58 protein-coding genes, 1 pseudogene and 1 riboswitch (1 of these 60 running past the window's edge) are annotated in these 57,671 nt (G+C 43.5%); of the genes and pseudogenes, 8 read left to right on the forward strand and 51 right to left on the reverse strand.

Annotation, left to right across the window (positions count from 1 at the left end; all coding sequences use genetic code 11):
* Positions 1 to 71 precede the first annotated feature (71 nt).
* The gene (locus tag GC098_RS20335) at positions 72 to 752 is read right to left on the reverse strand and encodes a DUF6022 family protein (RefSeq protein ID WP_171645083.1); all 681 of its coding nucleotides are present in this window, start codon (positions 750 to 752) and stop codon (positions 72 to 74) included.
* Between the two features lie 113 nt (positions 753 to 865).
* On the opposite strand from GC098_RS20335, the gene GC098_RS20340 reads away from it, so the two are divergent.
* Entirely contained in the window at positions 866 to 1,582 is a 717-nt protein-coding gene (locus tag GC098_RS20340) for a TetR/AcrR family transcriptional regulator C-terminal domain-containing protein (RefSeq protein WP_171645084.1), read from the forward strand.
* A 195-nt stretch (positions 1,583 to 1,777) separates the two neighbouring features.
* Positions 1,778 to 3,037 carry a stalk domain-containing protein gene (locus GC098_RS20345; RefSeq protein WP_246358757.1) on the forward strand — a complete coding sequence of 420 codons (1,260 nt, stop codon included), beginning with the start codon at positions 1,778 to 1,780 and terminating at the stop codon, positions 3,035 to 3,037.
* Between the two features lie 119 nt (positions 3,038 to 3,156).
* Here the strand turns inward: GC098_RS20345 and GC098_RS20350 are convergent, their stop codons facing one another.
* From GC098_RS20350 to GC098_RS20380, 7 genes are all read right to left on the reverse strand, one after another.
* Positions 3,157 to 3,942: an arylamine N-acetyltransferase family protein gene (locus GC098_RS20350; protein WP_171645085.1), complete on the reverse strand. Its 786-nt coding sequence runs from the start codon at positions 3,940 to 3,942 to the stop codon at positions 3,157 to 3,159.
* A 38-nt stretch (positions 3,943 to 3,980) separates the two neighbouring features.
* A complete protein-coding gene (locus GC098_RS20355) occupies positions 3,981 to 4,898 on the reverse strand; it encodes a phosphotransferase family protein (RefSeq protein ID WP_171645086.1) in 918 nt (305 codons plus the stop codon).
* Positions 4,899 to 4,916: 18 nt separating this feature from the next.
* Positions 4,917 to 5,759, reverse strand: coding sequence for a GNAT family N-acetyltransferase (locus tag GC098_RS20360; protein ID WP_171645087.1), 843 nt, complete (start codon positions 5,757 to 5,759; stop codon positions 4,917 to 4,919).
* Positions 5,760 to 5,933: 174 nt separating this feature from the next.
* Positions 5,934 to 6,764, reverse strand: a complete 831-nt coding sequence (locus GC098_RS20365) for a sugar phosphate isomerase/epimerase family protein (protein ID WP_171645088.1) — start codon at positions 6,762 to 6,764, stop codon at positions 5,934 to 5,936.
* Positions 6,765 to 7,147: 383 nt separating this feature from the next.
* Positions 7,148 to 7,654, reverse strand: coding sequence for a DUF402 domain-containing protein (locus GC098_RS20370; RefSeq protein ID WP_171645089.1), 507 nt, complete (start codon positions 7,652 to 7,654; stop codon positions 7,148 to 7,150).
* A 9-nt stretch (positions 7,655 to 7,663) separates the two neighbouring features.
* Positions 7,664 to 8,119, reverse strand: a complete 456-nt coding sequence (locus tag GC098_RS20375) for a GNAT family N-acetyltransferase (RefSeq protein ID WP_171645090.1) — start codon at positions 8,117 to 8,119, stop codon at positions 7,664 to 7,666.
* 100 nt (positions 8,120 to 8,219) lie between these two features.
* Complete coding sequence (locus GC098_RS20380; RefSeq protein WP_171645091.1) at positions 8,220 to 8,657, reverse strand: Lrp/AsnC family transcriptional regulator; 438 nt, start codon at positions 8,655 to 8,657, stop codon at positions 8,220 to 8,222.
* Positions 8,658 to 8,808: 151 nt separating this feature from the next.
* Here GC098_RS20380 and GC098_RS20385 point away from each other — a divergent pair, with 151 nt between their 5' ends.
* On the forward strand, positions 8,809 to 9,816 hold the full coding sequence (locus GC098_RS20385) for an oxidoreductase (RefSeq protein ID WP_171645092.1): 1,008 nt from the start codon (positions 8,809 to 8,811) through the stop codon (positions 9,814 to 9,816).
* Positions 9,817 to 9,883: 67 nt separating this feature from the next.
* Here the strand turns inward: GC098_RS20385 and GC098_RS20390 are convergent, their stop codons facing one another.
* From GC098_RS20390 to GC098_RS20510, 26 genes are all read right to left on the reverse strand, one after another.
* Complete coding sequence (locus GC098_RS20390) at positions 9,884 to 10,363, reverse strand: DinB family protein (protein WP_171645093.1); 480 nt, start codon at positions 10,361 to 10,363, stop codon at positions 9,884 to 9,886.
* A gap of 40 nt (positions 10,364 to 10,403) precedes the next feature.
* The gene (locus tag GC098_RS20395; RefSeq protein ID WP_171645094.1) at positions 10,404 to 10,907 is read right to left on the reverse strand and encodes an LURP-one-related/scramblase family protein; all 504 of its coding nucleotides are present in this window, start codon (positions 10,905 to 10,907) and stop codon (positions 10,404 to 10,406) included.
* 39 nt (positions 10,908 to 10,946) lie between these two features.
* Complete coding sequence (locus tag GC098_RS20400) at positions 10,947 to 12,413, reverse strand: DUF5050 domain-containing protein (protein ID WP_171645095.1); 1,467 nt, start codon at positions 12,411 to 12,413, stop codon at positions 10,947 to 10,949.
* A gap of 268 nt (positions 12,414 to 12,681) precedes the next feature.
* Positions 12,682 to 13,332, reverse strand: a complete 651-nt coding sequence (locus GC098_RS20405) for a CAP domain-containing protein (RefSeq protein ID WP_246358759.1) — start codon at positions 13,330 to 13,332, stop codon at positions 12,682 to 12,684.
* Between the two features lie 5 nt (positions 13,333 to 13,337).
* A riboswitch (cyclic di-AMP (ydaO/yuaA leader) is annotated at positions 13,338 to 13,470 on the reverse strand.
* Positions 13,471 to 13,634: 164 nt separating this feature from the next.
* Entirely contained in the window at positions 13,635 to 14,105 is a 471-nt protein-coding gene (locus GC098_RS20410) for a DinB family protein (protein WP_171645141.1), read from the reverse strand.
* 111 nt (positions 14,106 to 14,216) lie between these two features.
* Positions 14,217 to 15,026, reverse strand: coding sequence for an RnfABCDGE type electron transport complex subunit D (locus GC098_RS20415; RefSeq protein ID WP_171645096.1), 810 nt, complete (start codon positions 15,024 to 15,026; stop codon positions 14,217 to 14,219).
* Position 15,027: 1 nt separating this feature from the next.
* A complete protein-coding gene (locus GC098_RS20420) occupies positions 15,028 to 15,909 on the reverse strand; it encodes an FAD:protein FMN transferase (protein ID WP_171645097.1) in 882 nt (293 codons plus the stop codon).
* An 11-nt stretch (positions 15,910 to 15,920) separates the two neighbouring features.
* Positions 15,921 to 16,343 carry an FMN-binding protein gene (locus GC098_RS20425; protein WP_171645098.1) on the reverse strand — a complete coding sequence of 141 codons (423 nt, stop codon included), beginning with the start codon at positions 16,341 to 16,343 and terminating at the stop codon, positions 15,921 to 15,923.
* Positions 16,344 to 16,570: 227 nt separating this feature from the next.
* Entirely contained in the window at positions 16,571 to 16,729 is a 159-nt protein-coding gene (locus GC098_RS20430; protein ID WP_171645099.1) for a DUF1427 family protein, read from the reverse strand.
* Between the two features lie 109 nt (positions 16,730 to 16,838).
* Positions 16,839 to 17,249: a Rossmann-fold NAD(P)-binding domain-containing protein gene (locus tag GC098_RS20435; protein ID WP_171645100.1), complete on the reverse strand. Its 411-nt coding sequence runs from the start codon at positions 17,247 to 17,249 to the stop codon at positions 16,839 to 16,841.
* 98 nt (positions 17,250 to 17,347) lie between these two features.
* Complete coding sequence (locus GC098_RS20440; RefSeq protein WP_171645142.1) at positions 17,348 to 17,578, reverse strand: helix-turn-helix domain-containing protein; 231 nt, start codon at positions 17,576 to 17,578, stop codon at positions 17,348 to 17,350.
* 245 nt (positions 17,579 to 17,823) lie between these two features.
* Positions 17,824 to 18,249 (reverse strand): hypothetical protein, encoded by a 426-nt coding sequence (locus tag GC098_RS40135; protein WP_246358761.1) that lies wholly within the window; start codon positions 18,247 to 18,249, stop codon positions 17,824 to 17,826.
* Positions 18,250 to 18,548: 299 nt separating this feature from the next.
* Entirely contained in the window at positions 18,549 to 20,774 is a 2,226-nt protein-coding gene (locus tag GC098_RS20450) for an FAD-dependent oxidoreductase (RefSeq protein ID WP_171645101.1), read from the reverse strand.
* Between the two features lie 100 nt (positions 20,775 to 20,874).
* Positions 20,875 to 22,497, reverse strand: a complete 1,623-nt coding sequence (locus GC098_RS20455; protein ID WP_171645102.1) for an AraC family transcriptional regulator — start codon at positions 22,495 to 22,497, stop codon at positions 20,875 to 20,877.
* A complete protein-coding gene (locus GC098_RS20460) occupies positions 22,497 to 24,236 on the reverse strand; it encodes a sensor histidine kinase (protein WP_171645103.1) in 1,740 nt (579 codons plus the stop codon). Before GC098_RS20460 ends, GC098_RS20455 begins: the two co-directional genes overlap by 1 nt.
* 96 nt (positions 24,237 to 24,332) lie before the next feature.
* Positions 24,333 to 24,521 carry a hypothetical protein gene (locus GC098_RS40140; protein ID WP_246358763.1) on the reverse strand — a complete coding sequence of 63 codons (189 nt, stop codon included), beginning with the start codon at positions 24,519 to 24,521 and terminating at the stop codon, positions 24,333 to 24,335.
* Positions 24,490 to 24,756: a hypothetical protein gene (locus tag GC098_RS40145; protein ID WP_246358765.1), complete on the reverse strand. Its 267-nt coding sequence runs from the start codon at positions 24,754 to 24,756 to the stop codon at positions 24,490 to 24,492. The genes GC098_RS40140 and GC098_RS40145 overlap by 32 nt, the downstream gene beginning before the upstream one ends.
* A gap of 147 nt (positions 24,757 to 24,903) precedes the next feature.
* On the reverse strand, positions 24,904 to 27,018 hold the full coding sequence (locus tag GC098_RS20470; RefSeq protein ID WP_171645104.1) for a LamG-like jellyroll fold domain-containing protein: 2,115 nt from the start codon (positions 27,016 to 27,018) through the stop codon (positions 24,904 to 24,906).
* A 111-nt stretch (positions 27,019 to 27,129) separates the two neighbouring features.
* Positions 27,130 to 27,471 carry a DUF1533 domain-containing protein gene (locus GC098_RS20475; RefSeq protein ID WP_171645105.1) on the reverse strand — a complete coding sequence of 114 codons (342 nt, stop codon included), beginning with the start codon at positions 27,469 to 27,471 and terminating at the stop codon, positions 27,130 to 27,132.
* A complete protein-coding gene (locus GC098_RS20480; protein WP_171645106.1) occupies positions 27,431 to 27,838 on the reverse strand; it encodes a carbohydrate-binding protein in 408 nt (135 codons plus the stop codon). The genes GC098_RS20475 and GC098_RS20480 overlap by 41 nt, the downstream gene beginning before the upstream one ends.
* A gap of 191 nt (positions 27,839 to 28,029) precedes the next feature.
* Positions 28,030 to 28,371: a DUF1801 domain-containing protein gene (locus GC098_RS20485; protein ID WP_171645107.1), complete on the reverse strand. Its 342-nt coding sequence runs from the start codon at positions 28,369 to 28,371 to the stop codon at positions 28,030 to 28,032.
* Between the two features lie 33 nt (positions 28,372 to 28,404).
* Positions 28,405 to 28,839 carry a YciI family protein gene (locus GC098_RS20490; RefSeq protein WP_171645108.1) on the reverse strand — a complete coding sequence of 145 codons (435 nt, stop codon included), beginning with the start codon at positions 28,837 to 28,839 and terminating at the stop codon, positions 28,405 to 28,407.
* Between the two features lie 116 nt (positions 28,840 to 28,955).
* Positions 28,956 to 30,221: an RNA polymerase sigma factor gene (locus GC098_RS20495; RefSeq protein ID WP_171645109.1), complete on the reverse strand. Its 1,266-nt coding sequence runs from the start codon at positions 30,219 to 30,221 to the stop codon at positions 28,956 to 28,958.
* Positions 30,218 to 30,652, reverse strand: a complete 435-nt coding sequence (locus tag GC098_RS20500) for a YciI family protein (protein WP_171645110.1) — start codon at positions 30,650 to 30,652, stop codon at positions 30,218 to 30,220. The genes GC098_RS20495 and GC098_RS20500 overlap by 4 nt, the downstream gene beginning before the upstream one ends.
* 118 nt (positions 30,653 to 30,770) lie before the next feature.
* Positions 30,771 to 31,583: an alpha/beta fold hydrolase gene (locus GC098_RS20505; protein WP_171645111.1), complete on the reverse strand. Its 813-nt coding sequence runs from the start codon at positions 31,581 to 31,583 to the stop codon at positions 30,771 to 30,773.
* A 258-nt stretch (positions 31,584 to 31,841) separates the two neighbouring features.
* The gene (locus GC098_RS20510) at positions 31,842 to 32,576 is read right to left on the reverse strand and encodes a class I SAM-dependent methyltransferase (RefSeq protein WP_171645112.1); all 735 of its coding nucleotides are present in this window, start codon (positions 32,574 to 32,576) and stop codon (positions 31,842 to 31,844) included.
* A gap of 526 nt (positions 32,577 to 33,102) precedes the next feature.
* Between GC098_RS20510 and hflX the strand changes: the two genes are divergently transcribed.
* Positions 33,103 to 34,368: a GTPase HflX gene (gene hflX / locus GC098_RS20515; RefSeq protein ID WP_171645113.1), complete on the forward strand. Its 1,266-nt coding sequence runs from the start codon at positions 33,103 to 33,105 to the stop codon at positions 34,366 to 34,368.
* A gap of 224 nt (positions 34,369 to 34,592) precedes the next feature.
* On the opposite strand, the gene GC098_RS20520 is transcribed toward hflX, so the two are convergent.
* The 8 genes and pseudogenes from GC098_RS20520 to GC098_RS20555 form a co-directional block, all read right to left on the reverse strand.
* Complete coding sequence (locus tag GC098_RS20520; protein ID WP_171645114.1) at positions 34,593 to 35,066, reverse strand: (2Fe-2S)-binding protein; 474 nt, start codon at positions 35,064 to 35,066, stop codon at positions 34,593 to 34,595.
* A gap of 37 nt (positions 35,067 to 35,103) precedes the next feature.
* Complete coding sequence (locus GC098_RS20525) at positions 35,104 to 35,922, reverse strand: RMD1 family protein (protein WP_246358769.1); 819 nt, start codon at positions 35,920 to 35,922, stop codon at positions 35,104 to 35,106.
* Positions 35,923 to 36,023: 101 nt separating this feature from the next.
* Positions 36,024 to 36,632: a stalk domain-containing protein gene (locus GC098_RS20530; RefSeq protein ID WP_171645116.1), complete on the reverse strand. Its 609-nt coding sequence runs from the start codon at positions 36,630 to 36,632 to the stop codon at positions 36,024 to 36,026.
* Positions 36,633 to 36,767: 135 nt separating this feature from the next.
* On the reverse strand, positions 36,768 to 37,916 hold the full coding sequence (locus GC098_RS20535) for a response regulator (RefSeq protein WP_171645117.1): 1,149 nt from the start codon (positions 37,914 to 37,916) through the stop codon (positions 36,768 to 36,770).
* On the reverse strand, positions 37,891 to 39,720 hold the full coding sequence (locus tag GC098_RS20540) for a sensor histidine kinase (protein ID WP_171645118.1): 1,830 nt from the start codon (positions 39,718 to 39,720) through the stop codon (positions 37,891 to 37,893). The genes GC098_RS20535 and GC098_RS20540 overlap by 26 nt, the downstream gene beginning before the upstream one ends.
* 120 nt (positions 39,721 to 39,840) lie before the next feature.
* Complete coding sequence (locus GC098_RS20545; RefSeq protein WP_171645119.1) at positions 39,841 to 40,803, reverse strand: NAD(P)H-dependent glycerol-3-phosphate dehydrogenase; 963 nt, start codon at positions 40,801 to 40,803, stop codon at positions 39,841 to 39,843.
* Positions 40,804 to 40,835: 32 nt separating this feature from the next.
* Positions 40,836 to 41,421, reverse strand: a pseudogene (locus GC098_RS20550) (aspartate/glutamate racemase family protein).
* Positions 41,422 to 41,476: 55 nt separating this feature from the next.
* Positions 41,477 to 42,598, reverse strand: a complete 1,122-nt coding sequence (locus GC098_RS20555; protein ID WP_171645120.1) for an amidohydrolase family protein — start codon at positions 42,596 to 42,598, stop codon at positions 41,477 to 41,479.
* Positions 42,599 to 43,072: 474 nt separating this feature from the next.
* Here GC098_RS20555 and GC098_RS20560 point away from each other — a divergent pair, with 474 nt between their 5' ends.
* Complete coding sequence (locus tag GC098_RS20560; protein ID WP_171645121.1) at positions 43,073 to 45,088, forward strand: GxGYxYP domain-containing protein; 2,016 nt, start codon at positions 43,073 to 43,075, stop codon at positions 45,086 to 45,088.
* A gap of 128 nt (positions 45,089 to 45,216) precedes the next feature.
* Here GC098_RS20560 and metE read toward each other — a convergent pair whose 3' ends face one another.
* The 4 genes from metE to GC098_RS20580 form a co-directional block, all read right to left on the reverse strand.
* On the reverse strand, positions 45,217 to 47,520 hold the full coding sequence (gene metE, locus GC098_RS20565) for a 5-methyltetrahydropteroyltriglutamate--homocysteine S-methyltransferase (protein WP_171645122.1): 2,304 nt from the start codon (positions 47,518 to 47,520) through the stop codon (positions 45,217 to 45,219).
* 108 nt (positions 47,521 to 47,628) lie between these two features.
* Positions 47,629 to 48,531, reverse strand: coding sequence for a LysR family transcriptional regulator (locus GC098_RS20570; protein WP_171645123.1), 903 nt, complete (start codon positions 48,529 to 48,531; stop codon positions 47,629 to 47,631).
* Between the two features lie 33 nt (positions 48,532 to 48,564).
* The gene (locus tag GC098_RS20575; protein ID WP_171645124.1) at positions 48,565 to 49,077 is read right to left on the reverse strand and encodes a nucleoside-triphosphatase; all 513 of its coding nucleotides are present in this window, start codon (positions 49,075 to 49,077) and stop codon (positions 48,565 to 48,567) included.
* 116 nt (positions 49,078 to 49,193) lie between these two features.
* Positions 49,194 to 49,700 (reverse strand): GrpB family protein, encoded by a 507-nt coding sequence (locus GC098_RS20580; protein ID WP_171645125.1) that lies wholly within the window; start codon positions 49,698 to 49,700, stop codon positions 49,194 to 49,196.
* 615 nt (positions 49,701 to 50,315) lie between these two features.
* Here GC098_RS20580 and GC098_RS20585 point away from each other — a divergent pair.
* Positions 50,316 to 50,771 (forward strand): MarR family winged helix-turn-helix transcriptional regulator, encoded by a 456-nt coding sequence (locus GC098_RS20585; RefSeq protein WP_171645126.1) that lies wholly within the window; start codon positions 50,316 to 50,318, stop codon positions 50,769 to 50,771.
* Entirely contained in the window at positions 50,768 to 51,979 is a 1,212-nt protein-coding gene (locus tag GC098_RS20590; RefSeq protein WP_312880240.1) for an MFS transporter, read from the forward strand. Before GC098_RS20585 ends, GC098_RS20590 begins: the two co-directional genes overlap by 4 nt.
* Positions 51,980 to 52,140: 161 nt before the next feature.
* On the opposite strand, the gene GC098_RS20595 is transcribed toward GC098_RS20590, so the two are convergent.
* Complete coding sequence (locus tag GC098_RS20595) at positions 52,141 to 53,079, reverse strand: DMT family transporter (RefSeq protein WP_171645128.1); 939 nt, start codon at positions 53,077 to 53,079, stop codon at positions 52,141 to 52,143.
* 116 nt (positions 53,080 to 53,195) lie between these two features.
* Here GC098_RS20595 and GC098_RS20600 point away from each other — a divergent pair, with 116 nt between their 5' ends.
* Entirely contained in the window at positions 53,196 to 54,620 is a 1,425-nt protein-coding gene (locus tag GC098_RS20600; RefSeq protein WP_246358771.1) for an aminotransferase-like domain-containing protein, read from the forward strand.
* A gap of 105 nt (positions 54,621 to 54,725) precedes the next feature.
* Here GC098_RS20600 and GC098_RS20605 read toward each other — a convergent pair whose 3' ends face one another.
* The 4 genes from GC098_RS20605 to GC098_RS20620 all read right to left on the reverse strand — a co-directional run.
* Positions 54,726 to 55,502 (reverse strand): AraC family transcriptional regulator, encoded by a 777-nt coding sequence (locus GC098_RS20605; protein ID WP_171645129.1) that lies wholly within the window; start codon positions 55,500 to 55,502, stop codon positions 54,726 to 54,728.
* A gap of 25 nt (positions 55,503 to 55,527) precedes the next feature.
* Positions 55,528 to 56,103 (reverse strand): LysE family translocator, encoded by a 576-nt coding sequence (locus GC098_RS20610; RefSeq protein ID WP_171645130.1) that lies wholly within the window; start codon positions 56,101 to 56,103, stop codon positions 55,528 to 55,530.
* Between the two features lie 122 nt (positions 56,104 to 56,225).
* Positions 56,226 to 56,921: a response regulator transcription factor gene (locus tag GC098_RS20615; RefSeq protein WP_171645131.1), complete on the reverse strand. Its 696-nt coding sequence runs from the start codon at positions 56,919 to 56,921 to the stop codon at positions 56,226 to 56,228.
* A gap of 17 nt (positions 56,922 to 56,938) precedes the next feature.
* Positions 56,939 to 57,671, reverse strand: the 3' portion of a protein-coding gene (locus GC098_RS20620) for a sensor histidine kinase (RefSeq protein ID WP_171645132.1). 695 nt of this gene lie beyond the right edge of the window; the window shows 733 of its 1,428 coding nt (coding positions 696–1,428); its start codon lies off the right edge, out of view; the stop codon is at positions 56,939 to 56,941.

The following is a 57,671-nucleotide window of genomic DNA, read 5'->3' on the forward strand; positions in this document are numbered from 1 at the left end:
CTACTTAGGGACAACCCTTTATCTCCGTCAGCTTTTAATTTATTATGAGTTCCCCGTTGTTACAGGTTGGTTTAGTCCATCAGCGGGCGTTTGAAGTACGCAATCACTTTGCCACCAGCTGGAACGACGGACACAAGTTCCCATCCGTACCTCCCCCAATGGCCTAGCGCATTGTCCAAATTCCAGCTGTACAGCTGACCGTCTGCTGCGGGCTTAAGTCCATCTCCGATTGAGGTATCTGTCGCGTATTCGAACCGCTGACTAGGGAAGGATTGTAATTGCGGCTGAGGCATTCGTTCCTCCCTTAAATCCCAGCGGATTCGGGTTGAAGCATCTGAGAGTGCGGCGATAATGGATTCCCGATCCGTAACTTCAAGTGCCAATATCCGCGGTGCTCTTGGCATGAAGAACGAGCGGTGCGAATGATAGGCCTGCAGCACCAACGTACCCAGTTCTTCACCTTCCGATGACTTTACGACATACCATACACACCGTTCCCGTTCTTCAGGCGGACCCCAGTTCTCAATGGAATCTTTTAAGTTAAATCCGCCCCTGATGATGAAACCATCAGCGGCAAGCCGCTCTGCGACCGGCGTCATAAATTTTTGAATCCACGCACCATAGGCGCGATCGCCGAACTTCTTGAACATCTCGGTCAGTTCATCCTTCTCCTCGTCATAGACTGCTTTCCACGCATGGGATAAAATATCCCCGGCAGTACGGGCAATGTTTTCTAATGTGGTTGTTTGCATGTATATACACTCCTCTTTTCGGTTAATCTAACAGTGATAAATAATAATATAATACCGTTAGATTAAACTGTTGTGCTATACTTGTCAAGAGATAAAATGGAAGGTGACCCCATATGGCAAGAAGACGAATTCATCCCTTAACGACAGATAAGGACACAAATCGGAGTGAGCCGCTTCACACGCCACTCGATCGTGCCCGAATTGTCGGGATCATGCTGGAACTTCTGCAAGCTGAGGGCTTAGATGGCATCAGCATGCGCAAAATCGCCGATTCACTTGGCGTGAAAGCCTCATCTTTGTATTACCATGTGAAGGACAAAGAACAGCTGCTTCATCTCTTGGCAGAAGAGATCAGCACGAAGATTGATTTTCCCGATACCGCTTTGGATTGGAAAATGCAGCTGCGGCTGTGGTCGATGAGCTTCCGCCTAAGTCTGCTGCAATACCCGGACGCTGTACACATCATGAATGCGACGCATGCGGCAAGCCCTAACCGTTTGGCCCATATCGAATTTCTGTTTCGTGCGCTCGTCGAAGCCGGATTTCAGGAAGTTCAAGTGCCGTGGCTTGCTTCCATGCTCAAGAACTTCATCTACGGCTTTGTCGATGAAGAATGTCGATTGCGTGATCGCGCGAAGCTTTCGCAGGAAAGCCGAGAAGAATCGGAGACAAGATACAAAGAGATTGAGGCATTGCCTAAGGAGCGATATCCCCACTTTATCCGGCTAGCCGCTTACACGACTTCTGTGAATTGGGAGGAAGAGTTTTCGTTCGGGTTGGATGTTCTGCTTGCTGGTTTCGTTGAAAATCTTGCAAGCGGTCAACACTAGTTATTAAATATAGGAGCGGCTGTTCCGGACGTTGAAGTCCGGAGCAAGTCGTGGCGTGGGCAATCCATGCTCCTTCGAGCAGATTCGAGGAAAAACGCGTAGAAAACGATACTTTTGCACCTTGGGAAATATAGGAAATTCGATTAGCCTTATGTATGGTTCACATAAAAATCGAGTTTCAAGGAGGTATCTGCATTGCGCTTGTCACGTCACATGCTTATATGTTCACTACTCTTCGTCATCATCCTCCTCTCCGTGTATCCTGCAGCTAAAACAAACGCTGCCGACCAGCCGCCGCTGAAAGTATTCGTCGATACCGCGAGGATCTCTTTTCAAGTGGATCCGCTTCTAACAGACGGCACTACACTTGTTCAGTTCAGACCCCTTTTTGAAGCGATAGGTATGGACGTGAAGTGGGATGAAGCACAGCGACTTGTAACGGGGTCCAAGTCAGGGCTAAAAATTGAGCTTCGTATTGACGATTCCCATGCCACGGTGAACGGAAAAAAGGTCGAGCTCAGCCAAGGCGCATTGATTGTGAATGGCAGTACAATGGTGCCCCTGCGTTTTATTGGGGAAGCGACCGGGGCACTCGTTCATTGGGATCCGGTAAATCGGGAAATCTCCGTTGTTACGGAAAATTTATTGGCGAGTCTTGGCCTCACAAAGGAAGAGATGCTAAAACGGCTAGCCGACTATGCCGCTAAGCAGCAGACCCCACCAACTACGCCCCAGACACCGGCGCCCGGGGCCCAAGAGCCCAAGCCAACTACACCAATTACTCCTGTTCAGCCGGTTGGTAAACCCATCGATCTGTCAGCTCTGCAAGGCATGTACTACGGCTTTAGAGACGACTTCGGAGGATATCAATGCGGTGGTGCATGCTGGGATATCTATACATTTCTCCCCGACAACCACATCTTGGTCGGAGCACCTCCGCAAGGCGGGCCGGAAACGATTGATTGTACCCGGGATAAATGCAGCACTTACACCATTTCTGAAGGTAAGATCAATTTAAGCGCGGGATACAGTCGTACCATCGAAACATCAAAAAATGGAGAACTGTACATTGACGGTGTTTTCATGACCCCTGTTGCACCGGTTACGAATGGATTGACGTTACAGGGAACGTACAAATATATCAGCTATAGCGGCCTTGTTGGCATCAATGCTTTTTCCACATCATCGACCGAATACCTTTCCTTTGCAAGCGACGGCACTTTCGAGAGCACTGACCTTAGCATAGCCAGCCTGGATGTTATCGTATCCGATACCCAATCGTCCACTTCTAAGAGCGATACTGGAACATACACCATTTCGGGTAACACAATAATTCTCAAGTATAAGGACGGTACCACGGCACGTATGCTTTTCTTCGACCATGACGTCGACGGCATTGATACTCTGCAGGACATACAGTTAGGGAATAATCGCTTTTATATACCAAAAGATTAGGCTTTTTCTTGCAGGCTGCCATCGTCCAATTGGGCATCTGGCAGCCTTTTCATCTACTCTATCATCGAATTTTAGTGAACAAGAAAATCAAAAAAAAGAAACCGCTTCAATACGGCTTCTCATAGTTCTTGAAATCCAAAATGCTGTTTTGCTAGCTCTTTGAATTTAATGTTGTCAATCTGTTCTTTTTCCGATTTACCGTTAATCCATTGTGTGAAAGAAGTATCGGTTAACGTTACATTACCATCGCTTGTAAGTTGGGTAATCAGTGGGGTTTTGTTGAATCGTGATTCTTTGTGCTGGACTATGATTCCTTGGACTTCGTTCAATTCAGATAAATTCTCTAATGGTCGTTTGGTATCAAAAGCATACCCTATTTTCCAATCTGTATCTTTATATTTTAGTTTCATTTCAAGTAGATAGTCGCCATAATCACTTTCCATTGCTTTGACTCGAAATTCTCCATTCACAGAGGAAGTAGTTTCTCCATTTAGCGGCACAGGTTTTAGTGGTAGGTTTCCACCAAATCCGGTATCAACCAAGTACGTTTGACCTTTATGCTGCAAAAGAATAGTAACATGAGTTCTCCCAAGTTTTGAAAAGTCCTTCATTGCATAATTATATACTTCTCCGCGAACTAACGCTGCATTAAACCCATTTTCAACTAAGAAAAAATAAAGCAGTGGATTCAATTGATAGCATAGACCACCTTCATTTTTTACGAGCATTTTGGTTATCAAACTTTCTTTTGTTATAGCACTTGTTTTATTTGAAATGATGCTTAAATTTTCAAAAGGAAGCGATGTTGCTGTTTTCCTAAGAATGTTATCTAATGATTCAAATGTAATTTTTTGATTTTCTGGAATGCCAATTCTTTTACGAAATAGTTCATTCAACTCATACATTGTGAAGATTCCCTCCATGTTTTTGACTCAATGATTAATTATAGCGTACGTATGTAGGTCATCAATTGCTTGGCGTGGCGTCTCATATCCTCTGTACGTTGCCTGAAAGCGCTGTAGGCAATATGATCGAGAGCGATGTGGATGAGACAACAGCGAAGACGCTCTTCCATCTGTGGTGGCTCGCCTCCATGTTTGTCCCAGTGATTATCTAGAATTTCCTGCAAGTCAATCTCTTGCCATTGCGGAAACCAAGGCCACCAATAAAGAAACAATGCGTTATCGTAAAGAGGATCACCATAGAACGCATTTCCCCAGTCGATTACCCCCGTTAGCCTCCCTTCGTCAACCAGCACATTTCGGTTCAAGAGGTCGTTATGGACGATTCCGCGGTACTCTGGAAGCATTGATACGAGCTGACGCAGCATTTCTACCCCAGCATCGAAGACCCGTGCCTCCTGAGGCGAGGCGTCAAGTAGCTCGCGCCAGCCCGCGAGTCGATCCCTGGGCTCAGCTACTGAGAGTAGCTCGGCCCCCCAGCTCGGACCAGCCCCATCTGGACGCCAAAGGCCAACTCCCTCTGTGTCTGTGAGGTCAAGTTTTTGAAGTTCGTAGAGAGCATCTAGCAATTGCGGAAGGACAAGTCGTATCTCAGGCCCATTCAGCTCATCTAGATGCTTTCCAGAGACTCGCTCGGATACGGCGTAGAAGCCGCTCTCCGTCTCGCCTACTTCAAGAACCTTCGGAATCGGAAGTGTGTCCGAGGAAAGTGTGCCCATCACACGATCCTTTTCAAAGTCGTCCAGATAAGTGCCGAAGCGGATAACCATTGCATGCCCGTCGAGCATGAAGGAATAGGCTTTCGACCAATCACCGGCAGCAAGGGACACAAGATTTTGGGCACGGTCACCGAAATGTGCCTTCACAAAACGGTCAGACATTTGACTGAAATCCTCCATAGGTTCCTCCCTGTATAATTATTTAAAAAGAAGAACGATTGAATCCATTATCGCATGATAGCCAATTTGAATATAAATTTTATTGGAAGTAGGATTATTGAGATCCGTGTATAAACTTGTTGTTTTATAACCGCGATCTAACAAGATTTGAGTGAAAGCTGAAACACAATCAGAAGCATATCCCTTTTTTCTTTCGCTAATTGGTGTGTAAACATAGCTGATTGTTATATTATTTGGGGTTGGTCGTGTAGAAGCAGCCATGGAAACCAACTCTCCGTTCACTTCCCATGCAACTAAATTTCCTTTATCAATCATTCTTGAAGCTCGTTTATCTGCTTCTTCTAAACTTATAGGTTGGTTTGTTTCATTACAAAACTGATAAACCCACTCTTTAATAATGTGATGATCACTTTCTATAACACTCCGAATTTTTCCATTTGCATTAGGTTTTTTCTTAACTTTTTCAAGTTTATAAATGATTTGGTACATGAGGACACTTGCTTGAATCCCTTTAACGTTCGAAATATACATAGCTAATTCAGTAGCTAATTTCTTTTCACCAATAAAGCCAGGTATATCTTGAGTTGCGGTAATCAGCTTTTCTCCTATTTCGTGAATTTCCTTTGACGTAAATGAAACAGATTTTGACAAAATAATTTGACTAGGTTTTGTTTGTAGTAAAACCAACCCTAACTCATTATCTTTTAGTACAGTAGCCATAAAAAAAGGAATTTCATCTTTTTCACTTAAAGATTGTAAGACACCTAATACTAAATTGTTTTCTGCTTCATATTGTACTAAGAAAGAGATAACCTCTTTTTTAAATAATGCAAGATTATCGTACTTTAAAAGTCTTATCAAACAAACCATCCCCTTTGGTTAGTTCTTGAATAGATCCTGATCTTCTTCCTGTAACTCCCATTTTACGGCATCTACATAAACAATCATATGATTAGTATTCATATAATAAACAAAAAAACCGCAATATAAGCGGCTTGTATGGTGATAAATTTCTTCTCTTACCCACAATTGAGTTTAAATCAAATAAGGTGTTGCAAGCTTCCTTACGCGCTCAATGCCTTCCCACATATCGCCAGGTCCGTCATATACAAGAGTTATAGGACCTTCATACCCAGCTTGCTTGGCAACTTCCATACAGCGAATAAACTCAGCTTCATCCGGACACCCATCCGCATTCGTTTGTGCTTTGGCATGGATCGACTCACTATGTGGAATCGTTTTGGCAAGTTCACCATATTTCTCGGTCCCTTTAAAATTTCCAAAATCCGAGGTTAGCCCAAGGAGCTCGCCGCATCCCTCCAATAAAGCAAGGCAATTATCCGCAATTGATGTTAGTGAGTGAAAGTTTTCTGTAACAACGCGTACTCCTTGCACAGCAGCATAAGAACTTAGTTCTCGTAGTGCATCAACTGATCTCTGCAAAGCTTCTTGATCCATAGGTTCCGCATCACCGGCTATCACGCGCACCCTTTCAGCTCCTGCTCGTGCAGCAATATCGATCCATCCTTTGATCCAAGAAATGTCCGATTGTCTGCGCAAATCATCCGAACTGGAAATATCACCGTATTCAATTAGCAGCGTGTAAAACTGGAGTCCCGCTTCTGTGAATGCATGTTTTAATTCTTGCAAATATTCTTCGCTTGTATCTGGAAAATGAAAATGACACACTTCCAGTGATCTAAAACCTTTCTTCGCAAGAATCTCCGGCAATTCAAGCAGAGAGATGAGTTCAGGTTGGTCTTGGGTAACCGTTATTTGAGTACGTGTGTTATCATCCCAACGGGTCCACCGCAAGGGTCCCAGATTCCGATGTAAGCTCCAACTCGTTAATGATAAAAATGGCATATATTCCACCCTTTCGTCTCTACTGTTTTGGTAGTATCTTATCAGAGGGGTGAGGTAATCACCATATTCGAAATCACAGATATATCTCTTATTGTGCTGCTTTTGTACGGCTGGCAACCTGTCCTAATAATATCTTCCTGTTGAGTCATTACAAACGCTCCTTTTTCCCAATTAAATTAATAATTTCTGTTATGACCGTTACATAATGGCCAAAAATAATAGCGTTTTCAAAAGATTTGAACAAAAAAGAGGAACTGCCACACAGCCAGCTCCTCACTGTAAATAGCTTATTCACGTCAAGTATTCTCCAAATAATTAAACTGAGTATTGTGGCGGAGATGCCACCCCATAGAAGTGTTTTTTCACCAATACCCTCCATAAATTTATTTTGGAATACGGTCAATAAACATTTCGATTGATCCATCAAAAGGAAACGTTTTATTTCTAATAAGTTCCTTTAGGCCCAGTAACTCTTTACTAGCTTTATGAATTAGAGCTTCTGGATATGCAAATTTTAATGCATTGCTCTCAAACTCATCTTCGTCAACAACTTTCCATTCACCGTTTCTTTGTACATAATCTAGATCTAAATCCACAAAAGAAACAATGTTACCATTAATCTTCGCAGGTTGGTTTATATTGCAATAATATTGTTGAATTTTACCGCCCACTACATCGGCACTAACCGTAAACCATGAATGAAATGAGAAATATTCAATAGTCCAAGCCTTTATGGTAAATACCTTTTGCTTCGTGTAATGATTTAATTTTCTTCCGTACTCGCTTAAGACAAAAATGTGTGAATCGGTCTTCTCTAATAAAGTTGTGTTCCATTCATAATGTAGTAAATCTCCATATTTTAAAGCCTGAATTGTTATATGATTATCCATTGTGTCATCTCATAATTCCTTTGTCATAAATACACTATTTGGGTCCTCTATGTAATCCGAAAATGGCTTGCAATATTGAAATCCAAAATTTTCATACAGTTGTCTAGCTGGTTCGAAAGCATCCATTGAGCCCGTTTCCAAACTTAGCCGTTGATAGCCACGTCGCTTGGCTTCTTCAATGATGTGTTCAAGGATTCGTCTTGCAACGCCCTTTCTTAAATGTGATGAAGAAGTTCGCATTGATTTTATCTCACCGTGTTGACTATCAAGTTCCTTAATTGCCCCGCAACCAACTAATTCATCTTGTTCCCAACCACTCCAGAAGGTAATTTCTGGTTTTTTCAATTTATCAAGATTTAGGGCATGTGTACTTTCTGGCGGAGATAGAGCTGCCATATTCTGAAGATGTTCCCCGATTAATGCAACCACTTTAGATCCCGTTAAATCATCTATTTTAATATTCATTAAAATCACTCCTCTAATTAACTCTTCTTTCCATTAGTTTAATTAATGTTTGAACAACTTTCAATACTCGGCAAGGTGATGAAACCTCGGAGGAAGCCCTTTATTCGCCATTGTCAGCGATCAAATGCTTATTTTCAATCGCCGCCGAAAGTACGATAAGCGTTGAAGAGAAACCGTGTGGGCTGCACGAATCGAGAAAAACGGTAAACGATTCCATCGATGCGGTAATTATTTTCATCATAAAATTATACTCCCCGCTGATGCGATACAATTCGATGACATCCGGAGATTGCGAGCAGAATTCCTGGAAATCCAGACAATTGCTCGTCTTGAACAGCACGAACGCCGTGACGTCTTTGCCGAGCTTCTTGGGTGAGAGAACCGCCTTGTAGCCGGCGATGATCCCTTGTTCCTCAAGCTTGCGTATCCGTTCCGTAACGGCAGGCTGTGTCATCGCGATCGTCCGGCCAATTTCGGCAACCGGCATTCGTGCGTTTTCATGCAGCAATGATAGAATTTTACTATCGATTCCGTCCAAAGTGATTCCTCCTTCATTTTATATACTCAGATCGTACTTTTAACTTTAATATGAAGGACAGATGTTATTATTAACATGATTTATGTATGTAAATTATAACTCTAACTTTATACAATGTCATTATAAGATAATTTGAAGGAGTGGATAACAAATGATCACTACAAAATCACTTACCCTCGACACCCCTATCACCATTGGCAGCGTCGAGCTTCGTAACCGGTTAATCATGGCGCCTATGCAGCAATACAAAGGTTCGCCGGAAGGTTATGCGACAGAGCATCATGTTCAGCATTACGCTAGAAGGGCCAATGCAGTAGGATTAATTATCGTGGAGTCGACGGCTGTGTCCGATAACGGCAGACTGGTGCCTAACGACATTGGCATTTATTCGGATCAACACACCGATGCTCTAAAAAGAGTAACTGAAGCCGTTCACACCAAGCATACACCGATATTCGTTCAATTGTCTCACGGAGGAAGAAAGTCGGATCCGGAAGTAACGAAGCGGCTCATTGCTCCAAGTGCGATTCCTTATGACGACACGTACGGAAAACCTTCGGAATTGTCTATCTCCGAAATTGAGGCCCTCATTGAGGATTACCGTTTGGCGGCACGACGCAGCATTGAGGCGGGTTTTGATGGAATTGAGGTACATGCGGCTCATGGATTTTTGATTCACCAGTTCTTGTCGCCGATTTCCAATCTCCGCGGCGATGCGTATGGTGGATCGCCTCTAGGCAGGGCGAAATTTTTGCAAGACACACTTGCCGCAATCCGCTCCGAAACCGGCCGTAATTATCCGGTTATCGTGCGGATCTCCTCGACAGATTACGTCGATGGCGGCCTTAATCCGCAGGAGCTTGCGCTGATGCTCAAACCACTCGTAGCGGACAATCTTCTTGACGCGATTGACGTATCATCTGGCGGCCTGCTGCCCATCCAGCCAACGGATACTCATCCAGGCTACCAACTGCCTGATGCAGCAGTCATTAAGCAGCATTTAGACGTGCCAGTCATCGCCGTTGGCAAAATCTATACCCGCAGCTTTGCGGACCGGATCATCGGGGACGGGCTGGCGGATGCCGTAGCTATCGGGCGACCGCTGCTGGAAGACCCCGATTTCGCGCAGAAAATGATTGGCAGGAAGGACTTCTCTTAACAAGCCCGTTTAAAAGAAAAGAGGAGCTGCTGCGAAGCAAGCTCCTTCACTATCGTTGCACGTTAACTCAATCAAGAACACTCATAATTTGCTTTTTGTGATGATCATCGTGCTCAGTAAATTCTTGAATTATGTATAGCAGCGAGTATGGCGTACCTGTTTTAGGACAATTTGACACACCATTTGCTGATACTTCTAACCGTAATTCCTCTGATTTCATGCACTTTAATGTATCGATCAGTTTCATTCTGTCGCTTGAGAATTCTTGAAGGAGTTGATCTTTCGAAATACCCGAATTTGCGTATTGATATGCTTTACTGTTGAATGAGTTGAAATCGGGAAACTCCATTCCTTTTCCCTCCCTGATGGAAGGAATGACAACATTCATTAGATGAAGATCCCAATTTCTAAGATGTGCGATGATTCCGGCTATCGATACTTTTCCTTCTTTAATTGGGCTGTGCCAATCCTCATCACTAAGTTGGTGTAAAATATTTGTCCATTTGCAAAACTGTTCGTATTCACTAATTGTGCTGCGTAAATCCATGAGATCACCTCTTAGTCATAATGGATAGATCATAGCTCACTCAATAGATTGCGTTGTTTACCCCAGTGTTCTGCCTTTTCTGAATCGCGTGCATTCCCATGATCACCGCGACAAGTTCGTAAGTATCCAAATATTCGCATTGATTGTTTAGAAGAAAAGCGCCTGAAGAAAACCTTCCGTTTACTTGTTCGAAACGGGCAACATGCGCGCCGGATTCATCAGATATCTCATATTCTTTTGAAAATACTGGGGATATAATCTCGTAGTTACCTCGCCTTTCGGTTTCATATGTGAATTTCTTGGTGAAAAACGCAACTCTGCTTCTCAACACGCCTAATTGCCCACCATTTGCACCCGTAACCTCCCATTTGCTTGAGAAGATCGGAAAACTTCCTTTGCACAAAAGTTGGCCATTCTGCCCATACACCTCGATCGCAGATCCAAAAGGGCTCTTCAAATCTAGATGACCGACGTTTTCTTCCTGTTCGTCCAGAATCTCCGTAATACCGCTATTAAAAAAATTATCCCTAAAGTATAGATTCATGCAATCGCCTCCCTATCGCTCGGTCATTCCCTTTTGTGGTCAATTAACTTCAATATGTTCGAGAGGATTGTTCCCCATCCAAGACTGCGGATAGTATAGTGTTTTATCAGCAAAATAAAGCGCAGTTGCGCGCGCTTGCCCAAGTCTCGTAAGCCCTGTTCCGTCGATTTTTAGCTTATCGATAACTGCGGAGCCGTGAATACCAAACGATCCGCGAACCATGTAAATCTCACCTTTGCGGTAATGAATCGTGCTTATCCATTCGTCCGAAGTATATAGCGGAATGTTAACAGAGCCATCTTCACTTAGTTTACTTAGTTGTTTACTGTAATTATGAATATAATAAAGCCATTTATCTATGACGAAAGCTTTGGTTACGTTGTCTTGAAGTTTCTTACGAGCGGAGCCGTCGAGGTTCATTCGATACAAGTTACCGGGTTCCGCTTTGGTATCCTGCATTAGGAAATAGATTCCGTTTTCGTTTGTGTCTATAAAAAATTGGGATATCCCTTCGCCACCGACGAGTTCTTTCTCAGCCGATCCATCGAGCTTCATTCTATAGAGACTGCTTGGCACAAAATAACCGCCACCGCTAATGCTTGCACTCTGTTGAAAGGTCTGGCGGATATAATAAATCCAACCGTCTTGAACCGATATTTGAGTGGTCGGTATGGCAGATACTAGTGAACGCAGACTTCCGTCAGTCTTTATTTTGAAAATACCCTCCATTTTATTTTTTGAAGGATCGGAAACCGTATAGTAGAGCCAATCCCCTACGATATTAATAGACTTGGCATTATCATCCGCCAGCTTCACTTCTCCACTGCCGTCTTTTTTCACTTTCACGAGCCGATTCGGTCCTTCATAATTATTAGCAGGATTCATGTAGATCCAATCCCCTTGAACCGCAACCTGGCCGCCATTCGCAAGATTCAAATCATCGGATTGCTTCGTTTGGGTATTCGATGTTCCCCCGCATGATTCGATGCCGAATCCGCGTCCATCGTCCCAACTTGTGCTCCACCCATACACATCATGTGTGAATCTCCATGTCATCGGGAAATAAGTAATGTCCCGGTAAAACAACACTGGATACGGTTCTTCTGAATTTATAATCGATTGTCCGTTCACTTTGACAGGGAACGGGAGAAGCGCAGCCTTTTGGCTTCCGACATTGGAATTGATTTGCAGCGACAAATTTTGCTTTAGCGGCACGCAGGTGTCATTCTTTTGCAACGATAATCCGTTAACGGCGTCCCATTGAACAGACATTCCAAGGGCGGACGTATTGTTCCACGTCATGGGAAAATACGTGATATCCTTATAAACCAGCAAAGGATACTCGCTGTGACTCACGTCCATGGCCGTGCCGTTCACGGTAACTGGAAAAATGGGATAATTCACTTGAATATCCGATGAAGAAGACGCTTGTGATACCTGAGGCAGCCCGGATGACGAGAAACCTATGACGATAGCGCTTAGGCAAAGACTTATTTTTTTAAACATAGAAACTCTCCTATCTCTTCAACTGGTATCGATGAGACCTGACACGAAGAAAAGGTAAACTAAAAGCTGCCAATTACCAATACTCACTCTGATTATTACGTTTAAAATTTAGACGGAGTAGACAAGAAATAAGTTTCTCTTCCTATTTGCAATTTTTCTTCAGAACCACTTACACCCAAATACTACAGTAAATTTAAAAAAACGAAAAAACCAGCAACAAAAAGTTGCTGGTTTTACTTGAAATATTCTGCAGACAAATGTTGCTACGTTAGTTGCTAATGAATTCCTGTACCCATTCGCCGTTGTAAAAAGCAACACCGATTTGGGTGAAGTTAGGACTTAGAATGTTTTGACGATGACCCGTGCTGTTCATCCAAGCTTTCATGACAGCTTCAGGCGTTTGTTGACCTTTTGCAATGTTTTCACCTGCGTAGGAATAACGAATGCCGTATGTGCTCATCATATCAAAAGGCGACCCATAAGTCGGCGAGGTATGATCGAAATAACCATTGTTGTACATATCCTTCGCTTTGTCCAAAGCCATGGCGGTAAGTGCGCTATTGCTGGTTAAAGGACGCAGTCCAGCCTTTGATCGCTCTTGGTTAACTAAGTTAACGACTTGGCTAGCAAAAGTTGTTTGGGATGGCGCAGTCGTAACTGGCGTTTTAGTACCTGCATTTGTGCTCGTGCTGCCAGGAATGTTGAGGCTCATACCAGACCAAATCACGTTCGGATTGGCAACCTGAGGATTTGCCTTAATAAGCGAAGATAGGCTTATGCCATACTTCTGGGATATTAACCACATTGTATCATTACCTGATACCATATGGGTTGCTGGTGCGGCAATTGCAGCACTCGAACCTACGAGGACGCTCAATCCTATTGCGCCGGTAACCACAAGCTTTTTGTAACGTTTCAAAATAAACCTCTCCTTTTTGCGGCCTGCGAGGTTAGCTGTCGGATTCGGATCAAAGAGTAATCACCCGGCCGCTGACGCGGCTTCACCCCAAATAATGGGTCCCCCGTGCTTCACATGAAACTTCGGCCTTCTGAGTTATTTGATCCATATGGATCTCACAAATTGTAACATGTGAAATCATAGAGAACATGACTCAAAATTTTCCAGCAATATTTTGCAAGCGGTATCAGCCGTTACTTCTTGACCAAAATATTATCTAATAAAAATATCTCAATTCCTTGAAATTCCATTGAAAACCACATTCAATCCCAAATTCGTGGCCGATCGATTCCAGTCGTTCGCATATAATCTAGCATTTGCCCGGTGTGAACGGATTCGTGGTATGCGATCCTCATTAACATATCTCCTAAAGTTCGAACATACCCTACGTCACTTCGATTAATTTTAATATTTGACAAATCCTCAGGGGTGAACGTTTTAACGGTATTCAAGAATTGTTCTCTGTACACTTGTGCGAATATCAGTTCATCTTCCACCGAAGAAAATTCCCGATTGTCAAAAGGAGAATCGTATGAAGATAGACTTCCTCTGTTAAGTATTGCAAGATGATAATAATGCTCGCCGTCCAAAATGTGCCGGATCATTTCTTTAATGCTTAAGGCTTGTGCATCAGGCCTCCAATCCAGCATAGTTAGAGGAATAACGCTCCAAACTTTAATACTTCTACGTCGGACTTCTTCCAAGTTCAATATAACAAGATCTGTTCCGTTAATGATTAACACTCCTTTAAACTTCTCAATAATTCATGCCTAGTTGTTTTATAATTGTGCTGTATTTCTTTACGAACAAATATACAGTACATTTGTTCGCATGTAAATAATCCCTCATTTAATTAGTCTGCCAGGCTTTATGATAGTGGCGTTCTTAAGCTTTGGTACAAGTAAGTGGTATAAGTTCCCAATAAGCAATCCTATAAATAAGTACATCAAACCTCCAAAAATGCCATAAATAACTGCACCCACGATCGCACTAAGGATACCAAAAATGACTTGATCCTTATATTTAGCTGGTGAAGTAGGCGGATCTGTAAGCATAAAAAGGGCAAAGAAAAGGGAAGCATTAATAAAAGGTGATCGAAGTGCATCAGTGGCATCTCCGACATTAATAATCCCCATAATAAATAATAAGATGAAATACGTTCCTAGAAATGAAAAAACTTGAGGAAATTTGTTCACTCGGTTCGTCACCATGTATCCGCCAATCAATAGAAACACGACTGTCCATGTGGGAAGATCCCCGAATGCGCCCCACCAGCTTTGTCCTATTCGAAAGAAAAGGATGGACAGTAGCAGTCCGAATGCCGCTGGATTGAAAATTGGTTTTTTCTTATGGACAAGTAAATGTTTCGACAAAATAGCGATAATGGAAGTTGCAGCAACAATATACCATGAGGAAGTTGTGCTTAAGATTAAAGCTATGATTAACCCTGTTATCACCGCACCATCCGGCATCATTCGCTTCTTTTTGGCAATGCGGGAACAAAGGGTATCCACGGCTGAAGAAACAACGACGGCAATGATGCCATTATAAATGCCTCTAATATCGAGTGACCATATGGAGGCTAATAATAGAAAGGCAACCAAGGAAACTACGACATATCCCTTTGGTGTTTTAATCCATTGGTTAACTGTCAATTTATATACCCCCTACTCTATATATTTGTAAATCGGATGATATCAAGATTCCCTTGAGATCAACTTCTTCTATTAACGTTCTCCCGCGGTCTAAACCCAATAAGAAGAAAGCCGTCGAGAAGGCGTCCGCCATCATAGCGAAAGGGGCGATGACGCTGCAGCTGACCCATTCGACCGGTGATTGTTTAGTTCTTGGGTCGATGATATGATGTATACCGGCTTTTAATTCACTCTTGCGCTCGTAACTGCCAGAGGTACAGACCGCCTCATTCGATATTTCAACCGTTTGTATGATTTGTTCTTTGTACTCGGGATGCTGAATACCAATTCTCCACTTGCTGCCGCTTTCGTCTAGCCCCCCAGCATAGAGATCACCACCGGCATTGACGACAAATCCTTCAAATTCTTTCAACTCGTGTACAGCCAAGTCGATGGCGAAGCCCTTAGCCGCGGCTCCTAAATCAATCACCAGCGGCTTCCGCAAATACAACGTTCGATCCTGATCATTTAAAATGATATCCCGATAGGAAGCGGAACCCGAACAGGAGCTTTGGATAGACTCCCCAGTTAAATAATGCTGATTGAATCCCAGGTCTTCCATCGCTTTTCCCACCGCAGGATCAAAAATGCCATTCGTCCATTTCGCTACCTCCAAAGCAAACTTCAAAGGCTCAAATAAAAACGGACTAATCCGAACGGGAGTTTTAATTATTCGGCATGCCTCCATCAATTCACTGTCCAGACTGAAACGACTGCAGTCTTGTTCAACTTTCCGAAATGCCTCGAAAGCCCTATCAATGGCTGCTTCTGTCTGGTCCTTTGATTTCCGAGTAACGACCTGTATATCTACAACAGTATCCATAAATAATTTCGTTTTTTTCATGATTTTGCCCATTATGAGTTTCTCGCCTGAGAGAGCGCATCTTGTACGGCATCTTTAAATGCTTGTGTACTGTACGTTGCTCCAGAAACATTCCTTACTTGCGCACTTTGTTTTTGCACCACTTCTTGGGGCAGTCCAACAACGTCATCGATTGTATAATGCATGGCAAAATGACTGATTTCAACATCTGTAATTTTATCGCTTTTAATGGTGACGGCCACCTGAATCGATCCACGTCGATTGCTTCCTGTACCCATATAGGTACCCTCTTTATAAAGTCTATTTATTTGACTGCTCTTAGTCTGAGTCACTTGGACTTGTTGTTGTGGTTGCTGTATTGTTGCTTGAGTCTCCGTTGCGAAATATCCCGCGGCATAAATAGCCCCAATGGCTGTTGAACACAGAGCGACCCACTTTTTGTTCATTTTTGCCATGTGAATCCCTCCCATATAATCCTTCATCGATAGTTTCATTATATGGAGCGAACATTAAAAATTTCTTAAGTGTAGCTGAAAGTATTCGGAATCTATTGTTTGCTTGGAAAACTAAAAAAACTCCCATCCCTAAAAAGGGACGAGAGTAAAATCTCCGTGCTTCCACCCAAGTTCATCCATGCATAACGTGTAAAGCCTCCTCCTCCTTTTTCATTTAGTCCTGCTTCCTATTTCAGAAACAGTTCCAGTATTTTGCCGCCTGCATAAATACCTACAATTCCTAGAATACCCGACAGTACAGGCGGTGCGGGCAAAGGCAGCTTCAACAGCTTGAATAAAATACCAATAATTAAACCTGCTCCTAATGACAACAGAAGCTCCTTCATACTTTAGACACCTCGATTGTTAGACTGCATCCTTAAATTCGATGGCTTAATTGCTTTAGCATTTTACTGGCTACTTCAATATTGACTACGTTTGGCACAGGCTCCTTGACTATTGCATTCGGCCGTCCTGTAACGGGCCGCACGTTCCATATCCGATAATAACAAACCGTCGGGTAGGTACAATTAAATTCGTCGTACGCATAAAACCTTCGACAATCGTCTGTCCTACACCGTGCTCGGTCTCAATAATTTGCTTCAAAGCGCTGTCATTTATTACAATAATCGGAACTGAAATTTGAGACTTTAAATCTTCTCTTAGCAGGTTCGCACCTGTTATTGTTTCCTCCGTGGAGCCGATCAAGTCCCCAACACCATAATTTTGAATCAGCGTCCTTGTTAAATCAGCACCATTATCCATTAATAGCTGCGGTTTATGCTGTAATACACTGTGAATGTTGCGCTCATGCTCTTCGCGGCCATCGGATCTTTGACCATATACAGTAATCCCTTCCTCTTGCAAATTTGGTTTTTGTTTAAAATAAAAGATTTGTATAACAAAAAAAGGACACATGTCCTTTTTAGAAAAATAGTTTCTATTAGTTTGGCTGACTCAAAGGATCAAGCTTTCATCGTGGATAGCTCCCGCTCCATAAGCAGCCGATTCTGTTCGGTGAAAATAATGCAATTCTTTGCTGTAACAATGACTTGTTCTTCCTTCAATTGTTTCATGATTCGATTTACACTTCGTTCCGTAACGCTTAACTGATTCGCGAGCTGCGATCGAGAAAGGACGATGACAAAAAGCGGGTTCTTCTGAAAATCGTAGTATTTGTAGCATCTCGCCAGGATATCGGTTCGTACCTCCCACTCAAACGCTTTCTATTGGCGGCTGCACCAGCAGAAGCCTCCCAAGCTGAATCACCGTTTGTTCATACCATTCCTGATGCTGTCGATAATGCTTTTAACTTTACTGCTTTTTACGAGCCTCAAATACTCCCGCTTTATCTGTCCTCTCGGAGTCGATTTCGAAGCGGACCGTATGCTTCCCGTTCGGAATCTCCGGCAGAAACACGTACTGATTCCGATTGTGATCGTTATGCGGCGTAAATCGGTCGATGAGGAAAGGTTCTCCACCATCCACCGTCACATTGAGCCTGCCGGAATCGGGCCCCCCAATAGAACAGCCCAATCTGAGTGCCGACGAACTGAACCGTGACGGCTTCACCGGGATTGACAGCACGCCACAAGCCGGGAAATAACCATTGATACTCCCGTGCTAATTCAGAATTTTCGGAAGTAACATAGGTCCACCCCGCCGAAAAATCCGCAATCTCAGCCAAATGCTGCATAGTTGCATATTCCCATGGATTCCCAGGAACCAAAAGCTCCTGAGGCAAACTATGCTCGACCTTTCCACTATACACTCGAATCTCATTAAGACACTGGATGATCGTATCCGAGTATATCCGGTGCCCTTCCGGAACTGTCGGATGAACACCATCATGTGTAAAAACAGCCACTCGAGGAGTTTCCTCCTCCGCCTGCGCGGTAAACACAGCTTACCTTCCGATACCAATGTACTAACCGTTACACCCAGATGAATCGAAGGGATGCCATTGTAGTCGGCTACTTCCTCTTGCAGGAGAGCTCCTTTCTGGTATTCCCCGCCCTGAAAAACAGGCACATCCCGCTCTGTCAGTGTATAAATGAATAGGATATCGATAAGCCGGCTGCGTTTGCGGATTTGCCTGACAATCCCTTCGATCCTTGCCTTAGACTCGGGATCTCCGCTGTCGTTCACGAGGGAAACATTCCTTCATCACCGCTTCACCTCTATTCCATTAGGTGCGAATAATTTGACGGCAAACACTTCAAAGTAAGGCGAACCATAAGTAGCTATGAAATCAAACCGGATTCGGTCTACACCTTTCGCATTCACCTTATGTTTATTCAATGTGAGATAATTCCCACTGACCTTAATTTCCCTCTCGGTTCCGTCTCCAAAAAATAACATAACAGCGTAATCCTTAATCAGCGGTTCAATCGGATCATCGAAATGCTCCAAATCCAGTTGGGAATTGAAAACAAGATGAATTTCCTCGAGATTCTTTGGTTCAGCAAAAGTGAATTCCAACCATTCATGTCCTTCTGTACGTTCAGAAATCCACCCGTTTGGCAACCCATAGGGTCTGGAGTAACCGTTGATAACATTCATAGGATCATACATATTATGAGCAGGCAGCAGGTCCTTAAAGCAAATGCTCTTATTGAACTTCTTCAGTTTGGATGGCTCTTCCGGTCTATAATGGAAGCTGACCGCTCCTGTGATTTTCTCTTCATTACCGTACACGGCAAGGTTCGCAGAGCCTTCCAACACGATGTAAATTTTATCATCCGCAGGCTTCTTGCAGCCCAAGTCCAACGTAATCCAATCATCATAACCAGCCAGGATATCCACGCTGTAACCACTCAACTCATCAACAGGAATATAGTTTTCCTTCCGATCCCCGCCAAAGAGCTTCACTCTCAATGTTTCCAACCGCTCGGAATCATTCTTGACTTTGATCCGTACACTCTCATCAGAGTCCGTTTGAATCGGTAAAACTAAACATAATCCTTTCTCCAGCGGAATGGCTTCTGTTGAATGCTCATTGACAAAGCTGCGCTGAGACGAAGCCCGAACGCTTAACCCGTTAGCGAAGTAAGGGATCAATTCTTCTTTAAGCCCTACAATCGTTTGTCCGTCTCGAAGCAGCAGCGTTTGAAGCTCTCCGATATATTCTTCACCTATCGCAGCTGGATCAACACCGTATTTGAAGCAAAGCGAAGCAGCCGTTCCAACCGCCTGTCCCATGCATCCACACGTTGCCATTACCCTAGTTGATCCGAATGCGACATGAGTAGCACTGATATTGCGGCCAGCGAACATCAGATTGGGAATGTTACAGGAATACAAACTGCGGAAAGGTATGTTGTACAAGCCAGGTACAAAATTCCATGCCGTAGCTGGTCCGTCATCATAAATGCCCTTAGCGGCGTGCAAGTCCATGTACCAGCCCCCAACGGAAACGGCATCTTCAAAATGGGGCTTTGTTGTGAGATCGTTCTGCGACAACATATAATCCCCGACAAAACGTCTTGATTCCCGTTTCCCTGGAATTGGGCATACGTAATCCAAGATCAGTTGATCCACATCGTCGAATTGGCCGCTGTTTTTGATATAATCCCAAATCCCGTAAACCAATTTCCGAAGCTCCAACGCGATATCTTCATTGTTTTTGATAATATCCATGTGACCGCCGTATTCCAGCCACCACAAACCGCCTAATCCATTGATTTTCCTTGGAATAGCTCGATGGTTCAAACCTTTTATAATACTCTCGAAAAAGCTTAATTTTGTAATATCGTAGGCAAATTCAGGCCTCTTAAACGGAACAGGATACCCCACATCACGGGCTTGGAAAAGAATTGTATCTCCCATGGTATAATGGTCCGCCACTTCAGGAGCCAAATCTTCATTGAACTCGTGCTTCGCTTCTCTCCCCCATCTGAAGAGAGCGCCTGCTTGATAACCGACTACCCCGTCACCAGAACAATCGATATAAGTTGGGCTTTCAAAGCGAAATTTTCTTTCAGAAGCCAATTGCAGACCATCCACCCATTTGATTCTGCCGTTCTCAATCCCCGTTTCATGCACGCATGTATTCAGAAAGAGTGAAATGTTAGGCTCTCCATAGACCATATCCAGCAAGGCCATATCCGAAATCGAGAACATAAGCTTCTTGTTATATAAAGGGTTATAATGGAAAATCTTCAGCTTAAGTTCATCCACCAACCCGCCTTCGCGAGCATAATAAGATGGACTGTTTCCAAGATAAGCCGATCCGTTGATATGAACCCTAACCTCGCTGCTTGCATTCCCTCCAAGAACGGGCCGATCATTAATGAGTGAAACTTGCAACCCATGCCGTGCGGCAGCAATGGCAGCGCAAACACCAGCAATTCCCCCGCCTACAACGGTTACATCCGATTTGATAATCTCCATTTTGATAACCTCCATGATTAGATACTCTCATCATGTTAGTTCATTTCATACCCGGTTTTTTACAACATTTCGAGAAAAATTCATACGATTTTTTGCTGCTTCATTTCAATTCATACCGCGTCATTTTTATGCGATATTGCTTTGGCGTATCCCCCGTATATTCTTTAAAAAGTTTACAAAAGTAACCCTCATTCACAATCCCTACTTCCTCGCACAATTCCAAAATGGAATAATCCTTAACATTTAACAGCTCAAGCGACAGTTGAATTTTTTTTCGATTGATGTAACTGATCACGCCTTCGTTCATGGTTTTCTTAAATAGGCTGCTGAAATATGATGGAGCCAAATTCACATCTTCCGCAATGGCTTCCAACGTTAATCGTTGCTTCAGATTTTGCTCGATAAACCGCATGGCTCTCATGATTTCTACACGATGCAAAGGTTTTCCGGCCTGTAAATATTCGAAAGTGAAGTCGCAAATATAAGTGAGCTGCTCCCTGAATGTCATGAAATGGATAGGGAACTCTTCTAATTCTGTCGTTAAAGCACTTCCTGAATTAAATTTCACTGCAATGTCCCTGTACAATTGACGCAGTAAAGGTGCCATGATCGACTTCTGAATTTTGTTAGCCGTAACAAAATCGTATAAAGATGAAATTTTCTGCTCGAGTTCTTCCTTGGTAACCTCCCTCTGCATCCATGCAAGGAACTCAGTCAGCATTTGCTGAAATTCCACCTTTTTCTCGTCGTGATATTGGAAACGGTGTGCAGGTGTTTTAACTATTTTCACAGTCGAATAATACAAGTCCTTACTCACATTTGTGGCTTCCGTGTATGCTTTTTTGATAGATTCCCAGCCTCGGTGCGTCCCGCCAAAAGCAACGGATACCGTTTGATTCAAGTATTGATTTAAATGGCTCACGATCTGGCTGCCCAGCGTCTGGCAAGCATCTTCCGTATCCATATCACTGCGGTTATTTTCCCAAGAAAGAAAACCAATAAACTGATTATCAAACAAATCTGTAGCGACACCCATTCCAAAACTCAACACGGTTTCTTCAATGACATTGGCAATCGCATATTTCAAAATGCTCTGGTCAGCCGCCGAATATTCATGTCGAAAACTTTCATAATGGTTCATTTCAACAATAAAACAGCAGTAGTAGGATTGAAAAAAATGAAATTGCATACGACTTGCAAAATCGGATGCCCGATGAGATGGAATCTCACCACGGATCAGCTCATTAAAAAATTGCTTGCGTGCTCTGTATTTATTTTCTAGGACGGAAACATGTAAAGATTGAAATTCCTCTTCCTTTTTCTTCATCTCATCCAGAACCCCGGCTGCTTTATCCAGAGCCCGCTCTACATCCGCTTCCCTCAAGGGAACTTTAACAATGTATTCCAATATGTTGGCATGAATAGCTCTCTGTGCATATTCGAAAGAAGAATAAGCTGTCAAAAGGATATATTGCGTATGGGGAAGCTGCGGTTTCAGCTGCTCGATCATAGAAATTCCGTCCATTTTCGGCATGACAATATCAGATATAAGGATATCAGGCTTAAGCCTCAGAGCCTCTTCAATTCCTTGCAACCCGCTATTTGCTTTTCCCACTAAACGGAATCGTTGATCCTTATTTGTAAGCTCTCGAAAGAACAGCTCTAATCTTTGAATAATCAGATCTTCATCGTCAACAATGAAGCAAGTATACGTTCTCACCATCATGCATCTCCTTTCATAAGACTTGCCGGGAATATCGCACGAACGGAAGTTTCCATCTTCGGTATGCTGATGATTTGCAGGCCATATTCATCACCATAATGAAGCTTTATTCGGCCATGAATATTATTCAGCCCAATTCTTTTCCTTTTTACTTCCAAATCACTCGACTCGGCATTTAAAATAGACGCTATCTGTTCAGCCGGAATTCCCTCGCCATGATCAATGACTTCAACCATGACAAAATTTCCGTCCCGATAGGCTTGAATGGTGATGGAACCTTCAATTTGCCCCCCATTATAACCATGAAAGATACTATTCTCGACCATGGGCTGCAAGAGCATTCGAAAAACCGGGAAATCCAATAACCCTTCTTCGATCTTCTCTATTAGCATAAATTGCCGATTATAACGGATGTTCTGGATCTCGATGTAATCCGATACATTCTGTAGTTCTTGGCGCAGTGAAACTTTCTCCGAAGCGTCGGATATTCCGTATTCCAATATAGAAATAAGTGACCCGATCACAACATCCACTTTATCGATTTGCCCAAGATGTATGACATTGCTGATGGAGCCGAGCGTATTATACAGAAAATGAGGATTAATTTGCGATTGCAGCACTTGGATTTCCAGCTTTCGTTCAAGCTCGTTATGAAGCTCCGACCGTCGAATCAACTCCACAATTTGCAGCAGCATCCGATCGAATGCTCTGGAAAGATCGCCAAACTCATCATTACGATTAATGGAAATTGTGGTTTCGAGATCACCTTGCTCCACGCGTTTCATTTTCGTTTTGAGCGAATACAGCGGAGTCCGTATGTACTTGGCAATAATGAAGGAAATGAATAGACTTAATAAGAGACCGGCAAGCAGTAGCCAAATATAATAGGTTTCTAGTCTAGTCAAAGCCGCCGCCATACGTGATTCATCGTTAATCGAGATGATGAACCAATTGAATTTCTCCGTAGGCTGTTTCAGAATGGATACCGGTACCCCTTCTCGGGTATGCAATTGAAAGCTTGTTCCGTTGGCATCAAGAATTTGTTCCCCCGACGTTTCCCCGATTGAAAAAGAATGGTCTTGCACATCTAGAGGTCCTATATTTTCAGAAAACCCGGCAATGATTTTACCAGCAGCAGTAATAAGCGCGAGATTCATATGCTCTTGTTTATTAATTTTGAATAGTGTTTCCTCAATCGCTTTTAGGTCCAAATCTACCGCAATAGCCATTGGTGACGGCGAACCGTTCAAATACCGGACCATCGTCACCGTCCAGCCGGAATACTTGGAATTATATGGTTCACTGACAATTGTAGTCCCTCTGTTCTTGCCTGCCGCATCAAACAGAGGTAATCTGTCAGGCAGCGGTTCATCGAAAATTCGGGTTGGCGTGCTGCCGCCAATGATGGATAAATCATCCTTGATTAAGTAAATGTTACTCACATAATTGCTGTTAAGTTCATACAGTTCCCTTAACTGCTTCTGGATCACTTCTTTATTGTTAATGTTGGCTTTCACCGATGTTTCGAACGAGAAAAGAATCGTCTGAAACGATGAAAAGTTAACGGTTAAATATTGGTCCACCTTAGCCAGAATTTGTTTCGTGTAATAGGCGTCGTTGGTTCTTATTTCCTTTTGAACATATCGGTAGGACAATTGGCTTATCAAAATAATACAACTTAAAACAAACGCAAAACATATGAGAAATAATTTCAGAGGTAAGCTAATTCTTCTCCGCATGGGCCATCTTCCCTTTAAGTCTGTATTTATCACAAGGATAGCATAGTGCAACAAAGAGAGGGACATAAATTTTTGCCCCTCTCACCCTTTATTTGATTAAACCTTGATCTTTAACTGTATAGTTACCGAATCCTTATATTTCTGCACGTCAAACTTGGTATCCAATGTTTTCAGGAAATTATCCCAATTGGCAAGCGGTTCTTTGCCACTCATGAATTTAACCAAGGATTCATTAATGTAACGTACAAGCTCTTCAGCCATAGAATCGTTCGGGTCTGCTGTCAAGGAAGCACAAGTATTTATCTTTCACTTCTTTCGTTAAATCCGGGGTTTTGTTTTTTGGCTTGCCGTCCACCATGTCCCAGTGAATCCCTTTAAGGCCGTATGCGAAATGAGGGTATGCTTCGACGACCCATTCCGGCACCTCTCCGCCAACTTCTTTCATTTTCTGCTGGTCTGAAGGTTCCAGCCTGCGCGCATCAAGAAGGGGGATGGCTTCCGCTGCCAGTTTCGTTTGCATTTCATCACCTCTTCTTTTGTTATCTTCATATTAGCATGCTAAAAATCGTTAAATTTCTGTTATTTCATGAATTTCTTATAAGATCTTAAGCGCGCAAAAGCCTTAGGATTTACGCATCCTAAGGCAGCAATTTAATATCCCCGCTCATCAGTTGTGTCCAGCACCGACCTCGTCGAACTGCGCCATTCCGTTTACAGTCCTTAGTCCAATCCTGCCCGACCCGATAATCGAGTCTGTGATGTCCATGTATAATTGGCCGTTCACATAGCCCTGCAAGGAAGAACCGCTCATGACTAGCTTCAAGTAATACCAGGTTCCGTCTGTGATGGTGAACGCCTTCGAACCGAGCAGTGTGAACGTAGTGCCTACTTTCTTGTATAACTCTACGTTTGACGTAACCTTGTTCAGCCGCAGCATGTAGTAATCGCCACTCGACGTATACCTGCCCAAAACACCTGCAACCGTATTAGCGGAGGTGATCTTAACCTTAGCAGACACGAAATAATTTGCCCAACTTGTATTGCCAGTGTAAGTAATCGCATCGGATGAGCTTGCAGGTTTGTATACATAAGTATCCAGGTTTTCGACTGACCAGGTGCCGCTCACTGCCGTCCACTCTGAAGCCGTTCCACTCTCGAAATTACTGAATGTCAGATCACTACCGTCCCCATATTCGTGTGCACCAATATCCGTCAGCGTATCGTACATCCCGAGCCGATTTCCGAAATAGTCTTTTCCACCATTGCCGGACAAATATATCCCTATATTGATGCAAGATGAGGTCGATAGGAGCCTATACCCGTTTAACGAATGAAGTCCTTGACCGCCAGTACCTGCTCCGACGAGCAGCGGATCAACCGTTAAGGAATGAGCCTCTGTCAGGACGTTGGTCAAACCGTAATAGCAATTATAATCGTGAGTGCCTCCGACCACTGTTGTAGTATCCTTATATTTCGTCGTTCCATTACCAATGACGATATTGTTAACGAAAGTTCCACTTGAACCAGCAATGCCGAACAGCTTGGAAGTGATGCCAGACCCAATGTAAAGTGTATTATTATAAAACTTATCGTTTGCATTTAACCTTTTCACTAATACCGTCTTATCATTTTGGCTGATATTGTATCGGAACGTGTTATTTGTGCTCTCGTCGTCGAGCCCATTAAGCAAGAATCCACCGGCATTGTCGTGGCTGTAGCTGTATTGCAAGATAGAATTCTTGACTCGCTTATCAAAGTCAAAGCCCTCAGAATCCCTTAATGCACCGTTCATTTCGCCGCCGGAAGCCTCGCAGTATTGGATTACGGTGTTATCGGTATTATGTATCCAGATCCCAACAAAATACTCATCTGGTATCATGGCGAAACGGCTCACCTTACTATGATCGATGAGTGCCCCATTCGTGTGTCCGATGGCAATGCCGTTTCCTTGGATGTCTGTCATGCTGACGTTGCGAACAACGATGCTGCTGCTTCTCAAATTATAATCATTTGCAGGCTCACCATTGGGACCGTTTGGATTCCATATCTTTGAATTCCAGTTATAGAAAATTTCATAAATGCCTGTAACGCTAACGTTCGACATGGATACATTTTCAATTAAAATATCGTTCCAGGTGGAATTGGCTCCATAATGATAAATCGAGATGCCACCCATCGTGTAATGCTTGCTCTGGTAAGGAATGTTTCGGCTAATGTCACGAACAACACAATCTTTAATAACGATGTGGTTTAACGTCCGCCCGATGTTGTCGTTCGCGATCAAAAAACCGAGCCGATAGCTATCCTTGTTGTCCGGCACGCGCCCGAGCGTCGTATCGATTACTGGGTTGTTAGTAACCTCGAGATTAGTAAACTCAAGATACTCCTTCCCGTAGATTTGGACGGCAGCGACACCTTCCCCGCCTATGGGATCGGCAACACCTGAAGCATCGATGACCGGCTTCGCCCCCGAACCATACATGTCAAATCGAATGCTAGCCGAACTATTGCCCGATGTTGCAGGAGCCAAATAGCCGAAAAACGTGCTTCCCGCTTTAAAAAACACGGTGTCTCCTGGTGCAAAGGAGGTCGCATTCACTTTCCCCAACGTCTTCCATGGACTTGTTGAAGTAGTGCCGTTATTGCTGTCGTTTCCGCTAACGGAATCAACATAATAGCTTTGTGCATAAGCTGTGGCACTCCCTTTAGCCGTCAATTGATACAGAATGACAAAAGTCAACGTAGCAGCAAAGCAAACAATGCATTTCCATAGTAGATTCATCCATATTGCCTCCTTTAATCAATAGAAAATCCCCCAAGAATCACAGTATAGAGTTCATTGTGCCAGAGACTCTTTTCTATACTGCCTACTTGAGGGGATAATTTTTAATATCTATTCGTCGTCATCGTTGTTGAAATCCGAACTATCATTCGTATCATCGTCTTTGTTATGACCCTTTGAAGAATAAGGCAAAATCGTCTGGATTACCGTGGAATATGCATAGCCGTCTGCACTTAATATGATCGAGTAATTCTTCGCTGTAGGAAACAAAGACGCCGACAGCGTTAATTTCCCTGCTTCCAAGCTGTACACAGCTCCGCTCACGGTTTGACCGTCCACCTTGAGACTGCGGAGCGTGCTGCGCCATGCCGTGTCATCGGCGAAGGTCACTTCAATCGGTTGACCCACAATGTTATTGCTCGTATCCCAAGAACCGGATATCCGTCGTGCCATTATGTACGATTTCGATTTTTACATTGGTATCTGCTTTATCTGGCCAATTGAGCTTGTAAAAGGATATTCTCGCCTTGCCTGCTTCCAATCTCGGATTCCATGTAATGGTGTCATTCACTGTATCCGTATATCGGGTACTTGAATTGTTATAACCTTTCACACCCGTAGATACTCTCCAAGTGCCTGATGCTGTGTAGCCGGCATTTCCATCATCAATGACGATGGAAGTTAACGGCGGCAAAACCTCTGCCGAGGCAGACATAATTCCGACTCCACCAAAAGGAAAAATCATCGCTGTGATGAGACATATAAAGATGAGCGACTTGATTTTTTTCAGCATGAATCTCATTCCTTTCATTACAATCATTTGGAGACATTCCTCCAATTGTTCCTATCATAGCGTGCCAAACGAGATTAAATTTCTTATATTTTAAGAATTTCTTATAAGATCTTTAACTGTAGTAAAATGAGGAGTCTTTGAATCATTCATCGCATACAAAAAAGACCACTGCATGGAACATGCAACGGTCTTCCTAAGTAAATAAAAAAGAACAGCGATTAAAGTGAGCCTGAAGCTTGACTGACCAATGACAGCAGCTGCCCGGAATCAAATGAATCACCTTTACGCAGCTTCAGTGTTTTTCTTTCCGGGGGACCATCGAACATGCCTTCCGGAAGCTCCAGCGCGGCAGCATTAAAGATCGTAAAGCTGACCGCGTCTTTCGACGTCGAGATGACAGCAGCGTATTTTCCGTTTTTCAAAAAATGTGGCTTCTTATACTGAATACGTTCTTGCACATCAGGTATGGCCTGGTGAACAACTTCACGCAGATTATTGGACTGTTCCCCCTGCCATGGTTCTTTTAACGCTTCAATAAAATCGGTTACTTCCTGATTCATTTTGATACACTCCTTTATGTACGTAATGGTATATTATATTCTTTTCAACATGTTGATTTGGTCCTCTAAATCGGCTTTCATGGCCAGTATTCTTGGATCTCGCGTAGAATCCGTATTCTCTTTGAGCTCCCGCATCTCGATTTCAAATGCCCCGCATCCTCTTGGATACGGCATCCGAAGCGCCCAATCTGCAGCCTCATCTTCTGAATTCACATCGATCAGTGTATATCCGGCAATGAGTTCTTGATTTACCGGAAAAGGTCCTGCCTTTACCTCTGGCTCTCCCCCATGTAATGGATACAATATCCTGATCCCGCTGGAGCTAGGCTGAAGCTCTTCTGCTGCCAAGAGCGCACCGGCTCTGGCCAAAGACTTCTTGTACGCAACCATTGCATCGTTGTGTTCCCGGCTAAACTTTACACCCGCCTCCGAGTACCTTGTTGCCTTGAATATCAATATAAATCGCACTATCGTTTCCCTCCTTGTGAGGAAGATGACTCTAAGCAGCAGTTAGCTGCTATAACCCTTCCCTTACTATGACGACGAACGGGAAACCCTGTAATCGACAAGGAGGCTGAAAAAAATTATTTCGATGCTTCAGACTCGCATTCAGCAGCCCGATTCATTAAAAGCTCCTGCTCACGAGTATTCTGGGTCATCGACACAGCCCTTTCAAATTCTGTACGGGCTTCTTCGTACCTCCCCAGCCTCACTAGGAGATCACCGCGAATGCTCGGCAGCAGATGGTATCCCTTCAGGGAAGGTTCGGCACGCAGCTCGTCGACAATCTGCAGCCCGAAGGCAGGACCAAACGCCATAGATATGGCGACCGCCCGGTTTAATTCGACGATCGGCGATGGCGTTACCCTAGAGAGCGCTTCGTAAAGCGCTGCAATGCGGATCCAATCGGTCTCAGTTGCGGTAGGTGCCTGTGCATGGCAAGCAGAAATCGCAGCCTGCAGCGAATATGGACCGAGCTGACGTCCAAGCTTATGGCTGCGCTCAAGTGCCGCCAATCCGCGGCGGATCAGCAAGCGATCCCACTGCGCCCGGTTTTGGTCCATCAAAAGTACGGGTTCCCCCGTGGAGCTAACCCTGGTTTTAAAACGCGAGGATTGAATCTCCATTAAGGCAACTAGTCCGTGAACTTCCTGCTCATAAGGTGCGATCTCGGCAAGTACGCGTCCCAGTCTGAGCGCCTCCTGACATAGCAGCGGACGTATCCAGTGATCCCCAGAGGTTGCCGCATAACCTTCATTGAACATAAGGTAAATTACCTCGAGCACAGCAGACAGGCGTTCTTTGAGTTCTTCCCCTACAGGCACCTCGAAAGGGACCTTTTCGGCGCTGAGCGTTCTCTTGGCCCGGACAATCCGCTGGGCAATCGTTGATTCGGCGGCAAGGAAAGAACGTGCGATTTCATCAGTATTAAGCCCGCATAACAGGCGAAGCGTCAAGGCAACTCTGGCATCCTGTGATAACACGGGATGGCAGGTCATAAAGATCAGACGAAGGAGATCGTCGCCGATCTCCCCGTCCAAAGTACCATCTATATCTTCCTCTGTATACAAATCAATGCCCTGGGCAATCTCTACGTATTTCTGGTCGCGCAGTTTGGTCCTGCGCATAAAATCGATCGCGCGCCGCTTGGCCGTCGTCATCAGCCAGGCACCCGGATTGTCTGGGATGCCGATTTCCGGCCATCGTTCAAGAGCAATCACCAGTGCATCCTGGGCAAGATCCTCTGCAAGTCCCACATCCCGTACCATTCGCGTCAATCCTGCGATAAGCTTTGCCGATTCAATTCGCCATATTGCATCTATGGTCCGCTGTGTATTGGACAACGTCACGCTTTCTTCTGCTCCTGAGCCTGTTTGCGAAGGATTGCTTCTTTCGCCTGCGATTCGGCATCGTCCGTTAACTCCTCAAACTCGAATACTTGTCTGAGCTCAATCTCGCCCTGTCCATATCCGTGGGGATCCGGCATGCGCAGAGCCCATTCAATAGCTTCTTCCCTGGATTTGACTTCGATCAGCGTATATCCCGCGATCATTTCTTTCGCCTCCGTGAACGGACCATCTATCACCTTCGGCTTGCCTCCGGGCTCCGGATAAGAAATCCGAATTCCGCTTGAGCTGGACTGCAGTCCATCCGCAGCGAGCAAAACACCGGCTTTCACCAATTCCTCGTTATACTTTTGCATGGCATCAATAAGCTCCTGGCTAGGCATTGTCCCTGCCTCTGAATCTGTTGTAGCTTTAACAATCATCATAAATCTCATATGTGTTTACCTCCTATTTTTTCGGGCGCCTAATTACTTATGTGTACACTATTTTTTCGGCAGCAGGAAGTAAAATTCCTGCCGCCATTGTTGGCGCTTTGAAATGGTATGCCGCAACTTAGAGATTGCCCATAAAGAATGATGCAAGCTCCGATGAAATCATTTTTGCATCTAGTTTCTTTGTATGTCCGAGTCCCTTTTTACTCAGAAGTTGCGCATTGGGCAGCACGTTGGCCAAAGCCTGGGCACCATGTCGCAGCCCAGCCGGGCTCTCAGTGCCTTCGAGTACCAGCGTTGGCATCGTGACAGTGCTCCATAATTGGGTAGGCAACGACTTTCCGTCTATAAATCCATCCACCAAAGCCGCATCGTAGGGGAGTGTGTGAGCAACGGCCATGAGCTTAGACCACACACCTGGCATAATGCGCATCAAGCTGACAACGAATGAAGGAGCACCCATACCCTTAGTCATAAAGTACTTGATGCCATCGGCCCGGCGATTAGCTGTAATAAGCTCAGTAATGTGCATGACGAAATTTTCCGGCGGCTTGCGATCGGCAGCATCGACCACGAATGGTGGTTCATGCAAGGTCAATTTCGTGATGTTTACCCCTCTTGATGCTGCTTGCAGGGCAAGAACCGCCCCGGATGACAATCCCCAAACATTTGCCGAGCCGCCAGCTTCATCAATCATTGCCTGTAGATCTTCAATCTCACGTCCTGTGTCATAAGGCTGTGTGTCTCCGCTATCGCCGCGACCACGGCGGTCGTAGTTGTAGACCGTGAAGTGCTCTGACAACAGATTAGCCAGCTGCACCAGCCCCGGAAATTTTCGGTAGCTGAACGCACCTGCTACCAGTATGAGTGCTGGCCCTTGACCAACTTTGTCATAGACGATCTTGGTACCGTCTCTTGAAAATATTGCGTACATGGTATGTCTCCTTTGCAGTTAAAACGAATTGTTTTTGTCTTAGAACGGATTCAATTTTTCACCAAATATCCGAACCTCTATTAAGACGACGAACCGCTGATAACAATATCGACACATCTGCAAAAAAAATTTAAATAAAAAGATCTGTATCCCATTCTCATAAGTCTGCTGATAACTCAACAGGCTGCCAAAGATGCTGGCAGCCTGTTGTTATGATGCTATCGTTTTCCGTCATAGTAGGAACACGAACTGAACTGATTAATTCTTGACCGCTGCGATCAAGAGGAAAATGGGACGACGGGTTTCATCTTTCATTTCTGGATACTTGTCCAATGTTTCTTGCGTTGGTTGAGGTTCGGAAAGTTTCATAAGACTAAATCCTGAGTCAATTAACGCATTCACATAGGTAGCGATAGTTCGATGATATTTGACGACATCATTGTCCAGAAATCTCGCCTGCCGTAGACCTTCTTTCTGGTAGTCATCGACAGGCCAGTGCAATCGCTCACCCTCCGAACCATAGTACCAGTCTTGTGCAGCGAGTGCGGTAAAGACCGGATGTTCAACCGAAAGGATAAAAGTACCTCCTGATACAAGACAATGATGTATTTTACGACAAACGATTTCAAAGTGCTCCACATAATGAAGGGCAAGCGAGCTTATCACAACGTCAAATTCCCCTGCTGCAAAGTTGATGTCTTCAATCGCAAGCCTTCGATACTCAATCGCAGAATCGTTGTTATTTTCTCTAGCGTACGCTAACATTTTCTCAGAGAGATCTACACCAACTACTGACCGGGCTTGCTGTTCTCGTGCATATTTACAATGCCAACCAAAGCCGCATCCAAGGTCAAGAACTCTTTTATCTCGCAGCGCGGGAAGCATCGCACGGAGAACGGGCCACTCCCCAGCAGCATTTAGTCCACCAACCGAGCGAGGCATCTCACTGTATTTTTCGAAGAATCCCAGATCATCATATTTATTCTGTTTCATATTTAGCCAAACTCCCATCTTGAACTTATTTTCTCACTCTGCCAAATGTTAAGGATATTGTTTTTTTGATTAACGTATCTAGAGTTTATCATCAAACAGTGAAAATCTTTATTGAAAATTTTATTTAAATGAAACAATCCTATAGGTAAAAAATGATTATACTTATTCTTACAGAGGCAAGGACGCTCTTCATTGTGATACTCTTAAAGTACTTTAAGGAAACGGAGGGGTTACGTGTGGTACATTTTATCCGAGTTAGATCTTTGCGCGGCTAATTGAATAGCGCTCAAGATTCTGTCTGTGTACAGAGGACTCAGGATAAGTTTGTCCATTAATAACCCTGAATTGATACTTCTATCGGTGATCAAACAACGCGGCTTGAAGTAAGGTGAAACATCCTTATCGACCAAATCGTGGTTGTTTTCTTTCGTCCGATACGATAGTCATTGTCCTCAACTACAGACAACACAAGCACCTTGCTTGTGTTGTTTCTTTTTTACTCCTTAACTTGAAAGGATGATGAACGATGGAACAACTGAAAGAGAAAGCGATTATCGTCGGTGTCCATATTTTGAACCACCCTAATTTTGCATACTCGATAGAAGAACTGAAGAACCTGGCCGCAGCATGCCACATTGAGGTGGTAGGTGAGCTAAGCCAAAAAGTCACCCGTGTGGTTCCCTCCCATTACATCGGAACGGGTAAAATCCAAGAATTGTCGCAGCTAATTACTGAGCGGAACGCATCCGTCGTCATTTGTAACGATGAGCTGTCCCCTTCTCAGATTCGAAACCTGGAATCATCACTTGCATGCAAAGTCATTGACAGGACGATCCTAATTTTAGACATTTTTGCGGAACGTGCTCAAACTACGGAAGCCCAGCTCCAAGTAGAGGTTGCTCGACTCCAATACATGCTTCCCAGACTTGTAGGACTTCGTGAATCGTTAGGTCGGCAAGGAGGTGGGGCTGGTCTTAAAAACCGAGGATCTGGTGAAACCAAACTTGAGCTCGACCGCCGTAAAATCGAAGACCGAATCACGGCTTTGCAATCCGAACTGGAGAAACTCGTAGCCCGTCGTCAAACTCAACGAAAGCAGCGCCGTAAGAACGAGGTCCCTGTTATTTGTTTGGTCGGCTATACGAACGCAGGCAAATCAAGCTTAATGAACGCCATGATCGAGTTGTATAGTCCGCAGGCGCATAAGCATGTCTTTGTCAAAGACATGTTGTTCGCCACATTGGAGACATCCGTTCGAAACGTCAACTTACCAGACCGTAAATCATTTTTATTAACTGACACGGTAGGATTCGTAAGCCAGCTTCCCCACCATTTGGTTAAAGCTTTCCGATCTACGTTGGAAGAAGTCGCAGAAGCCGATCTGCTGATTCACGTCGTAGACATTGCCAACCCGGAATACGAACAGCACGTTAACGTTACAAATGACACGTTGAAGGAACTGGGAGCGGATCATATTCAGATGATTTTTGCTTATAACAAATCCGACTTGACTGAACATCCTTACCCTCTGTTAAAAGATGATTTCGTCTACCTCTCTGCCCAGCAGAAGCGCGGAATCGAGGAGCTCACTCAACTGATTCGTGAACGTGTTTTCCAGAATTACATGCAATGTGAAATCGTGATTCCTTATGAACAAGGCCGATTAGTGGCCTATTTCAATGAACATGCCCATGTTCATTCAACGAACTATGAGCTGAATGGTACCCGTCTTAAGTTGGAGTGCCGCGTATCCGATTTTGAACAGTACCGAGATGACTTTCTCCAGCTTTAATTTAGGAAATTAAATTCTTGTCTTCCAAGACAATGTTGCAATTACAACTTGGTTACTTTCGTGGAACAATGAAAAAACGACTCGAGTTCGCATCTATTTCGCGATAGGGTCGTCTTTTTTTTCAAGATATTCTTTGTTTTGGATGAAGGAATATTAAATTACAAAAGCTGATGCAAATTTTATGTCAATCGTTTTTCATCATATTCTGAAGCACTCGCTAACAATCATTCATGGTTAATAACTGACCTGACAGCAGCATGAATCTCTTCATAGCTCGTGCAGCGGCAAATATTGGATTGCAGCCACTCCTGAATCACTTCTTCGCCCGCATTCGGGTATCTGTTAACTAAGGCGTGACATACCATAATAAATCCAGGCGTACAAAACCCACATTGAAAGGCAAATTTATCAACAAATGCTCGTTGGATCAGCGCATCTCCCCCCAAACCTTCGACCGTTGTGACGCTGCCACCCTGAACCTCTATCGCTAGCATCAAACAAGATTTGATGGGTACCCCGTCGACGATGACCGTACATGCGCCGCAGTCACCGTTTTCGCAGCCGGCTTTGGCTCCAGTGAGCCCTAGTTGTTTGCGCAGTACACGCAATAAAGTATCCGATGAACGGATTACCGCATGTTGTCGCTTCCCATTGACAAGCAGTTCAATTTCGCTTTTGACTGTTCCGTGTGCTTTCATACACGCCTCCGTTCCAAAGCCGTCATAGTATCCGATTCTAATGTGAGGGAATCCAACCTATGATTTGTAATATCGTTAATACAACCTCAATCACAATAAGTATCACAACAATCCATTCGACGAATAGCCCTCGGATGGAATGACTGATATTTGAAAACCCTTCCAAGATATGATACAAAATATCCGTTTTGCTTTTCAATATTTTAAATCGATCGTTCAACTCAAAAAAAACCATCATCCCATCGTAAAATTGGCTAGCCGTACTGTTGGTCCAAGTCAAATCAGGTTTATCCAAGATCATGATGTAGGCAAGGGTGTTGTACTCGTGACGTACGATTTTTGCGGTCGTTCGTGCCAATTCTTTGTTGCCAACACGAAGATTTCCTTTTTCAAGTCTTTCAATCATAATTTCTAGGCTATCATGAATTTTCCCAAGCTGTTCCTCGATCTTCTCAAGAGCTACAGATTTGGCAAGGACAGTGGAGATTAATTCAGGGTAAAAGGACTCATACTCAGCTACCACTACATACTTGTCAGTCAACTCCATGCTATCGATTTCTTCGATGTGAAGGCTGTAATCGTCCGTGTATCTATCAGCAGGTTGGAGCTCAATATCTGGTTCGAAGGATTGGATGAATAACAAAAAGCCAGTGATCTCATCCTTGTGTGTGTGATTTACAAAAACTACACTGCCAAAAGAAAACACCAGCACTTGTTGAAAGACATCAATATCTTTTTTAAGGATCGATTTAAGTATATCGCCTCTTAGGATTAAAGGCTGTTCCCATGTGTATTTTTTGGGTATGCCGCAGTGGATGGCGATTTTGTTCAGATCAATTTCATTTGTGACAGCCATAGCCTTAAAAGTAATATCCTTCATTTTCACCACTCATCTGCTTTATAAAAGTCATGCTAACTAGTCTTGACAGAATAAGTGGGCTTCAATCCATTACTAATTCATTTCTGCTCTTCAATGTCTAAAATTTCAAGTTTCACATAATCATACTTAGAAAAATCACCTACCTCACCAGCTGCAACATATTTTATTTCCCCCATACCTATGGTTCGTTTTTCACCTGAAGATCCATATTTGGTTGAACCTAAAGCTGACCCCATTAAATCATTTTTTTTATCATAAAAATTTAGTTTGAAATCTATTTTATACTCTTTTTTTGTTAACAACTCTTCTATATCATCTAAGGATAATAACCCCCTTATTCCCGTGTAACCGCCATCCAAGTAAAGATCTATTAGGCCAAAATGGATATTTGGATACTTATTATCTGTCAGTAAAACCGTGCTTGCTGGAAAATGATTGATTTTAATTTCACTATCTTGTTCATTATAATCCACAAATGCCCCCAAATTTTCGGCGATGAAACGGATAGGAACATAAGCATGTCCATTGTAATTTAAAGTTGCATATTCTTTTTCCATTTCTTTATTTAGGCCATTAATTTCATATCTAACTGGAAACAAGTACGTCTGAATCGTGTCCGATGCATAAACAGCAGTTGATGCTGTTACAGTGATTCCACATATCAATCCGAAAAGAAACTTTTTCAAGTTCTGCACCATCCCTATTCTTTCAAATATAACTCCTTAATTTAGACGTAACTTCAAGGTAAATGTTTCCATTTATTTCATGAATATCACAAGAAAAAAAGCATGCTATCGCACTATGTACCTGCGGTAGCTTGCTTATTTTTTGTTGGTTAATCGGCTTATCAACATGTCGTATAAATGTATCAGTTCCTCGGACGGACGTATGCCAAGTTCCCTGCTGAGAAGCCGAACATAGTCGGTATACAGAGCCGTCAAACCTTTTTTGTCCCCGGTCATCTCGCGTATCGTCATAAGATGGCGTATAACGGATTCATCTAGATGATTGCGCTCGTTCAGCTTGAGCAGCAGCTTCGACGCGGAAGTCGTATCCCGTAACGAAATAAGCACTACGGCAAGCCGCTTTACGAAAGAGGTGTACAACTCCGCATATCGCACCATTTCGTGAATGGCCCACACATACGCCTTGTCCCCGAACAGATCGCCCGTGTACAGTCGTTCGATGTGCAGCGCTCTCTCTACATTTCCGACGTCTATGGAAGGCATCTCCTCCACTTGCTTTTCGAATTCCAAGTAATCAATAACGGAATCCTTTAATTCAAGCGCATAGCCATCGTTCTCCGATCGTATGACCTCGCGCATGCCAAGCGGTTCCAAAGACTTTCGCAATTGATAGACGGTCGTATTTAAGTAGTTCTCCGCATTGGTTTGGTGCATGCCTCCGAAAATATCCATAACCAGCCTGGAACGTGGAATTCGTTTGCCACGATATAACAGTAAGTACGCGAAAAGCTCCGCACATTTCCTCGAGATCCACTTGACACGGCCCGCATCGTTACTCACGACGACATCACCCAACATCGTTAGGACGATCCTCCCAGAATTTTCGGAAACGGGAGCAGACAGCGATTGCAAAGGAATGCCCCGCTGGCTGGCCAGCGCACGATTTACCGTCCGCTGAAGTCGTTCCTGGGAAACGGGTTTGACCAGGTAATCCACCACAGATAGTTCGTATGCTTTCAAGGCAAATTCTTTGTGCGATGTGACGAAGACGATCTGCAGCGGAGAAGCCAACGCTTCCATCTTGGCGGCGAACTCCATTCCACTCCCGCCCGGCATGGAGATGTCAACGAAAGCCAGTCCGATGTCAGTGTTCTCACTTAGAAAGGAGGCTGCGGACTTCGTATCCGTAAAAGCGCCAGCCACGTGAACCCCTGGCAGCTTGACCAGCATTTTACGCAGAATCAAATGCATTGTCGGCTCATCGTCCACCAAAATCACTTTCATAAACTTCTTCCTCCATTCCCCCGTCATCGAACTCTTCCCGCACATCAGCTGAGCCGGGTAAGGTGAATGAGAAGGTCGTCCCGACACCTGGCTCGCTCTCGAACCAAAGGCTGCCACCATGGATACGAACGAATTCGCGGATCAGCGCAAGTCCGAATCTCATATCCTCCGAATCGTTCGCGTTAACCATGGCCTTTAAGAACGGCTCCTCTAGACGCAGAAATTCCGATGTCTGATCGTCGATTCCCGCACCATTGTCGCTTACAGACACGATGATCTGATCGCCTTCCAGAACGGCTCCGATCTCAATAACCCCGCCAATTCCGGTAAACTTGATCGCGTTCGAAAGCAAATTTCGCAGAATTAGATCCAGCATCTCTTTATCGGCTTTAACCGTTAGCTTCTCATTGATCCGCTCAGTCATCCGAATTTGCTTCATGCCAGCCTTCGTGCCTGAAAGCAATAAAGCCTGCCGGACGACCTGCTGCAAATTCCAGCTCAACGGACGAAACACCACTTTCCCTTTCTGGCTGCGATACCAATCCAATAAATTTTCGACGAGATGGAACGTGCTTTGCACTTGTCCTTTAAGCTCCCTCACCAATTCGGCATGCTCAAAGTCGGCGGCAGTCAGTTCATCCCCCAGCAGCTCGGTCAAACTCACGAGGAGTGCGATCGGATCGCGAATGTCGTGCGCCACGACGGTGAAAAGCTTATCCTTGAACGCATTTAGCTCAGACAGTTGCCGGGCGTTCTCACGCAACCTGGCTTCGCTCTCCTTCATCTCTGTAATATCATTGAACATCAGAATCTTGCCGATTAAGACACTGCCCGAATCATAAATCAGTGACAAACTGCAGTTGTAATGCTTGTTACGGTTCGCTTGGAATCTGTGAAACGGGAAGCGTTCGTCCCCATCACTTGCGGCACGAATACGTTCAAGCAGTTCAGGACTTTCCGACAAAACCACCCCCATATCGATGGGGTAGCGTTTCGGCAAGCCGAGTTCGGGAAGGACCTTTTCGGCTGCTTTGTTGTAACTAACGATTTGGTCCTCATAATCAAACAGGACGACCCCGTCCCGGATCGTTTCGAATACTTTAGCCATCGCAAGAGGTGTTAAGCGAAGTAAATTAAACCGCAATATCCCCCACACGTACGCAATACCCGATACGGCGAATCCGAACGGCGTCAAATCAACGTCCAATCCGGACCAAAAGAACAAATTGAACACCATAGGCGCGACTGCGCCCAAAAGGAGGACGACGATTTGCTTTCGCACGATCGGTAAAGCCCGCCAATACATGGGGATAAACAGCAACATTCCGCACAGAAGTACGGAATAATTATAGATGGTGTGCACCTTATACCAAGGCCCCTTGACTGTCGTGTACAAAGGAACCGAATTGCTCTCATTTAGAATATAACGCTCATAGATCAGGTGATGCCAATCGTTGGTCATATGGAGAAAAAATACCGCTGCTGGGACAACGAATAGTAATAGGGCGAGACGCTTGCGGTAGCGAGACGCCGTCCCCGTAAATTGGATGACCTGAAAGAGCCAGAGTGTAGTAACGAATGGAATGCCCAAGTACTCGATTTGAAGCGACAGCTTCACATCGTTCAGGCTACGGCTCAGCACCTCAAACGCGTAGCCAAGCGAATAACAAGCCGCTGCCAGCATGATCAGAACCATCGTTTTGGCAACAGGCATATGGCGTTTCCGATAAGACAAGAAAGAGACGAACACCATCAGCGCCGTTGCGAGAAAAAGCGTTACCGACATCCATTGTCTTGTGTCCACGGCTGCATCTCCCTTAAATCAATTGACTTTCGAACCGCCATTCGGGCCAATTCGACAAAAGTCTACCTAAATAAGGATATCATCTTCTCTAATTTGTGTCTTTATAATTATACTAGTTCATTAGATACCTTCAAATTTCACGGGTCTCATAAATAATCTTATTAGTTGCTCTTTTGGATCATTACCTTCAGAAAGTACGGAATGAACAGCCTGACAGATGGGTAGCTCCACATTATAGATAGTGGACAATTGCAATAATGCCTTTACGGTTGCTACTCCTTCAGCCAATTTCTCGAATGGTTCTTTTTTTACAAATGCTTCACCAAAACGTCGATTATGACTATGATTAGAGAACACGGTTGCTTCGTAATCACCAAGATGTCCTAAACCGTAAATGGTTAATTCGTTCCCTCCCATTGCCTTAACTAATCTCGCAATTTCTTTTGTTCCTCTAGCCATCAAGGCTCCTTTCAAACTTGTATAACCTAATCCATCCAGCATACCTGCTGCGATTCCAATTACATTTTTCGCTGCAGCACCTATCTCATTACCTAACAAATCTTGCCCATAATAAAATCTTATAATCTCACTTCCGAAACTGTCTACAAGCAATTGAGTTATGTTCATGTGATCTGAATCAATAACCATACAGTTTGGAATGTCCTTAACAAAATCTTGAACATGCCCAGGTCCAACCCAAATTGCTAAATGTACAGCTGATTTTATTTCTTCCATAAAAACTTGTGAGAGTCTTTCTCCAGACTCCATTTCAAGTCCTTTCATACATAAGACAAAAATCTTATTTGTAATTCCCATGGTATTTAACAGCTTTGCAAAACCTCTAAGTTCCTGGGCACTAATAGCGATAAAAATGATTTCGGCAAACTCAATTGCTTCAGCAATTCTATCCGTTAAATGTATGTTTTGGGGTAATTGTAAATATTCATTTGTTCTACTATGAACTAATCTTTGATAATTTTTTGATTCTTCTCTTCCCCATAAAATGACATCATGTCCTATTTTATTTGCATACCAAGCCAAAAATGATCCCCATCTTCCACAACCTAAAACAGTAACCTTCATTAAGTAGATCAGCTCCTTTATGTACTGTCTATTTAATCTTCCAAAGCAAAATCAACTGCATATTCAGCATGGATTTTCGTTGTATCGAATATAGGAACGCTGCAATCCAGTTGAGATATTAATAAGGTGATTTCTGTGCAGCCAAGGATAACAGCTTCTACCCCATCTTGGACAAGACTATTAATTATTTCAAAGTAGGATTGTTTAGAATTATCATTAATAATTCCGAGACAAAGTTCCTGATAGATGATATCGTGTACAATTTTCCTTGCGGCTTCATTTGGAACGATAACATCAAGACCAAATTTCTCAATCAATCTACCCTTGTAAAAATCTTGTTCCATTGTATAAGCAGTACCGAGTAAAGCGACTTTTTTAATTCCACATTTAACAATTTCATTTGCCGTTGCATCAGCTATATGTAGTAATGGTATTGAGACTGATTCTTCTACTTCTTTTGCCATCTTGTGCATCGTATTCGTGCAAATCCACCGAATACATAAGACTTTTTGCGGAGTGGTGTCCGCCTAATTTTTCCTTTATACGTTGATTGATGATTTGGTAATAAAGCAAGGATGACTCCCAGCTCATTCCACCTATTAGCCCAATTGTTTTCATAGATAAACACCTCAGAAATAGCTATTTACTACATAATAACAGAAAATCGAAATCTTTATTTACTCCAAAGAATTTGTCCGGCCTCTACCTTAGATAGATGACTCCATTCATAACTTTGTCCGGTTTCTTTGGATTTCTTACGGATTTCCGCAATCTGAGTCTCAGTAGCTGGCTGGTTACGAATAATGGCGTCTAGGTTATCATGTGCAATTTTTCGTGCCAACTTAAGGTCGTCAAGCTTATCTAATAACTGATACATCGCACCAATTGCAGCCTCTTCACCAATATCAAATCCAGAGTCCGTACTCAACATAAACTGATCAGGAAACTGCTTCATCACAGGTACGAAATCCTCCAACTTATTGGTACTAGCAGGATTGAGAGCGGTGAAACCCGCATAAAAATCCGCGTACAAATTTGGGTGCTTTTCGAGTAGTTTTCTGATATTTTCCGGTGAATTAAACGCGTTGGCGTGTGCGAATATGATTATTGTGTTTGGATGTTTGTCAAGCGCCTCTTCTAACTTATCTATAACCATTCCGTTTGGTGGGTCAATATGCAACAGAATGGGGACTTTGTATTTTGCACATATTTCGTATATGTCCGGTAAATAACCGTCCATTGGGCTATCACCCTTCCAAGCCACTTTTGATACCACAGGTGAATACAAAGAAGCTGCTGCAATTTCACCTAAACCAAAGTATCCTTGTTCCAGGTTTTGTGTCACTACATCGAGACTCGATTTATCATGCATATCGAAGCCTGAAAAGTAAGGAATAATTACATCAGGGTTATCTTTATAAGCCATCCAAGACATCTGGTCGGTCATTAATGCACTTGGCTCTGATACATCTCCAAAGAGAACAACTTGATTGACGGCATTACGCTTCCAAACTTCCAGCATATTTTGATACTTTGAATCAGATGCATCATGATTGTGGGAATCGATGACTTTTAAATTGCGATATTGCTCAACTAACTCTTTAACCGTTTTCTCAGTCCCCTTCTTAATCTGTGTTTCATTAATAATTACTGGTGTGCTTGGGTTGGGTAAATCTTTTGTAACAGGGGAATCTTTTACTTGATCAAAAGGGAATAGACCCAAAACAGAAATTAGCCATATCCCTATGGCTGTACTCACTGTCACTATTAATGTAATAATAATCCGGTTTTTCATTCGTATGACCAACTTTCTTCCTTGAAATGTATGAGCCTTCAAATCGTAAAACCAAATTTAATTCGGGGAACTCAACTGAGTATCCTTTATTTTCCATTACGAATTTAACATGGCCGAAACGATAATTCTTCCTATTGCTTTATCCTTTTCGGAAAAAATTTATATGTATTATATGATATATCAAATAAAGTTTTCTCCGGCCATTAAACAGACTCCTTCAACCGCAAAATATGTCATAACTGTGGTTTAATCGTGTAGAATACGCTATTAATTTGTAAATTTATAAGATTGTTTATCGAAACGCTTGAAGTATCATATACATCATGTTAAATATATTCATACAGATATGTTATGACATTAAAAAGCACGCTACTCTTCGATGAAGGAGGTTACTTCGAAACAAAGACAGCTTCGTTGTATTTAAAATTTCTAAATGAGGTGAGCAGATTGATAGGGAAATTAAGAATTTTATGCATGGTATTACTATGTGTGACAATGCTGCCTTTCAGCATTTCTGCGGCTCAGGCTGATGGTGTGACTCCTGATGGGATTAAATGGCCAAAAAATCAAGCGCTTCCAACGTTTAATCAACCCAAGCATTTGGACGTTGTCAATGTCTCTAATGCACCTGGAGACGTCAAACTGCTGATGACTACTCTTCAGGGCATTGTGAATCGAGAGCGCCCGCGTATCTATCTGATTCAGAACAAGGTGGACCCTTGGTATAACGAAATGACCATACCGTATAAGCTCCACGATAACAGCATGGATGTCTTCGATTTGTATAAAAATGAAGTAAAAGGAATCATCATCTACGATCCGAAAACTCCGGATTCCATCAACGTCGCGACCACGTTGGCGGGACTGAAGAATGCTGTTGTCGTCAGCCCTGATCTGGCAGGCAAACTAACTGCAGCTCCCTACAAATTGAAAGTGATTGAAGATTTCCGGGGCAAATTCAAAAATAAAATTGACGCATACACCTGGCAGTACGAACACTTATGGAATCAAACGACCCACCGGATGTTGATTGGGCTAAGTCCGGACACATCGATCTCGCTCCCTCCCGGTCTACCCGAATCCTTCATGACGATCGCAGAAGAGAAAAGGCAAATACGGGATGCCAGTAATCGAGGAACGTATGAATACGACCTTTCATCGTATTTAGGGAAAGAGGCGATATATGTTCGTTTCGACGACTCTTTCACGCAGGACGGTTGGGGACCGGCCGTTCATGCCATCACCGTAAAGGCAGATGGAAAGGTCATCGCTCAATTCGATGCCGGCACACCTGAAGAAGAATTGTACTTGTATGATAGGCAAAATTCCAAGTATTTACCTGGTGCTGACCACCGCTTCGCAGATAATGGAAGTTATTTCATGTATGAATTTAAACCTTCTGCTGGCACAAAACTGTTGACGATCTCCGTAGAGATGTGGAATCAATACAAAGTTTCGGTCGGTAACATTCGCCCTCTCTCGTCCGAGCAGAAAGAGCCTTACGGATATTTGCGCGACTATGCAGTCGCGAACAAAGCGATGGTTTTCTGGCTTTCGACGGATGTGCCGGATCAGCGTGCACTCTTAGAGAAGATTCTGTCCGATGTCGAGCCGGGAACACCTTATCTAGGCTGGTTCAGCAATGACTTCGAAGGCGAAGCCGCCTCCGTCGACCTACTCTCCAGGCATAGCGTCTTTGTATTGGCAGCTGATTGGTTCCACAACATGACCGTCTTCTCGGGAACAAAGGTGGAAGCGGCCCCTAAGATCAAGCCCAATCCGCTCAAGCTGGAAAACAAAATCTATGTGACTTTCACTTTCGGTGAAGGAGACAATTTGCAATACGATTTGAACCATATGCGCGAGATCCTATGGGAAGATCCTGCGCGCGGCAAAGTACCCATTAACTGGACTTCCAGTCCATTACTCTACGATGCCGCTCCAATGGTTCTTAATTATTACCGGAAAACGGCGACAGAGAATGACCTGCTGATCGCCGGACCGTCCGGTGCTGGTTATTTCAACCCACATCCATGGCCGGAAGAAACGTTACCGGATTTCATGAAGGATACCTATAAATATCTCAAACAGACCGGTATGACCATACCAATGGTGATAAACCGGGATGTCACCAAAGACATTCCAATAAGCGCATACGAAGCGGCCGCATACGAGCAAAATTATAAAGTTCCCGGCATCCTGCTTGTAAGCGATCAATTCGGCCTCGAAATCATGAACGGCACGCTTCCAGTATCGATGATGCGAGGAATTGGAACGGTTCAGGATGGAATCAATATTCTAGCCGAGGCCAAGAAAGGCTGGGACGGTAAATCGCCGTTGTTCCTTTCGGTCGGGATTAACGCATGGGGGATGAGACCACATGATATTCAGGCCATCGCTGAATCACTTGGTGAGGAATATAAGATCGTAAACGCCGATCAGTATTTCACACTTATTCGCGAAGCTTATGGATTGTCCAAAAAAGAGTAAATCCATGCCAAAAGAATCGGATAGCGAGCAGTTTTAAACTGCCGCTGTCCGATTCTTTTTCTACGACCTATGCATTCCTTTTAACGAAGTCCGAAGTCCAAATCTTACTCCTTACAGGAATGTTTAGTTTAGCGATTATTGGTTATAGTTTCTTGGGCATGCTTCGCACGGGCGATCTGCGTCGCTTCAACCATGTTGCGCAAGGAATCGACTGTTTCTTCGACTCCACGAGTTTTAAGTCCGCAGTCCGGATTGATCCAGAATAACTTCGGATCCAGCACACGCAAGGCACGTTCGATCATACTGGTCATTTCGTCCACACGCGGAATACGAGGACTGTGGATATCGTAAACGCCTAATCCTATGCCAAGTTTGTATGTGTTCAATTCGAAGCTATGAATCAGTTCACCATGACTGCGAGATGTCTCGATCGAAATTACATCAGCATCCATCGCTTCGATCGAATGGATCATGTCATGGAACTCGCAATAGCACATATGGGTGTGAATTTGCGTCGTATCCTGTACCGTGCAGGTGGCCATGCGGAATGCTCTGACCGCCCATGCTAAGTACTTCGCTTGGTCATCCCCCTTGAGTGGCAGCCCTTCACGAACCGCTGGCTCGTCGACCTGTATCATGCCAATGCCCGCCTGCTCAAGCGCTTCCACCTCTTGTCTAAGCGCATAGGCCAATTGGTAGGCAATTTGTTCACGCGTGATGTCCTCGCGAACGAAGGACCAATTCATTATTGTAATCGGGCCAGTCAGCATTCCTTTTACGGGGCGTTTGGTCTGCGTTTGAGCATACTTTGTTTCTTCGACGGTCATCGCTTCTTTGAACGCTACATCCCCAAATATGATTGGCGGTTTAACGCAGCGAGAACCGTACGACTGCACCCATCCGTTCTGTGTGAACGCGAAACCCGCGAGCTTCTCACCAAAGAACTCAACCATGTCGGTTCGCTCAAATTCGCCATGCACGAGAACATCCAATCCAATTTCCTCCTGAAGCTTGATCCAGATATCGATCTGTTCTCGGATGAAGTTAGCATACTGTTCATTGTTCCATTCACCCTTGCGCCACTGTTGACGGGCCTTGCGAACCTCTGGGGATTGTGGAAAGCTGCCAATTGTCGTCGTCGGTAAAACCGGCAATTGCCACTTCTTCTGTTGAGCAATATGACGCTCAGAAAAAGGTTGACTGCGCACTGGACTTTGAGCACTGATGGCAGCGACAGCATGCTGAATGTCGCTACGATTGCGCTCATCTGACAGCTTGAGCGCCTGTAAAGCACGATCACGTTCTTCCAGCTCGCCTGTGATTCCGGCGCCGCCTTGAGAGACTGCTTTTGACAGAAGTACAAGCTCATCCAGCTTCTCATCTGCAAATGCTAAAGCATCCTTAAGTTCAGCTCCGAGCTTCGTCTCATGATTTACCGATACCGGAACATGAAGCAAACTGCACGACGTCTGCACGATGAGTCGCTCAGCCGTTACGATTTCACCGAGTTCTTCTACGAGTGCCAATTTCTCGCGCAGTGGCGCCTTCCAGATACCACGACCGTCAATAACCCCTGCACCTAAAACCTTGTCCACAGGAAAACCTAGCGCTTTAATCGACGATAAATTGCCGGATAAACCATGCACGAAATCCAACCCTATTCCTTTGACGGGCAGCGCGACAATATCACTGTAGTTCTCTACCGATTCAAAATAAGTTTGCAGCATGATGTTCAGGTTTGGCACTGAGGCGGCAAACGTCTCATAAATTGTCTTTAATCGCTGCACGTCCTCTGCACTTAACTTCGTTACGAGTATCGGTTCGTCTATCTGTACCCATTGAACCCCTTCTCTCGCAAGCTCCTGAAGTATCTGCACATAGAGCGGAAGCAAACGTCCCAGCCAGCCGTCGGTCTCCGAAATACGGTATCCTTTTGACAGCTTCAAGAATGTCAGTGGTCCAACGATTACCGGCTTGCCCTCGATACCGAGCTTTTCCTTAGCCTCCCGATAAGCCTTAAGAGGTCTATTTTCGGTAAGCACCGGCGATGCCTCGCCCAGTTCTGGTACTATATAATGATAGTTCGTATTAAACCATTTGGTCATTTCGCTAGCCGTTGCATCCTTCGTCCCACGAGCAATACCGTAATAAACCGATAATGGTATCGTGCCGCCCTCATACGGAAAGCGTTTCGGAATAATTCCGAACATCGTGGATGTATCAAGGATATGATCGTAATAGCTGAAATCGTTGACCGCGATGAAGTCGATGCCTTTCTCCTGCTGCTTACGCAAATGATTCAAACGGATCTCCTGTAACTGACGGTGAAACTCCGATTCTTCGAGCTTGCCTGACCAGAAAGCTTCCAGCGCTTTCTTCCATTCTCGATCCGCACCAATACGCGGATATCCCAACACACTGCTTTTCACCATCTGTAAAACTCCTCTACAATTTGTTACAAGAAAGATATCACGGATTGGTGGATATAGTGTAACTGGAATAAACTATATCTAGTCATAGCTAATGGCTATAGCAAAGTTTTATTGGGATATCGCCTGCATCAGTGCTTGTATATATGCCGCTCCTAGCTTGGATAGTGAAGCATTTCTATGGGAAATCCAACCGACATTGATAGTTTCCTCACAATCCAAAGGTACAGGAATAATTTCATTTCCATTCAAATCAGCGCTTAATACTCCTGTCGATATGGTATATCCGTTCAATCCGATCAATAAATTGAAAAGCGTTGCCCTATCATTAACACGAATGCTTTTCTTATGTGACATCGTGCTGAGAATCTCTTCGGAAAAATGAAAAGAATTATATTCCCCTTGATCAAAGGACAGATACGGATAATTCTGAAGCTGGTCAATAGTTACGATCGATTGCTTTGCCAGCGGGTTCTTACTACTGATGAAAATATGCGGCTTAGCCGTTAATAAGCTGTTGAATTGCAAATTCGCGCTTTTGAGCAGCTTATTGATGACTTTCCCATTAAACTCATTCAGATATAGGATGCCGATCTCGCTGCGTAAATTTTTGACATCTTCAATAATTTCATAAGTTTTGGTCTCTCTCAAAGCTAGCTCATATTCATCTTGGCCATACTCCCGGACTAGACTCACAAATGCATTCACCGCGAAAGCGTAATGTTGAGTGGAAACCGAAAAATGCTGCGGGGAAGGCTTGGCATTGAGATAACGGCTTTCTAATAATTCCGCCTGCTCGACTACCTGTCGCGCGTAGCTTAAGAATTCAATACCCTCCTTTGAAAGCGAGATCCCTTTATTAGATCTTTCGAAAATCGCAAGCTGCATTTCTTCTTCCAGATCCTTAATCGCATTTGAAAGACTAGGCTGAGAAATAAACAACCGCTTGGCGGCTTCGTTAATGGAGCCGCGATTCGCAACCTCAATAACGTACTTTAATTGTTGTAGAGTCAAGGAAATACTCCCCTCTAAAATCTTGATCTAAAATTAACATAACTTAAGAATATCATTAGTTATTACTTCTGTTGTCAAGTCACGATTATCTTCATTCATGGGATAAAATTTGATCCCAGTTAGTTCTTTTATCTTGTCTATATCTGGATGTCTATCAACGCAAATTGTCCCTAGAATAATATGTTGAGAGCTCGAAACAATTTCATGGATCATTTCTTTAAAGGGAACGGATAACATTTGCATGAAACCAATTTCATCAATAACTGTAATCCTCTTTGTATCAAATGATTGCCTCACTGCCTTTATAGCGATATTCTCAAAAATATCTATTTCAACCCCATATCTCCCTACTCTTACCGAGCTTTCACTATCAACACTCGCAATACGTTCACTCTCACCACTAAGAGTTACACAATTAAATCCAATACGATCCGTCAAGTTACGTACTTCTTCTGTGTAAAAGCCACCAAAAAATTCAGGACCAATTCGGTGCATAATTCGTTTTATTGCTGTAGATTTCCCCACGCGAGGTTTCCCAGTTAACAAAAAGCATGTATCCAAATCATCAACCCTTTCGTTAGTTGCAGTGACAATATAAGATGATAGCCCCCATCTTCAACATTGTATAACCTTCTGCGAAACATACACAGTCTAAATTCAAGTTATTTCAATCCCGCATGTTTCAATATCCCTTTTACGAAATCACTCTTAGCATTTGAGTATGCCAAACGGTCATTGTGGAATCGATGCGCAAGTTCCATCTTCAAGTCACCGTACATTTTAGCGTCATCTGGATGACTTCTCAAATAATCTCTAAAAAGGATATGACGCTTATATTCGGCGTTTTCAACAGTGCATACGTAAAGGTGATGCCAAGTCATGCCATCGGGAGGAATAAAAGCCTCTCGCCCTGTAGCTCCTAAATCGCCTTCATGTACGTACCCTAGAGTTGCGAGCCTTTGTATGGCTGTATGGACATCTGTTTGCTTTGATACCACCACGTCAATATCAACAATTGGTTTTGCTGCTAACCCTGGGACGGATGTACTTCCGACATGTTCTATCCTGACTTCGAGATCGCTTAAAACCGGAAGTACAAAGTCTCGTAACTGTCCAAACATCTGAACCCAACTAGGATCGTATTCTACAACTACTACACGGGACCCCATAGAAGACCTCCTTAGAACATACTCACAATATAATTCGCAGGCTCTCTTACGTATTCCTGCCGTTAATACTAATTGGTCACCGATCCATCCTTGGGCAGCTACTCCTAGTAATGCTCATTTCCAATTCCCCCTGTTACTCAAATAAATTTCAAAAATAAAAAAAGCCCCGTCCTCAAAAAGGACGAAAGCTATCGTTCACGTGTTTCCACCTAAATTTACCTATCCCTCACGGTTACTGGATTCTACAGATACTAGTCCTAAAAATCAATTTAATTTTTTCAAAGTAAAAAGACCCCTTTCAGGGTCCTTTTCGACGGTGATAGGATTGATGGTACTTTTGCCTTGAACCTTACTTAGCTGGGTCTCTACCTCATCACATTCCTGTAGTACTTGACTACATTAATGAATCTGCGGCACATCTCCTCGCTTCTATATAGATTCAATAACAACTTCCCTGGTAGTTAGCTGCATAATATGCGACACAACACCTCGCTGAATCACCGTCATAAAGTAATATGTCCGTTCTCGAAAATGTTATACATCTTGGGATTCATTTTATTGACGAATTTATTTGCTAGGAATATAATTGCTATAGCAACTAATTTCGTGAGGTGAATGATTTTGGGATTGGATAACTCATTTGGATTTATTTTGAACCATGCCGGAAGACGTTTGACACAGTTATTGAACAGCCATTTTCAGCCTTATGATATGACAACAGAGCAATGGGCTGTACTCAATCGTTTAGCTGATGAAGATGGGATTACACAGAAGTTACTGGCGGTTCGAGCTGAAAAGGATCAGACGAATATCACTCGAATCCTCGATCAATTGGAGCGCAAAGGCTTTGTGGAACGACGGGCCAATGAGACGGATCGAAGATCGTTTCTTACCTTTATTACGAAGCAAGGCAAAGCTTTGAATGATGTTCTGACACCAATTGAGCAGAAGGTAATCGACTCGGTGCTTAACGGTTTTACGGAGGAACAAACATCGATTTTGCGGGGAATGCTCATCCAATTGACCAACCAAGCCAATGCATGTATCAAGGAAGTGGAGGATTCACAGTGAATACGAATCAGAAATTGTGGAATCGTAATTTTGTTGCTGTCTGTTTCAGCAGCTTTTTTTTATTTATGACTTTTTACATCCTCGCCGTAACGCTGCCAATCTTCGTAACTGATACGCTGCATGGTGGACAGCAGCAGATTGGTCTGGTCATGACCGTCTTCATTATTTCAACCGTCATTTTACGGCCTTTAACCGGTAAATGGATGGATGAATGGAACCGGAAGAAGATCATACTTTTCTCGCTTGCGCTATTTATGATTTGTACGGCATTGTATCCACTCGTTCATCAATATACTTTTTTGCTAGGCTTAAGGTTTCTTCATGGCATAGGTTTCGGGATGGCGACAACGGCTGCCGGTGCAGTTGCCATCGAGCTTGTTCCTGATCGGCGCAAAGGTGAGGGAATTGGGTATTTCAGCCTCTTCATGAGCTTGGCTATGGTTGTTGGTCCCTTTCTGGGGCTAACCATTATGCAGACTCACAATAATAGTCTTCTATTTGGTGTGTGCATTGTGTTCGCGCTTCTTGCTTTCTTGTTGGGAGTGACCATTCGTATTCCTCAAGCTATCTCTAGAGTGGCCGTGAAATCAGAGTCTGGTTGGAGAAAGTTCATTGAGCCGCGGGCTTTGCCAATTTCTTTGGCCGGCAGTGTGTTGGCCTTTTCTTATGGAGCTATTACAACGTTTCTTTCCGTGTATGCCAAAGCCATTGGGTTGGATACATATGCGAGTTACTTCTTCATGGTGTTCGCTTTGATGATTGTTATATCCAGACCCTTTACAGGCAAATGGTTTGATCGTTCAGGTCCTCATTTATTAGTATATCCTGGAGTCATCCTTTTCACATTAGGGATGATAACCCTAAGCATAGCGGCTTCCCCTATCCTATTTTTAGTAGCAGGAGGTATGCTGGGCCTTGGATTCGGGGCGATGCTTCCCAGCTTTCAGACTATCGCTATTCAAGCCGCGCCGACTCACCGCAGAGGGCTTGCGACAGGCACGTATTTCTTACTTTTCGACTCCGGATATGGGATTGGCTCCTATGTGCTTGGCGCTGTCGCTTCGAGAACGAATTACCATACGATGTACTTCATAGCTGGCATGGTTGTCGCGTGCTCTGCCATTCTGTATTACGGGCTTTATCATCGAAAACAGCTTCTTCCCTCAAGCCAATCCCAACCACAGTTAAATAATAATCTAAACAAGTAAATGGCTCCTGTGATGGATAAAAAAATGCACCCGGCCTTCAAAGATAGCCGGATGCTTAGTTATTCAGATGCTTCTGGAAACCCAGCCACCATAAATGGTGGTTTTTTTCTATTTGTGTCAGAGAAAACTAACTTAGCCCTTTCCATTCCTTACCAATATATTCAGTCTAAAACTTTAGCCTGTCTAACGGATATTGAGTCTATTCTCTTCTTATTGATCAATTGTTTCAAGCTGTCCAAATTAGCAAAAACTGTTCCAGTGATAATTGTTATCACCCCTATTGCCGATACCCAAGTGATCGTCTCGCCATAAAATAGCACGCCGAATGTGAGGGCAATCGTAGGCGAAATATAGAGCCAAGTAGTCGGAAATACGGGATTCGTTTTGGCGACGAGCCAATAAAATAGACTATGCCCTACCATCGAGCCGATAACAATTAAGTATAGAAGTGACCCGATCGCCTTTGTTGTCAACATGCTCTTGATGTCCACATGTTCCGTGAATAATGAAAGAACAAGAAGCAGCAGACCTCCATAAATCATTTGAGCCGCGTTAAGCGCAATGGGCGATGCTTGTGGGAATTTCCGAATAACCCGTTTGGAATATAAGGCACCAGAGGAATAGAAGATCTGTCCGACCAAAATAGCGACGCATCCGATTATCCACCTTATATTAGCGGTTATTGTAAGGTGTGGAAGCAATAACAATACGATTCCAACGAATCCGAGGATGCAGCCGAATACAGATCGTAACGTTGTCTTCTGCCGCAGGACAAGTGTTTGCAGCACAAGCATCATCATTGGAGCCGTAGCTGATAAAACGGCAGCGAAACCGGATGAGACATATTGCTCGGCCCAGTACAACGTAGAGAATGTACCGAATGTCAGACCAATTCCCGTAAGCAGCATTTCTTTGTGAATTAAAAGCGATAAGTTGGCTTTTTTCTTCCAAACCATCCAAAAGAACAATATCAGACCTGCAAGGAAGAACCTTATTCCCGCGGAGAAGAAAGGCGGCGCCCAAGCATCGACACCTACCTTTATCGCTAAAAACGTGGTACCAAAAATGAGACATACGAGCAAGTAATTGAAAATAATCATGGATGTTCCCCCTCTTGATATGTATTATACAAGGGAGGCAATAGAACAGATGTAAGATAGCAGAACAGATTACGGGGGCTTGGTATATAATAAGTGAATTAGGGAGTGAACAAAGTATGAAGAATATGCACGCATCGACGAATGATACAAAACTACTTTTTAGACAAACATACGATTATATCATCACCAGGATCGAGCGCGGAGAGTTAAAAGCACATGACAAGCTCCCTTCGATTAGGCTGCTAGCCCAAGAGCTCCGGGTACACCGGCTAACGGTGTTTCGAGCGTATCAGTTGCTGAAACAAAACGATAAGGTCTATGTAAAGGAGAAATCGGGATATTATGTAAGTCCTGACTTCACGGAACATGTTATTTCCGAGTATACGGATAGAAGCCCTATCACCTCTTCCGGCCACTTGAAAAACTCTTTATCTGAAATTCAACAGGTGCCCGTTATTTATCAATTTTCCCAATCATTGATTGATCCGAATTTACTGCCGAATCTTTACCTATCTGAATATGTTAAGAAAGTTTTCGACATCTATCCGAAATTAATGGGAACCTACTCCAGTGTACAAGGGGATGAAGAACTGCGTGAATTCCTTTGCCAGTACATGAAGCGCCATCACAGTATTCAACTGACAGTAAGCGATCTATTAATAACGACCGGGGGGCAGCAGGCAATTGACTTAATTTCTCGGGTATACATCAGACCGATGGATTTCATCTTGGTAGAAAGGCCAACCTATAGTGCCGCGCTTGATATTTTCCGCCAACAGGGTGCACGGTTTATTCCTGTCGACATTTCCCCCGAGGGCTATGATTTGGAGAAAGTCGAGATGCTCATGAAACAGCACCGACCCCGTATTTTTTATATGAATCCTACCTTTCATAATCCGACAGGGTATACGGTTCCTCCAGACCAACGCAAGCAGCTTGTCGAACTAGCTGAACGATATCGCTGTTTACTAATAGAAGATGATGCCATTCACGAGATGTATTTTGATCAGCCGCCTCCTCAACCCATTTTTTCTTACGATACAGATGGGTGGGTTGTATATCTCCGCAGCTTCAGTAAATATGTGGCACCTGGACTGCGTATTTGCGCCGTCATCGGTCGTCCATCCGTGATACAACCACTCATTACCGCAAAATCGTTGGCTGATAACGGAACTCCTCTGGTCAACCAGAAAATTTTTCTACACTACTTCGAGTCAGAACGAATAAGACAACATTTGGAGAAGCTGCGCATCGCCCTTCAAATAAGAAAAGAAATTGTGGAGGAGGAATTATCCACTACCGGATGGAGTTGGGTCAGTCCAAAAGGAGGCTTCAATTTGTGGCTTAAGCTTCCCGAAGAACTTCCTGTAGAAGAGCTTTTGAAAGAAAGCATCAGGCAATCGGTCTCTTTTGTTCCGGGTATGATCTGTGATCCACTCAGAGAGATGCGCTCTTGGATCCGTTTAAGTTATTCTTTCGTCAATGAGGGGCAATTGCGCGATGGAGTCAGGCTTCTCTCAGATATTGCTCGACGATTTTGATCCCAAAACGGCAAAACATCCCACCCCCAAGACAAAGCTTGAGGGTGGGATTCATCGTCGTGGGTACTTATATCACTAAAATAAAAAATGATCTAGGCAGAAACCTCAATTTATATGTGACATATATTCAAACGCTGTTGTTCCATATACACTTTTAAAATGTTTATTTAAATGGGTTAAATCAACAAAACCGCATGCAGCTACTGCTGAATAAATATCTCTATTTTTTTCGATTAACTGCTTTGCAAGTTCGATTTTGCAGTTAAGAAAGTATTGGTAGGGTGAAATTCCAGTATGAGCCTTGAACAATCGGATAAACTGAAATTTCGATAAATGGAGCTCTTTACAGATCTCATCAAGCTTAAGTACATGTTCAAAGTTAGCATGAAGCATATCCTTTGCTTTTCTAATTAGCGCGTTCTCTTTTTTGTCGTCTGTAGAAAGATTCGTTTGAATCAGGCTATCCGTGAGGGATATGAGCAATTCACTGCACAACGCCTCATCTTTTTCGCTTAATATGGCATGAGAAAGACTTAATATTCGTTGTTCAAGTTTACGATCATACACAATAGGAGTTGAAAAACGTACGATATCTTTTTTCTCCATAACCTCTAAAAACAATTGTGGCTCAATATATATCATGACATAATCAAGGCCTTCCTTATCATGTGCCATTCCGTCATGGGCCTGTTCTGGATTAAAAAGCATAATTCCATTTTGATAGGATAATTGTAGACTGCCATCCAAGTTATAATGTTGAATACCACGCAATGTTACGCCTATTGCATACTCCTTGTGAGCGTGCTTTTTATACTTAAATTCAGTCATACTTGCTGATAACGCAGTAATACCTGCCGATTTTTTATAGACAAATTTGTCCATTTCAAACACCTCTGCAAAAGCTTACCTACATCCAGATCATGATGGCAGCATAAGCTAAAAATAAAGTCATCATTACATTAACAATCTTATTATGCTTCTGTAAAAACTCCTTGAAGATTGTACCGAAAAGAACCCACGTAGTAAAAGCTGAAAATCCAATCAGAGTTATCGCAATAATACTTATCGTCACCGCAGGGATCGCGTTATAGTAAGGCATAATAAAACTTGGAATTACAGTCATTGTAAAGAGTATTACCTTTGGATTTATAAACTGCATAAGGAAGCCAGAAATTAAGGTAGCCGATTGGTCTACAGTTGGGTTTGATGTATCCGTTTTGTAAATTTGATAAGCAAGATAGAACATATACATGCTCCCGACTATCTGCATCACAATTAATATTTTCGGTATGATCGTTATAAGCATCGTATTCAACATAGCAGAAATAACTAGTAATAAACCAAAACCAATCGTTGCTCCATACGTATACTTCATTGCCTTTTTTGCCCCGAAATTATGCGCGGTGGACAATATGACGATATTAGTAGGTCCTGGTGTAAAGGTAGCAATCATACAGTAAATCAAAAAAGATGTAATATCCATGAGAATACTCCTTTCGAGCTCTTCTCATATCCTACATCTTAAAATGAAATGCCATATAGTATATTATTGCAGATATAAAGCTTATTACCTCCCTACTTAAGGGGCAGCTCTTTTAATTAGGATCATACCATAAACCTGTACCCGGATCCCCAAACGGTTCCTATGTACTGGGGTTTAGATGGGATTTCCTCGATTTTCTCTCTGATTCTGGCAATATGAACCGTTACCGTAGAGGCGTCGCTCATCGCATCCATCCCCCAGATCCTCTCAAATAGCTCTTCCTTACCAAATACCCGATTGGGATACTGCAAAAGAAACAGAAGCAGCTCAAATTCCTTTTGGGCTAGAACGACTTCATTTCCGTTCACAAAAACTCTTCTGGCATCCTTTTGAATCTCAAGGCCCCTAATCTGGATCGTGCTCCCCTCATTCCCCTTTCCAAACCGCTCTTTCATCCGCTCGAACTTTTTCAGATGGGCACCAACCCGTGCTACCAGCTCACCCGAGCTGAACGGCTTTGTAATATAATCGTCCGCACCGAGGCCTAAACCATTAATTTTATAAATTTCCTCTGCTCTCGCCGATACCAAAAGCACTGGAATATCATCCTGCTCACGTACTGTTTTCAACACTTCAAACCCATCCATATCTGGCAGCATGATATCTAATATAACAAGCTCAAATTCTTCCTCTTTCAGAGCTCTCAAACCCTCTGAGCCGCTGTTCACCATCTTAACCGAGTAACCGCTGAGCTCCAGGTAATCCTTTTGCAGATTGGCAATACTTTGGTCATCTTCAACAATCAAAATTCTCTTCATCATAACCTCCAGACATGTTAGAACTTCTTAAGAGATATCATGATCCCGGTTCCCTCTCCTACATTGCTTTTAGCCCATATTTTCCCGTCGTGCCCTTCTACAATTTGCTTAGCTATAGCTAGACCTAGTCCACTGCCGCTTTTTCTTGAAGGGTCTACCTGATAAAATCGTTCAAATATGAAGGGTAGTTTGTTCTCGGGTATTCCTTTTCCATTGTCCTTAATTTCTATAATAGTAGACGTTCTAGTTTCCCTGAGTATAATGTCAATTTTTCCATTTGCTTTTTCTGCATACGTCATAGCATTATCAAGAATGTTTTGTACGACCCTCTTTAATCTTTCACGATCTATTAATACTTTGACAGGCTCCTTTAATTCATTGATTAGCTCTAAGGATAAATTAGCCTTTTCACACTCATATTTATGATCCGCGACGCAATCCTCGAAATAACTCGCCAAATCACTCTTCTCAAAATGGTAAGGAAGCTGGTTCAAATCGAGCTTAGAATATAAAAGGAGATCATCAATCATCGCGTTTACCAAAATAGCTTTGGATCGGGCGGTTTCCAGATACTCCTCCATTTTCTCAGGCGTCTTGGCTACCCCATCGATAATCCCTTCGATATATCCTTTAATGGAAGTCACAGGCGTCTTTAAGTCATGAGAAATACTTGAAACTAAAAACTTCCTGTTATCATCATATTTTTGCTGTAAATAGACAGACTCCTTCAACTTGATCCGCATTAACTCC

The sequence above is a fragment of the Paenibacillus phytorum genome, from assembly GCF_013141715.1.
GTDB classification, from domain to species: Bacteria; Bacillota; Bacilli; order Paenibacillales; family NBRC-103111; genus Paenibacillus_E; species Paenibacillus_E phytorum.

Bases quoted from the DNA above. Each gene is read 5' to 3' on its own strand.
- GC098_RS20365 (WP_171645088.1), bottom strand. From the start codon at position 6,764: ATGCCATTTTTATCATTAACGAGTTGGAGCTTACATCGGAATCTGGGA.
- GC098_RS20480 (WP_171645106.1), bottom strand. From the start codon at position 27,838: ATGATTGTAATGAAAGGAATGAGATTCATGCTGAAAAAAATCAAGTCG.
- GC098_RS20525 (WP_246358769.1), bottom strand. From the start codon at position 35,922: ATGGCTGTCACAAATGAAATTGATCTGAACAAAATCGCCATCCACTGC.
- GC098_RS20470 (WP_171645104.1), bottom strand. From the start codon at position 27,018: ATGAATCTACTATGGAAATGCATTGTTTGCTTTGCTGCTACGTTGACT.
- GC098_RS20370 (WP_171645089.1), bottom strand. From the start codon at position 7,654: ATGGATAATCATATAACAATTCAGGCTTTAAAATATGGAGATTTACTA.
- GC098_RS20520 (WP_171645114.1), bottom strand. From the start codon at position 35,066: ATGAAAGCACACGGAACAGTCAAAAGCGAAATTGAACTGCTTGTCAAT.
- GC098_RS20420 (WP_171645097.1), bottom strand. From the start codon at position 15,909: ATGAAAAAAACGAAATTATTTATGGATACTGTTGTAGATATACAGGTC.
- GC098_RS40145 (WP_246358765.1), bottom strand. From the start codon at position 24,756: ATGCAAACGAAACTGGCAGCGGAAGCCATCCCCCTTCTTGATGCGCGC.
- GC098_RS20510 (WP_171645112.1), bottom strand. From the start codon at position 32,576: ATGAAACAGAATAAATATGATGATCTGGGATTCTTCGAAAAATACAGT.
- GC098_RS20580 (WP_171645125.1), bottom strand. From the start codon at position 49,700: ATGGGGTCCCGTGTAGTAGTTGTAGAATACGATCCTAGTTGGGTTCAG.
- GC098_RS20425 (WP_171645098.1), bottom strand. From the start codon at position 16,343: ATGGCAAAAATGAACAAAAAGTGGGTCGCTCTGTGTTCAACAGCCATT.
- GC098_RS20390 (WP_171645093.1), bottom strand. From the start codon at position 10,363: ATGGATTTACGCAGCACAATTAGTGAATACGAACAGTTTTGCAAATGG.
- GC098_RS20600 (WP_246358771.1), top strand. From the start codon at position 53,196: ATGAAGAATATGCACGCATCGACGAATGATACAAAACTACTTTTTAGA.
- GC098_RS20430 (WP_171645099.1), bottom strand. From the start codon at position 16,729: ATGAAGGAGCTTCTGTTGTCATTAGGAGCAGGTTTAATTATTGGTATT.
- GC098_RS20450 (WP_171645101.1), bottom strand. From the start codon at position 20,774: ATGGAGATTATCAAATCGGATGTAACCGTTGTAGGCGGGGGAATTGCT.
- hflX (WP_171645113.1), top strand. From the start codon at position 33,103: ATGGAACAACTGAAAGAGAAAGCGATTATCGTCGGTGTCCATATTTTG.
- GC098_RS20595 (WP_171645128.1), bottom strand. From the start codon at position 53,079: ATGATTATTTTCAATTACTTGCTCGTATGTCTCATTTTTGGTACCACG.
- GC098_RS20375 (WP_171645090.1), bottom strand. From the start codon at position 8,119: ATGAATATTAAAATAGATGATTTAACGGGATCTAAAGTGGTTGCATTA.
- GC098_RS20400 (WP_171645095.1), bottom strand. From the start codon at position 12,413: ATGTTTAAAAAAATAAGTCTTTGCCTAAGCGCTATCGTCATAGGTTTC.
- GC098_RS20585 (WP_171645126.1), top strand. From the start codon at position 50,316: ATGATTTTGGGATTGGATAACTCATTTGGATTTATTTTGAACCATGCC.
- GC098_RS20610 (WP_171645130.1), bottom strand. From the start codon at position 56,103: ATGGATATTACATCTTTTTTGATTTACTGTATGATTGCTACCTTTACA.
- GC098_RS20455 (WP_171645102.1), bottom strand. From the start codon at position 22,497: ATGGTGAGAACGTATACTTGCTTCATTGTTGACGATGAAGATCTGATT.
- metE (WP_171645122.1), bottom strand. From the start codon at position 47,520: ATGGTGAAAAGCAGTGTGTTGGGATATCCGCGTATTGGTGCGGATCGA.
- GC098_RS20535 (WP_171645117.1), bottom strand. From the start codon at position 37,916: ATGAAAGTGATTTTGGTGGACGATGAGCCGACAATGCATTTGATTCTG.
- GC098_RS20335 (WP_171645083.1), bottom strand. From the start codon at position 752: ATGCAAACAACCACATTAGAAAACATTGCCCGTACTGCCGGGGATATT.
- GC098_RS20505 (WP_171645111.1), bottom strand. From the start codon at position 31,583: ATGTACGCAATATTTTCAAGAGACGGTACCAAGATCGTCTATGACAAA.
- GC098_RS20385 (WP_171645092.1), top strand. From the start codon at position 8,809: ATGATCACTACAAAATCACTTACCCTCGACACCCCTATCACCATTGGC.
- GC098_RS20475 (WP_171645105.1), bottom strand. From the start codon at position 27,471: ATGGCACGACGGATATCCGGTTCTTGGGATACGAGCAATAACATTGTG.
- GC098_RS20555 (WP_171645120.1), bottom strand. From the start codon at position 42,598: ATGAAAAACCGGATTATTATTACATTAATAGTGACAGTGAGTACAGCC.
- GC098_RS20615 (WP_171645131.1), bottom strand. From the start codon at position 56,921: ATGAAGAGAATTTTGATTGTTGAAGATGACCAAAGTATTGCCAATCTG.
- GC098_RS20560 (WP_171645121.1), top strand. From the start codon at position 43,073: ATGGTATTACTATGTGTGACAATGCTGCCTTTCAGCATTTCTGCGGCT.
- GC098_RS20485 (WP_171645107.1), bottom strand. From the start codon at position 28,371: ATGAATCAGGAAGTAACCGATTTTATTGAAGCGTTAAAAGAACCATGG.
- GC098_RS20545 (WP_171645119.1), bottom strand. From the start codon at position 40,803: ATGAAGGTTACTGTTTTAGGTTGTGGAAGATGGGGATCATTTTTGGCT.
- GC098_RS20605 (WP_171645129.1), bottom strand. From the start codon at position 55,502: ATGGACAAATTTGTCTATAAAAAATCGGCAGGTATTACTGCGTTATCA.
- GC098_RS20500 (WP_171645110.1), bottom strand. From the start codon at position 30,652: ATGAGATTTATGATGATTGTTAAAGCTACAACAGATTCAGAGGCAGGG.
- GC098_RS20460 (WP_171645103.1), bottom strand. From the start codon at position 24,236: ATGCGGAGAAGAATTAGCTTACCTCTGAAATTATTTCTCATATGTTTT.
- GC098_RS20355 (WP_171645086.1), bottom strand. From the start codon at position 4,898: ATGGAGGATTTCAGTCAAATGTCTGACCGTTTTGTGAAGGCACATTTC.
- GC098_RS20340 (WP_171645084.1), top strand. From the start codon at position 866: ATGGCAAGAAGACGAATTCATCCCTTAACGACAGATAAGGACACAAAT.
- GC098_RS20395 (WP_171645094.1), bottom strand. From the start codon at position 10,907: ATGAATCTATACTTTAGGGATAATTTTTTTAATAGCGGTATTACGGAG.
- GC098_RS20350 (WP_171645085.1), bottom strand. From the start codon at position 3,942: ATGTATGAGTTGAATGAACTATTTCGTAAAAGAATTGGCATTCCAGAA.